Genomic DNA, 57,671 nt, shown 5'->3' with positions numbered 1-57,671 from the left:
CAGGTGGAGGAAGGCCATCAGGGTGAAGAACCTGTCCGTGAGCTGGCCGACGAGGAAGTCCCGCTCCATGGACCCGCCCACCAGCGGCAGGGCGTCCGCCAGCCGTGACGACAGCATGGCCACATACAGCGCCAACTCGTCCCATACCAGCCAGTAACCGGTGATCCCCAGCACGATCACCAGCCCCAGGGTGGGCACGCCGGTGAACCATGAGAACCAGCGGAAGCCCCGGTAACGGTCGAGGGCGAACTCACGGAACATGTGCAGCAGGATGGTCACCACCGCCGCATCCGAGGCATAGCGATGGAGGCTGCGCATCACGCCGGCTGCATACCATTGCTCGTGGGTCATATACTCCATCGAGGCGTAGGCGCCTGCGAGGCTTGTATCGAAGAAGATGAACAGGTACAGGCCGCTGATGAAGACGATCCAGAAGAAGAAAAAGGCCAGGGTGCCCAGGTTATAGAGGGGATTCCATGCCGGCCCGAAGGACAGGTTGAACCAGGCCTCGAGCCAGCGGTAGGCACGTTTCAACGGGTTAACGAAGGTCACAGTGCCGAGCCTCGCGCCGTCGCCTCAGCAGGAGGGTTGCCGGCCCTTGCCATGGAGATATTCCCGCACCAGAAAGATCACCGTGAGCATCATGATCAGTCCGCCGATAAACATGCCCACGAACAGGGAGTAGTCGAAATGGTAGGAATCGGTGACGGGGTCATAGGTGGTGCAGAACAGGCGCACCCGGTTGATCAGATCATCGATGGCGGAGTGGTGGACCTGGGGACGGCCGAGCACCAGCTCCAACAGGGGTTCCACCAGCAGGGGGGTGTCGAAGACCTCGCCGTAGACCTGGCGGTAGACTTGGCCATCGCCGTCGATGATGGAGGCCTGCACAAGGTGGTCGAAGCCGCTGGGCGAGGGGGCGAAGTAGAAGCCCAGCTCCCGGGTCAGGGCGGCGATGGTGTCCTCATCGGCACTGAGGAGATGCCAGCCCTTGTCGGCAATACCCTGCTTGCGTGCGAACCGCGCCATCATCTCGGGGGTATCGAAGCGACTGTCGAAGCCCACCAGGGCCACATTGAAGTTTCCTTCGCCCACGGTGTCCCGGGCCTTTTCCACCACCCTGGCGAGGTGCCGGGTGGTGGTGGGACAGATGGTGGAACAACTGGTGAACACCAGGCTCATCACCAGGGGTTTGCCCCGGAACCCGGCCAACGTCACCCGTCGGCCGGCGGCATCGGTCAGCATGTGGTCGGAGAGCCGGCGGCCGATGGCACCCTGGCTGGCCGCCAGGGCCGCCTTGTAATCGAAGGCCTCGAGGGAGTCGGCATCGTTGGGCTTCAATGGCCGAGCCGAGGCGGTGGCCGCGGCCATCGCCGTAGCCAACAGCATGATCATCAGCAGCGGGTGCATGGGTCTGGAATCGCGATACCGGGGCCTCTTCCCCGCCGCCCCTGCGCCGCCCGCGGGTAGCGGCGTCACAGGGTGTCCAGCACCGCGAACAGCAGCAGCACGACGAGCTGGACCAGGGAGGCCAGGAAACTCTGGATGGCGTTGCCGCGGGAGGGGTCGCGGGCCAGCAGCCAGCTGCGATAGACGAAATAGCCGCCCCCGCCGGCGGCACCCAGGAGATACAGCCAGCCGAGACCGAAGTAGAAGGGCAGCAGGGAGGCCAAGGCCAGGGCGATGGCGTTCCATAACACCGCCCGGGCCGCCTGGTCGTCGCCCACCACCACCGGCAGCATGGGGACGCCGGCCGCCGCGTAGTCCGCCCGCTGGGCGATGGCGAGGCTCCAGAAGTGAGGCGGCGTCCACAGGAACAGCACGATGGCGAGGGTGATGGGGATGGGGCCGAGGCTGGGGTCCACCACCGCACCACCGGCCAGCACGGCGAAGCTGCCGGAGGCGCCGCCGATGACGATGTTCAGCCAGGTGCGGCGCTTCAGCCACATGGTATAGACCACGGCATAGAAGAAGGCGCCGAGAAAGACGAACAGGGCGGACAGCCCGTTCAGCAGCAGGGCGGCCGCCCCCACGCCCGCCACCAGCAGCCCGAGGATGGGGGCCAGCCACCAGCGGCTGTGGGTGAATACTCCGGTGACGAAGGCCCGGTTGCGGGTGCGCTTCATGCGGGCATCCAGGTCCCGCTCGTAGTACTGGTTGAAGGCGCCGGCACTGGCGGAGGCGAAAAGCACCGCCAGGGCCAGGACGGCGACGTCCATGGTGGTGGCCGGCCGCCCGGGGCTCACCATCAGGGCCACCACGGCGGTGATGGACATCATCACGCCGATGCGGACTTTGAACACGTCGATGAGCAGTCTGACCATGGGGCTGTGCCTCTGTGGGGGCCTGGTGGTGCCGGAAAACAGGGCCGGAGCAACGCCTGCATGCGCGTTGCCCCGGCCGTTCATTCCTGGTTCATCCGAGGGGCCAGACGGATGCCAGGTACTTCCAGTTGATGAAGTAGTAGACGACGAAGGTGACCAGCAGCAGCATGGCCAGGACGAAGGTGCCGGGGGCCTCGAAGCCGGCCGAGCCGTGCTCCTCCACCGTGAGACGCGGCGCCATGGGCAGGGTCTCGGGGGTGGCCGTGGTGTAGCTGTCCCTGGCCAGCGGCTTGCCGATGAAGCTCTGGAGCAGGCCCGCGGAGGAGTCCAGCTTCTTACCGACCAGCAGGGAGCCCACGGTCACCAGCAGGAACATGGCGCCCCCCACGATGGCCAGCACGCCGCCGATGGCACCGATGGCCATGAGGGTGTAGGCCATGCCCGGGTACTCGAAGGGCAGGGCCGCTCCGGTGAAGTCCATGTCCCAGTGGCGGCGTGATACCCCGAGGGTGCCGGCGCCCAGCATGAACAGGATCAGCACCGTCATGCCGCCGCCGAAGACATAGGGCTGCAGCCTGGCCATCTTGGGCAGGATCATCTCGCGCCGGAACAGCACCGGTATGAGCAGGTAGGTCAGGGCCATGAAGGTCAGGGTGGTCCCCGTCACCACCGTCGCATGGAAGTGCGCCGGGACGTAGATGGTGTTGTGGATGATGAGATTGATCTGCTCGGTGCCCATCACCACCCCTGTGATGCCGCCGATGAAGCCGAAGGTCACGAGGGAGATGAACATGCCGGAGAACACCGGGTTGCCCCAGGGGGCCTTGCGCAGCCACTCGAACATGCCGTTGGAATAACCCTTCTTGCGCAGCGCCACCTCCATGGCGCCCGGCACCGTGAGGCCGTGGATCATGCTCGCCAGCACCGCCAAGTACATGGCATAGCTGGTGTTGAAGATTTTCCATTCCGTGCCCACGCCCGGGTCCACCAGGATATGGTGGGCACAGGCCAGTTGCAGAAAGAAGATGTAGAGCAGGAAGGCCGTGCGGCTCACCTTCTCGGACATGGGGCGGGCACCGAACAGCACCCCGGCCAGCAGGTACCAGATGGAGACGTGGGCGGCGACGTTGATCTGCTGTGATGAGTGTCCCAGTCCCCACCACACGATGCGGTACATCTCGGCGTCGATGTGGCTGATGTAACCGATGGACCACAGGAAGGTGGGTATCAGGATGATGGCGCCGGAGGCGATGGTGAAGACCGCGATGATGGCGGCGGTGATGGCGCCGAAGGTCACCAGGGGCACCGAGCCCTCGTAGGTCTTCTCCTGCTGGGCCACCACCAGGGTGCCGAAGAACACGAACACCTGGATCAGGGCCCCCACGGCGAACAGGATGAGGCCCAGGTAGAAATGGGGCTCGGCCTGCATGGGCACGTAGGAGGTCATCATGACGCTGGAGTTGCCCTGGAACACCGCGACGTTGTTCATGATGGCCCCCACCAGCATGAGCAGGAAGCCGGTCCAGGCCCAGGCCGGGGTCGCCAGGCGCGCCCGCAACAGGGTGGAGGCGGCGAAGTGCAGCACCGCCATCTCGAAGAAGATGATCCAGAAGATGAGGGCATTGATGCCGTGGGCCGTCAGGGCCAGGTAGAAGTCCTCCGGCGACAGCAGGTGGACCTCCTGCCAGCGGGTCAGGACCACCCCCAGGGCGAGCACGCCCGCCACCAGCAGGGCCACCACGCCGGCCACCGCGTTGACCTTCATCAGGCTCTCGGCGGACCTGTGGAAATAGAACCCGGAGTCGGGACAGATGCGAAATTCGGACATGGTTTTTACTCCCGCACGTAGATCTTGCCCACCATCGTGTGGTGGCCGATACCGCAGTACTCGTTGCACACCACCCCGTACTCGCCGGCGCGATCGGGGGTGATCTTCAACACCATTTCGTAGCCCGGCACGATCTGCAGATTGATGTTGTCGGGTTGCAACGACCAGCCGTGCTGCCAGTCCATGGAGGACAGGTGCAGGCGGTAGCTCTTGTCCTTCTCGAGCTCGAAGATGGGCCACCACTGCCAGAGACGCCCGAGCTGGTAGATGTCACTGCCGGCGGGGGGCTTGACGATGGGGATGCCGCCCTCTTCCCCGACCTGGTACTTGTCGATCATCTCCTGGACCTTGATGCCGAATTTCTCGGGCGTGGTCTGGTAGGCCTCGGTGGACAGGTTCTGTTTTCCGTAGACGTGCCAGTAAGGCATCATGGCGAACATGATCAGGCACCACACCAGGGCGATGGCGATCCACACCAGTTCCTGGCGGCCGACGGGCACCTTCCACCAGATGCGATCCGCGGGGGGCATGTATGAGGTCATTGCAGGTCTCCTGGGCCGGGGTGAATCAGGGCGCGACGGGCAGGGTGACGATCTCCATGATGCCCCACACCAGGTAGAACACGGTGGGCATGGCGACACCGATGAAGAGCAGCAGGAACGGGTTGTCCAGCAGGGATTGCATCCCGGGGATGCGCTCCCGGGTGTTTGGGGTCTCTTGTTCTTCCGGGTTTGTCATCACAGCTTTCTCCCATGGGTGCTGAGGCCGATTGGCGTGCCCCGTCGGTGGCTGGGGGCGGTGCCGACACGTGTCCCCCGGTGGCCGGCGGGGTACAGGCATGGTAGTGAAGGTGTCGAAGGAAGCGCTTGACTTTTCTCAAGCGGGTCACCCGCCGCGGGCGGGTCATGGAGGCCCTGCCGGCACGGGGTTCTCCCCGCATGCGCTGGCCGGTCGACTGGCCGCATTCCAGCCCTTCGGTCCGTTGCTGGTGGCCTACAGCGGCGGGCTGGATTCGGCGGTACTGCTCCACGGTCTGAGGCACATGGGGGAGCCGATGGGTCGCCTCCCGCTACGGGCGATCCACGTGCATCATGGGCTGTTGCCGGAGGCCGATGCCTGGACCCGCCACTGCCGGGAGACCTGCGGCCGGTGGGGGGTGCCGCTGGAGGTGGTGGCCGTGGACGCCACGCCGGCCCCCGGCGAGAGCCCCGAGGACGCCGCGCGGCGCGCCCGCTATGGGGTCCTGGAGGTGCGGGTGGGGACCGATGAACTGCTACTCACGGCCCACCACCTGGACGACCAGGCGGAGACCCTGCTGTTGCAGCTGCTGCGGGGTGGCGGGCCCCACGGCCTCGCCGCCATGCCGGCCCTGCGCCCCTGCGGCGGGGGCCGCCTGGGGCGTCCGCTGCTCGCATTCGGCCGCGCGGAACTGGCGGCCTACGCCGCCCGCGAGGGACTTTCCTGGGTGGAGGACCCCTCCAACCGAGAACTCCATCTCCAGCGCAACTTTCTGCGCCACGAGGTGCTGCCCGTAGTGACGCGGATGTGGCCACAGGCGGCCCGGACCCTGGGCCGGAGCGCCGGCCTGCAGGCGGGGGCGGCCCATATCCTGGACGAGGTGGCGGCGGCGGATCGCGAGGCCGCCCGGGGCCCCGCGGACCACAGCCTGGTGCTGGCCGCCATCGCCCGCCTTGACCCCCACCGCCAGCGCAACCTGCTGCGTTATGCGGTGAGGTCCCTGGGGCTGCCACCCCCTGGCGCGGCCCACCTGGAGGCGATACGGGTGATGCTGGCGGGCGCCGGGCGGGACCGTAACCCCCTGGTCACCTGGCCCGGGGCGCAGGCCCGCCGCTACGACGGCTGCGTGTGGTTCGGCGCACCCCTGCCCCCCCGTGATCCGCGGTCGTTCATCCCCTGGAACCTCGAGGGCCGGCTGGAACTCCAACACGGTAGTCTGGAGTCGACGCGGCAACGGGGTGCCGGCATCCGGGCCTCGGCGATCCCCGGCCGGCGCATCACCATCGGCTGGCGCCGGGGCGGCGAGCGCTGCCGGCCCGCGGACCGGGAGCATGGCCAGACCCTGAAACGGTTGTTCCAGGAGCGGCGGGTGCCGCCGTGGCTGCGGGACCGCCTGCCCCTGATCTATGTGGATGACCAACTGGCGGCGGTGGCGGACCTCTGGGTGTGCGCCCCCTTCGCCGCGCCGCCCCGGGAATGGGGCCATCGCCTGCGCTGGTGCGAAGCCGGCACCCATCACCCATCCACCACGAGGGTTCCATGACGGACAACCTTTACGAACGGGCCCGGGACTGCCTGCTGTGCCGCGACCCGGATGCCAAGATGGACTGCGTCCAGGCCCTGCGCCAGGACTGGTATGTGGCGGGCCTGGCGCGGCCCGCCGGCTCCCCCGCGGAGGCCATTACCACCCCGGGCCGGCCCGCGCGGCCGCCCCTGGTCTCCCACGATCTCCTGCCGCGGCGCAAGCCGGGCAGTCTGGAGGGGCGGGCGGCCCTCATCCACGCCGTGACCCACATCGAGTTCAACGCCATCAACCTCGCGCTGGATGCGGTCTATCGTTTTCGCGAGATGCCCGATGCCTACTATGGGGACTGGCTGGAGGTGGCGGCGGAGGAGGCGGGCCACTTCCAACTGCTGCGGGAACATCTGCGGGAACAGGGGTACGATTACGGCAGCTTCGACGCCCACGACGGCCTGTGGGAGATGGCGGTGAAGACCGCCGGCGATCCCTTGGTGCGCATGGCCCTGGTGCCCCGGGTGCTGGAGGCCCGCGGCCTGGATGTGACGCCCGCCATGATGGCGCGCCTGGAGCAGGCCGGTGATGTCCGGGCCGCGGAGATCCTCGCCGTCATCCTGAAGGACGAGGTCGGCCATGTGGCCGTGGGGTCGCGCTGGTACCACTGGCTGTGCGAGGCACGGGGCCTGGAGCCGGTGGTCACCTTCGGCGAGTTGGTACGCCGCTACACCGGGCACCTGCCCAAGGGGCCCCTGAATCTGCCCGCTCGCCGCCAGGCGGGCTTCAGTAACGAGGAATTGGACATGCTCACCCAAACGGAATCACCGGAGGCCGGCGATGCCTAGCGGCCGGCACTACGGCTGGTGTGTCGGAGGTGGCCGGCCGGGCGCCGGCGGCGCCTCGACCATCGAGGCCCCAGCCCATGATTGAGCGGCGCCGTTTCATTTGCTTCATGGTGCTACTGATGTGCGGCGGTCTCACGACCCCCGCGGCGGCCCGTGACGATCCCACGCCCCAGGTACGGCACTTGATGACTCGCCTGCAGGCGGCCCTCACGCCCGGCAGGTCCCCCGCGGCCCTGGAGGCCGTGGTGCGCCACCAGCTCATCCCCGCGCTCGACGTGGAGGGAATTGCCAGACAGGTCACAGGCCCGCGCTGGAATGCTTCAGGGCCCGCCGCCCGCAGTCGCTCACAGGCCCAGGCGCGGGCGCGGCTCGAGCATGTCGCCCTGGTCGCGTTGCGGGAGCATGGTGACGAAGTGAGGGCCTGGCTGGCCGGCGCCCACCTGCTGCCGCCGTCCCGGCCGGACCCGGGCCATGTCGTGGTGCGGCTGCGCCATCCCCAGGCGATGCCCGACGAGGTGCGGTTATGGCTTACCCGAGGGCCCCGCGGCTGGCGGGTAGCCAATGCCACGGTGGCGGGCTTCAGCCTGATGGGCATGGCCGGCACGTTGCTGGGACCCGCTGCCGGCGGGATGATGCGTTAATAAGGCACCCGCCCGTGACCGGGTCTGACGACTGATACCATGGAAAACCCATACCACAAGCTGCTCGATGAGGTCCGCCGGATGGCGGACACGCACCTCGACCGGAGTGTGGCGAGGGTCATGGATCAGACCGACGATGCCCTGTTCTCCATGGCCGACAAGGCGGAGAGCAACCAACTCCAGAGCCTCTATTTCGACGCCATGCGCGAGGTGCGGCTTAAGCGTCCTGCCATCGAGTCCGGCTGCCGCGATCACTTCCAGGCTGCATTCGGTACCCGCACGGAGGCGTACCGAGACAGCGGTGCAGCGGAGCAGTCAGCGGGGGAGATAGCCCTGGGACTGGTGGACATGGACGAGTTGGAGGAATCCCTGGCCGTCGACAACATGGTGAGCAAGCTCCGGGAGTCCGCCCACGAGGCCCTGGCCGCCCTGGATATGCGCATGGGGTTCCTCCTCAAGCGGGATGCGCTGTCCGGTGACGATAATCCCCTGAGCCCGGAGGCCTTCTGCAGGTCCTTCCAGGAAGGTTGCCGCAGCCTCGAGTCGGGTATCGAGGTGAAGCTCATCGTTCTCAAGCTCTTCGATCGCTATGCCTTCCAGGACATCGTGGAGTTCTACGATCACCTCAACGCCTTCCTGGCGGAGCGGGATGTCCTGCGGGAGTTGCCGGTTAAGGAGAAGCTTCCTTCCCATCCGTCCCCGTCACGGACCGAAGCGGCGTCTACCGAGGAGGAGCAGGCCGTGGAAGAGCAGGCCGGCGCAGTGGCCGCCGCTACGGCGGCAGCCGCGGGGCCCGGCGGTGGTGGCGCGCCCGGTGGGGGGGACGATGTCTTCAGCGTACTGGCGCGACTCCTCGCGGGTGCCGGTGGCGGTGGTGGGGTGGTGGGTCATGGCGGTAGCGGTTCACCCGGTATGAGAGGGTATGGTTCAGCCGCCGGCGGTGGCGCGCCGCTGGCCACCGGTGCCGTGGTCGCCGATCTGACGGCCCTGCAGCGCGGTGGCCGGGCCGGCGGCGTGTTGGGTGGCGTGAGCGGTGACGTGACACCGGTAGCCGCCACCGGGGCGCCGGTGAACGTGCTCCACACCCTGCGCTCCAGCGGCGTGCTGGGCAGTGGTACCGCCGACGCCACCACCCTGGACATCGTCGCCATGATGTTCGACTACATCCTCGACGACGATGCCCTGCCCGACGTCATCAAGGCCCAGCTGGCGCGCCTGCAGTTTCCCCTGCTCAAGGTGGCCCTGTTGGATCGCTCCCTGTTCTCCGACAAGCACCACCCGGCCCGTGTCCTGGTGGACACCCTGGCCGCCACCGGAGTGGGACTGCGGGAAGATGAGGAGCGGGACCGGCTCCTGTTCCGGGAGATCGCCGCCACGGCCCAGCGGGTGGTGGACGAGTTCGAGGACGACATCGGGCTGTTCACGGAACTCGTGGAGGACTTCCGGGCCGTTCTGGAACGGGAACTGGCCGGCGCCGAGGCCGCCATCGAGGCGGTGGCTGCGGATGCCGCCGCCGAGGAGCGCCTCGACATCGCCCGCCAGCGTGCCGAGGCCGAAGTGCGCAAGCGTCTGGAACGGCCCCGAGTACCAGTCCTGGTGGGGCAGTTCTTCGACCACACCTGGCGCCGGGTGCTGGAGCGCACGGCCCTGGACGAAGGCCGCGGGGCGGGGGCCTGGAAACTCGACGTGGAGACCATGGATATCCTGTTGTGGAGCCTCGAGCCCAAGGGCTCGGCAGGCGAGCGACGGCGCCTGGTGGGCTTGCTGCCGGAACTGCTGCGGCGCATCAAGGACGGCGCGCGGCGCATCGGCATGGACGGCGACGAGTGCAATAACTTCATCAGCGCCCTGGCCCCTCTCCATGGGCGCGCCGTCAAGCCGCCGGAGGAGGTGGCCGAAGACCACGGCCTGCCGGTGCTGGAGGACCAGCCGGACAGCGTCTCGCCACCGCCGGAGGACAACGTGGTGCCACTGCCCGAGCCCGATGCGGAGTTCCTGGCCATCGTCAGGGAGCTGGATCGCGGTACCTGGCTGGAATTCCGCCAGGGGGGCGGCCAGGGGGGCGCGGTAAGGGCCCGGCTGTCCTGGGTGAGCAGCATCAGCGGGCGTTATCTGTTCACCGATCACCGGGGTTCCCGGGTGCTCGAGCGCGCCCCCCGGGAACTGGCGCTGGAACTGGCGGCGGGCGACGCCGTGCTTATCGAGGACGAGCCCCTGTTCGACCGAGCGGTGTCCAACCTCATGGAGATGTTGGACGCCGCCGCCGCCTGAGTCTCATCGCTCCGCCCGCCGCCCCCGTCCGCCTCGGCGTTGCCGCGACACCCCTTGTGGCGACTTGGGAAACAACTCATTAGAATCGGTAAAAAACGAAGCTCTCCGAGCCCTGCTCTTAACGTGAACGTCGCGAAGCACAAACTCCCCCTCTCCCTCTGGGACAAATCCGTCGGGAACGGATTTGAACGCGCCTTGGCGCGGCCCGCAGGGCGAAGGGCAGGATGCCCGGAGTACAGGGATGGGGTGAGGGAACGAACATGGCGATACGCGCTCCTCTTTCATCATCTTGGGCGGCGCGTATCGCCATGAGAGTTAACTAAGGAATGCACTTGTCTCCACCCGGGTGGATGTATATCGCCGCCGCCGCCGCGATCGGCGGCGGGCGCAGCTGGCGCCTGACGATGGTCGCGTGTCTGCTTGTTCACGGGGGGACGTCGATCGCCCTGGGGTTGGGTGAAGCCGAGGTGGGATCCGCTCTGGGCCAACGCCTGGAGGTGATCCTGCCGGTTCACAACACCGCGGGCACCGGCTGGCCCCGGCGCTGTGGCTGGCGGCTGGCCGACCTCCCGGCCCTTGGCCGCAGCGCCCTGGACCGCCCCCGCCTGGAGGCCGGTGAGCGTTCGGGTCGGCCCGTGCTCGCCCTGTCGACGGCCGGTTCGGTGCGGGAACCGGTGGTGGAGTTCACGGTGGAACTGGCCTGCGGTAGCGGTTACCGGCTGGCGCGGGATTACACCATCCTGCTGGATCCCCCCGCCTATAAGCCGGCCCCGACACCGGCTGTGCCGGATCGGGGGGTGTCGGCCCCTCCGTCCTCGCGCCAGGCCCCGGCGGCGCCTTCACGGCCGGCCGCGCCCGGCAGCGTGGTGACGGTGAATCCCGGTGACACCCTGTCCGCCATCGTCATACGTCATTATCCCGCCGGCGCGGATCGGGCGGGCCAGGCCCGTGCCATCGTGGCGGCGAACCCCCATGCCTTCAGGGATGGCGACCCGAACCGGTTGTTAGCCGGGGTCCGCCTGTCCCTGCCCGGCACGCTTCCCCGGGGCGTCGTCGAGGCGGCCCCAGCGCGGTCTTCACCTTCACGGTCGCCGTCCCCTCCGCCCCTGCCGTCCCCGCCGCCCTTGCCGTCACCTCCGCCACCGGCGGAGGCGCCCAGGCTGCACATCCTGTCGGCGGACGAGGAGCTGCGTTACCCCGCAATGCGCATGACCCACGAGCTGGATCCGGTGCGTCTGGATGTGGTGGTGGCCCCGGTGGCGCAGCCTGCAGGGGGGACGGAGCCCGTGCCGGCCGCGGAGGTGGGAATCGGCGCCGAAGCCGAGCCTGCCGAAGCGCCGCCGGCCGCCCCGCCGGAGACGCCGGTGGATGCCCCACCGGCGCGCGTCGCGGACGACGAGGCCGTTTCAGAAGCCGCCCGCCAGGCGCAGGCGGAACTGGCGGCGGCACGGGAGCGCATGGCCACCATGGCCAGCGACATGGCCGCATTGCAGGCGGAGGTGCGGTCTCTCGCCGCGGCCCTGCGGGAAGAGCAGGGCCGCCAGCGGGAGCCACCGTGGTGGGTATGGCTGGGGGGAGGCGCGTTGCTGGTGCTGCTGTTGGCCGTGGTGCTGGGGTGGCTGGCTGGACGCCGGAAGGCGGGTGGGGAGATACCCTTCCCAATGGACGACCGCCCGCCCGCGGTGATTCCCGAGGTGACGCCGGCAGAAGTCACGCCGGTGGTCACGCCGCCCCCCTTCACCAGTGACGATTCACGGCTGCCGGCGGCGCAGGTTCGGGAGGCCCTGGCCGGGGAACGGCCGGCCGTCCAGGAGGGCTGGGAGGCGCCCCGGTCCACGGAGCGGACCCAGGAGATCCCCCTGGAACTCATGGACTGGGAGGCGGGGCATGGGGGAAACGCCGTGGAGGCGGAGTTCCTCAATCTGGTGGAACCCGAGGTGGCCGCCGGAGAACCCGAGACCACCGGTGGCATCTCCGAAGAACAGAGTCGCCAGCTCAACCGCTCCGTCACCGTGCGCCTGCTGGAGGTGGAGTTGCACCTGCTCTACGAGCAGTACGGCGATGCCGCCGAGGTGTTGCGGGACCTCATCGACCGCGAATCCCCCGACCAGCCCGACATGCGACCCTGGTCCATGGCCTTCTCCCTGTATCGGCAGACGGACGATCGGCAGGCCTTCGACGCCCTGGAGCAGCGTTTCCGCGCCCGTTACAACGTGGTGCCTCCGGCGTGGGAGGAGGAAACGCCGGCTATGGTCGATATGGAGGCGCGCTATCCTCACCTGGTGGCGCGTATCGTCGACCTGTGGGATACCGCGGAGGCGGAGGCCTTCCTCAACGGCCTGCTGCTCGACGACCGCCAGGGTGAGCGCGCCGGCTTCGAGATGGCCGTGGCCGAGGACATCAGCTTCCTGCGCGAGTTGCTGGCGGTGCGGCAGGAGGGCACCGGGACAGCCCCGGGAGGTGGGCCATGACGCGACGACTATGGCTCCTGCGCCACGGCAAATCCGACTGGCATGCGGGCACCCCCGACGACTTCGACCGCCCCCTGGCCAAGCGGGGCGGCCGGGACGCGGCCCGCATGGGGGAGTGGCTGGCGGCCCGCGGGCCGCTTCCGGACCATGTGGTGAGTTCGCCGGCCCAACGGGCCCGGCAGACCACCCTCGCGGTGTGCGGGTCCCTGGGGATCGGCAAGCGGCAGGTGTTCTGGGACACCCGCATCTACGAGGCCCCTCTGGACCAGCTGCTGGAGGTCCTGGCGGACTGCCCCGCCAGCGCCACCTGTACCCTGCTGGTGGGTCATAACCCGGGCCTCGACGAACTCCTCATGCACCTGTCGGGCGGTCACGCCGAGGCCGATCCCAAGGGCAAACTCATGACCACGGCGGCCCTCGCCGAACTCGCCCTGCCCGACGATTGGAGTGTCCTGCCCGCCGGTTGTGCCGAACTCATCATCCAGCAACGCCCAAGGGACCTTTAACGTGAAAGTCGCGAAGCACGAACTCCCCCTCTCCCTCTGGGACAAATCCGTCGGGAACGGATTTGAACGCGCCTTGGCGCGGCCCGCAGGGCGAAGGGCAGGATGCCCGGAGTACAGGGATGGGGTGAGGGGACGAACATGGCGATATGCGCTCCTCTTTCATCATTTTGGGTGGCGCGTATCGCCATGAGAGTTAACCGCGAAGGCATTTCCTGGGGAGCGCCGGCGCAGGAAGTGGTCCGTGCCGGTCCGCCAGCCAAGATTCGAGGCCGCCAGTCGGCGACAGGATCCCCGCGCCGACCGCGGGGGCGGCCGGCGCCGGCACGCGTAGCGGTATCCTCCGGGAAAGCGGGTTAACAACCGTGGTGAATGGTTTCATAGTGGTGGCACCATGGCGTCGAGTGGCCGAATTTTCAGACCCACCCTGCAGGAGCACCATCATGAACAGAGACCAAGCCGACACCGAACTGACCCTCTCCAGCGGCATCTCGGCCTTCGAGGCCAAGCACTTCTCGAGGGCCTACGAGTTGCTCAAGGACCTGGCGGATGGTGGTCATCCCGAGGCCCTGTATCGCATCGCCGTGATGAGCCAGAACGGCCTCGGCATGGTTGCCAACCCGGAGCGCGCCCTGGAGGCCATGCACCGGGCGGCGGAGCAGGACCATGCCCTGGCCCAGCACGGCCTCGGCTTCATGTACCTGGAAGGCGAGTGTGTGGAGAAGAATGGCAAACTGGCCGCCCACTGGTTCGAGAAGGCGGCGGAACAGGGGCTGCTGGGCTCCCTCACCACCCTGGCCATGATGTACAACGAGGGCAACGGCGTGCCACGGGACGAGGTCAAGGCCAGGGCCTACTTCGAGAAGGCGGGTTTCGACCCCAGCGAGTTCGCCTGACGCGGCCCCGAAGAGATGCCCATAAGCGCCTTCGATCTGTTCAAGATCGGCATCGGGCCCTCGAGTTCCCATACCGTCGGCCCCATGAAAGCGGCCGCGCGCTTCGCCGCCCATCTGGGCGCCCTGGATGCCCCGGGCCGCGTGACGGCCCTGCGGGTGGAGTTGTTCGGCTCCCTGGGGGCCACCGGTCGCGGCCACGGCACCCACAAGGCGGTGATCCTGGGTCTCCAGGGCGAGGCCCCGGAGACGGTGGATGTGGCCGCCATCCCGGCACGCGTGGCCACCGTGGAACAGGCGGGCCGTATCGTGGTGGCGGGCGGTCATGAGGTGGGCCTGGACACGGCGCGGGATATCGTCTTTCATCGCCGCAGATCCCTGCCCTACCATCCCAACGGCATGATCTTCCAGGCCCTGGACGGGGCGGGTGGGGTGGTGATGGAGCGGACCTATTATTCCGTGGGCGGCGGCTTCGTGGTGGATGAGTCCGCCGCCTCCGCCGACCGTATCGTGGCGGATACCACCACCCTCACCCATCCCTTCGCCAGCGCCGATGAACTGGTGGCCCGGTGCGCCGCCGGCGGCCTGTCCATGAGCCGGGTGATGCTGGAGAACGAGCTGGCATGGCGGACCGAGGATGAGATCCGCCGGGACTTGCTCGCCATCTGGGGGGTGATGCAGGCATGCGTGGCCGCCGGTTGCCGTACCGAGGGCGTGTTGCCGGGGGGCATGAAGGTGCGCCGGCGCGCCGCCCGCCTGCACCGCCAACTGGTGAGCGAGAAGGAGCTGAACAACGTACCCCTGGGCACCATGGACTGGGTGAACCTCTACGCCCTGGCGGTCAACGAGGAGAACGCCGCCGGCGGGCGGGTGGTGACGGCGCCCACCAATGGTGCCGCGGGTATCATCCCCGCGGTGCTGCATTACTACTGGCACTTCTCGCCGGGGGCATCTGAAGACGGCGTGGCGCGCTTGCTGTTGACCGCCGCGGCCATCGGGATCCTCATCAAGGAGAACGCCTCCATCTCCGGTGCCGAGGTGGGCTGTCAGGGCGAGGTGGGCGCGGCCTGCGCCATGGCCGCGGCCGGCCTGACGGAGGTGTTGGGGGGTACGCCAGAGCAGGTGGAGAACGCGGCGGAGATCGGCATCGAGCACAACCTGGGGCTCACCTGTGACCCGGTGGGCGGGTTGGTTCAGGTGCCCTGCATAGAGCGCAACGCCATGGGCGCCGTCAAAGCCATCAACGCCTCCCGCATGGCCCTGCGGGGCGACGGGCGACACTACGTCTCCCTGGACCGCGCCATCAAGACCATGCGCGACACCGGCGCCGACATGAAGTCCAAGTACAAGGAGACGGCGCGGGGCGGTCTTGCGGTGAACGTCATCGAGTGTTGAGGCCGTTGGGGCAGGCTTCAGGAGGCAGGCACCAAGGACTGCCCGCATCTGTGCGGTCCTGGCGCTGCTGGGAACCGAGGCCTGCGCAAAGCCTCTTCTCAGCGGATGGAGCGGTAGACGTCCCGCCGGCTGCGCTTGCCCATCATCACCTGCCACAGCTGGCCCTGGCGCGAGCGAAAGAAGCCGGCACAGAGTTGCAGGTAGTATTTCCACATGCGGTAGAAACGCTCCCCCTGGGGGTGTTCCAGATCGGGCCAGGCGCGATCGAAGTTGTCCCACCACGCCATCAGCGTCCGATCGTAGTCCTGGCCGAAGGCGTGCCAGTCCTCGATGAGGAAATAGGGCTCCATGGCCGCGGTCAGGGTCTGGGCCGAGGGCAGCTTGCCGTTGGGGAAGATGTACTTGTCCATCCAATCGTCGTTGGCCTCGGCGGTGCGGTGGTTGGCGATGGTATGGAGCAGGAACAACCCCTCGTCGGCCAGCAGGCGATGGACGGTGGCGAAGTAGGCGTCGTAGTTCTTGGGGCCCACGTGCTCGAACATGCCGATGGACACCACCCGGTCGAAGGTGCCCTCGAGGTCCCGATAGTCCATCAGCTCGATGGTCACCGGGAGGCCGCGGCAGCGCTCCTCGGCCAGGGCCTTCTGTTCCCCGGAGATGGTGATGCCGGTGACCTCGACGCCGTAGTTCTCGGCCGCGAACTTAGCCAGGCCGCCCCAGCCGCAACCGATGTCCAGCAGCCGCTGGCCCGGTTCGAGTTGGAGCTTCTCGCAGCTCAACCGTAGCTTGGCCAGCTGGGCATCCGCCAGGTTGTCGGCGTCGGCCCAGTAGCCGCAGCTGTAGCTCATGGTGGGGTCGAGCATGGCCTCGAAGATGTGATTGCCGGCATCGTAGTGTTGTTCCCCCACTTCACCGGCACGGCTTTTTGACTGACGGTTCATCAGCACGTTGCGCAGGTAGGCGATGACGAACCGCAGGCGCGCCACCCGGCCCAGCCCCTCGTCGGCCTCCACGGACAGGAGCTGGTGGAACAGCTCGTCCAGGCGCTCGCATTCCCACCAGCCGTCCATGTAGGCCTCGCCGAAGCCGAGCGACCCCTCGCGGATCACGCGGTCGTAGAGCCGGTCGTCCTTGACCTGGATGTCCCAGGGTTGCGAGCCATTGAAAGTGACGCCGGCGGCATCGGTCAACTCCCTGAGTACTCCGGGTGCTTCGCGCCGGGGTGTTTCGGCAATCTTGTCCTGGTGGCTGCGAGTGAGCGATGCGGAGCGCGCCATGTTCTTCCTCCAGTCGGTTGTTTGCCTCGGGAACGTCTGCCGGCGCGGATACCGGATTGATGAGCCCAATGAATAAGGAAGCAACCCCGACGACCGCTGTCAACATCGGCAGAGGCGGCGGCGCGGGGGTGATCCGTTCAAGGCCTCGGGAGATCCGTATCCAGGCGACCCGTTGCCCGGTTAACAGCTTTCATCATAGATGCGGAGGCGTTTCTTTCATTAACAAACTTTAATGGCCCGCGGGGCGCAGGCGTACCAGCGCCGACTTTGCCATATTTGCCATAATAGTGGCGCCAACGGGAGAATGATGTGGATGCGACGAACGAAGGGCCCTGTACCTGGCCCGGGCAGGACGCACTCATGCGTTGCTATCACGACGAGGAGTGGGGCGTACCCGTTCATGACGACCGCCTGTGGTTCGAGTACATGGTGCTGGACGCCTTTCAGGCAGGCTTGTCATGGCGTACGGTGCTGCACAAGCGCGAAACCTTGCGCCGGGTTTTTCATGGCTTCGAGCCCGGGCGGGTGGCGGCCATGACGCCGTCCGAGTTGGAACACGCCCGTACCAATCCCGCCATCATCCGCAATCGCCTGAAGATCCAGGCCGCGGTCCGGAACGCCGAGGCCTTTCTGAACTTACAGGCGCGCCATGGTTCCTTCGACGCCTACATCTGGTCCTTCACCGCTGGCCACACCATCACCAACCACTGGCGTTCCATGAGCGACGTGCCCGCTGCTACGCCCCTGTCCGATGAGGTGAGTCGCGCCCTGAGGGCGGCGGGCTTTTCCTTCGTGGGCTCCACCATCTGCTATGCCTTTCTCCAGGCGGGCGGGGTGGTCAACGACCACTTGGTGGGTTGCCCGCGCCATGACGAGGTGGCGGTCCGGGGCCGAGCGACACATGGCGACGCTTCCGGGGCCGCCCGGCCCAGGCACCGGTAAGCGCCGGGTATCATGCAAGAGCGTCGCCTGAGTGCCCGTTACCGCTGCCGTTGTCCGGCGGCCGTTCAGGGTCCGAATAGCGAATACCGCGATATGGAGATCCGCGAGGTCTCCCTGACCGGCCTGACCCTGTGGGTGAGGCGCGAGGTGGTGCTGGCCTTGGCCCAGGCCGGTTCGATCCTCACGCTCGGAGACCGCATTCATGTATCGAGCCGGGGTGCCGGTGTCGAAGACGGTGCGCCGGAGGTCGCGTTGCCATGTCGGGTCCAGCATGTCAGGCGCTTGTCCCAGGATCGGTACCAGGTGGGGACCCGATTCGAGGTGCTCGATCCCCGTCAACTGGAGGTATTGGAGCAGTGGGTGGCCCGGGCGCAGGGTGGCCACGGGTCTCGATGACCGCGCCTCGCGTGCCGGGCGAGTGCGGTGGGCTGGCTTATGATGCAGTGAGGGCGAGACGAAGCCACTTGGCGTACATGGGGCCCACGCCCTGCGGCCGGGTGAGGCTGGCCAATGCCTCCTCGAGCCCCGCGACGCGCCGGTGGGTCATCTCGTGCCGGGGATGCCAGGGCAGCAGCGTCACCTCGGCCCGCCACAGGGAGCGCACCAGGACCTCGCCTTCCCGCACACCATGGTGGCAACTGAGTCTGATGAAACCCACCAGTGTCGCGGCATCCACCCGCGCGCAGGCCTCTTCGCGCACTTCCCGCTCCAGGGTGGCCTGCCAGCCTTCGCCACGTTCGGGGCGACCGCCGGGAAACTGCCAGCTCAGGCCGCCGTTGGCACTGACCAGTACGATGCCGCCCGTGGACGTCAGGCAGGCGGCAGCCGAGCCATGGGCCTGCCCGTCCGGCACCGTCGCCGGCTCGTGCCAGGTGGCGAGCCAGTCCTGTCCGGCATCGTGGATATGAAACACCTCGCCGGTGCCGGCCTTGTTCGAGGGCTGCTCCACCAGCTTAATCCCGTATTTCAAACGTCGTTCAGCATAATCGCTGACAGCCAGCCTGGACTTTGGCACGAATGTAGGTCGGGATTCATCCCGACATTAAACCCCGCCCCACGCACCCCGCGCCGGGTCGGTACCACCCGCCAGCGTTGGGTGTCGGGCTGAAGCCCGACCTACAGCCCGACCTACAGCCCGATCGACACAACACCCCCACCGCCCATTCCTGCGGCACGAATGTAGGTCGGGATTCATCCCGACATTAAACCCCGCCTCACGCACCCCGCGCCGGGTCGGTACCACCCGCCAGGGTTCGGTGTCGGGCTGAAGCCCGACCTACAGCCCGACCTACAGCCCGACCTACAGCCCGACCTACAGCTTGACTCTTCTCTCTACACCCACGAATTCTGCGAACGAGCCAAAAGAAGAAACCCGCCGTCAGGCGGGTTTCCTCCATCCGGCCAACCAGGTACCGGCTAACTACCGGACCTTAACCTTCACCACCTCTTCCCCATCGGGATCATTCACATGCACCGCACAGGCGATGCAGGGATCGAAGCTGTGAATGGTGCGCAGGATCTCGATGGGCTGGGCGGCGTCGTGGAGACTGTGGTTGTCCTGCAGCGCCGCCTCGTAGGGCCCGGCGACGTTCTCGGTATCCCGCGGGCCGGCGTTCCAGGTGGAGGGCACCACCGCCTGATAGTTGTCTATCTTGCCATCCTTGATGACGATGTAATGGGACAGGGCACCACGGGGGGCCTCCATGTAGCCGACGCCTCTGGCCTCCTTCGGCCACGTCCTCGGGTCCCACATCTCATCATTGTGGACCTTCAAGTCGCCGGCCTTGATGTTGGCCACCAGGATATCCAGCCAGTTGATCATCTGGTCGGCCACCAGCTTGGACTCCAGGGTACGGGCGGCGGTGCGCCCGAGGGTGGAGAACATGGCCTCGATGGGGGCGTCCAGCTTCTTCAGGGCCATACCGGCCAGTTCCTTGGTGGGCTCGTGGCCCTGGGCGTAGAGCATGAGGACGCGGGCCAGGGGGCCCACCTCCACTGCATGGCCGCGCCAGCGCGGCGACTTCAGCCACGAGTAGCCGTCGTCCACGTTGAGCTGCTTGTAGGGCGGCGCCGGGCCACCGCGGCCGTGGTAGTTCAGTTCCGTCTCGCCGTCGTAGGGGTGCAGCCCCCCATCCTTGCCGCTACTGTAGTCATACCAGGAATGGGAGACGAACTCCTTTATCTGCTCCGGATCGTTGAGGTCCACGGGTTCGATGTGGGACAGGTCGCGGTTGAGGATGACGCCGGGCTTGAAGAAGTAGCTGTCGGGGTCGTCCATGCCCTTTTCTGGCAGGTCGCCGAACACCATGAAATTGCGGGTACCCTCACCGCGGGCGAACCAGTCCTTGTAGAAGCCGGCGATGGCCAGGGTGTCGGGCACGTAGACCTGGTCGACGAACTGCTGCATGGACTGGATGATGTTGCGGATGGTGCTCAGGGTCACCACATTCAGGGCCGTGCCCGCGGCGCCGCCGGTAGTGCCGCCGGTGTCGATGCTGATGGGCGAGGGCGCGCCCCCCACCAGGAAGTTGGGATGGGGATTCTTGCCGCCGAGGATGGCATGGAGCTTTGCCACGTCCCGCTGCCAGGCCAGGGCGTCCAGATAATGGGCCACCGCCATGAGATTGGCCTCGGGCGGCAGCTTGTACTCGGGATGTCCCCAGTAGCCGTTGGCGAAGATCCCGAGCTGGCCGGATTCCACCAGTTCCTTCACGCGTTTCTGGACATCCTTGAAGTAGCCGGGGGATGAACGGGCGTAGTCCGATATGGACTGGGCCAGCTCCGAGGTCTTCTTGGGATCCGCGTCCAGGGCCGACACCACGTCCACCCAGTCCAGGGCGTGAAGGTGGTAGAAGTGCATCACGTGGTCATGCACGTACTGGGCGCCGATCATCAGGTTGCGGATGAGCTGTGCGTTCTGGGGGATCTTGTAGTTCAGGGCGTCCTCCACCGAACGCACCGAGGCGATGCCGTGGACCAGGGTGCACACGCCGCAGATACGCTGGGCGAAGGCCCAGGCGTCCCGCGGGTCGCGGCCTTTGAGAATGGTCTCGATGCCCCGCACCATGGTCCCGGAGCTGTAGGCCGAGGAGATGTTGCCCGCGTCATCGGTGGCGGCCTCGATACGCAGGTGGCCTTCGATGCGGGTGATGGGATCGACTACGACTCGTTGTGCCATGGGACTGTCCTTTTATTGCGTGCTGGTTTGCGCGGTGCGGGTGGTGGACTCACCGGAGCCGTCATCGAGGTTGTCGCCCACCATCTCCACCAGGCTCTCGATGGGCTTGCCCCAGTTGCTCTTCATCTTGCCGACCTCGAAGTTGAGGCGGCAACTGCCGCAGGTCACCACCAGGGCCTCGGAGCCCGTGGCGTCGATCTGGTCGCGCTTGAGTTCGAACACCCGCTGGCGACGCTCCGCCGCACGATTGATGAGGAAGGCCCCGCCGCCGCCGCCGCAGCAGATGTTGGTGCGGCCGGTGGATTCCGGCTCGCGGATCTCGAGACCCAGGGCCGTGAGCACCGCCCGGGGTTCCTTTTCGACGCCGCCCCAGCGGTTGTTTTTGCAGGGGTCGTGGAAGGTGACGCTGTGGGCACCCTCGGCCTTCTTGAGCTTGAGTCTTCCCTTCTCCACCTCCTGGCCCAGGAATTCGGAGGTGGCCAGGACCTCGAAGGGCAGGGCGTGGCCCCAGATATCCGGTGCCTCGTAGCGCAGGGCCGGATAGGAGTGGCCGCACTCGGCCACGATGACCTTCTTGGCGCCGCAGGCTATGGCGGCATCGATGATGCGCTTGGAGGCCTTGAGTTGGACCTCCTCGTCGCCCGACAGCATGCCGAAGTTGGCGCACTCGTAGCCATCGCTGCGGAAGGTCCAGTCGTAGCCCAGGTGGTTCATGATCTTGATCATGGCGACGAGAGAGTCCTGGCTCACCATGATGTCCAGCACCGAGGTGAGGATCATGATGTCCGCCTTGTCCTTGTCCACCGGGATCTCCAGGCCCTGGCCGCGCAGTTGCTCGATGAGGCCCATGAACTCGTTCTGGCCCACCCCGAACAGATGGCCCTGGTCCTGCTGGCTGTCCATGAGATGGAGTTCCGCCGGCACCATGCCCGCCGCCGCGTAGGCGTTGCGCATGATGGGCATCATGGCGGCGATGTGGATGCCCATGGGGCAGATGAGGCTGCAGCGCCCGCACACCGTGCAGGTGTCGTACACCAGCTCCTGCCATTCTTCCAGGTCCTCGATGGTGACGTCCCGGGTATAGAGCCGGTGCATCCAGCGCAGGGGCGAGAGTTCCCGGCGGTAGACGCGCTTCAGCAGGTCGAGCTTGCGGATGGGGGTGAGCCGGCCGTCCTCCTGGGTCATGTAGAAGTGGCACACCTCGGCGCACATGCCGCAGTGGATGCAGGATTCCAGCATCGCCGCCTTGGGGGCATCCATCTTCTCCATCATCACCCGTTTGGCGTTGGCCACCCGCTGGTCGTTCGGCATCTCCACCGGCGTGTCCATGTCCGCCAGCTGGCCCGCCATCTCGGCGAATTGGTTGAAGGCTTCATAGTTGAGACTCATGCCCGTACCCCCCGTTGTTCCATTTGTCCGCCGATCATGTACCGCGTGAACCAGATGCTGAAGGGGTGGAACAGCTTACCGAACGGGAAGTACACGAACAGCAGTTCCACGCTGAGGATATGCACCGCCAGCAGGGTCTCATAGCGCCAGCCGAAGCTCGCCCCCATGTGACCGAAGGCCACCAGGCCGGTGACCAGGGGCAGGGTGGTGACGAACCAGCCCGCGTAGTCGTCGAAGCTGGAGATGGTCTTCAGCACCGGGTGCACCATGCGCCGTATCAACAGGGCGATGAGCACTGCCAGGGTGACCGCCGCCGAGAACAGCACCACGCTGGTGGGCAGGGCCGGCCAGCCGAAGCCGAGGATGGACTCGAAGAACAGGATATGGGGGGCGTAGAACAGCACGGTGATGAACAAACCAATATGCCACAGATAGCCGGCGTAATGGGAGAAGCGCACCCGGTGCTGCGGGTCCGGCGTGGGCGCCCATCGGCTGCCCATGGTGCGCAGGCCGGCGGCCACGGTACTGCCGCCCTTGGGACGGAAGTGGGTCTTGTGGCGGGTGAGGAGGAATATCCCGGCGAAGCGCAGTACGACCCCGGCCACGAGGATGATCAGGGACCACTCCATGGCCGGCCCGCGGGCGAATTCGAGCAATGTCATGACTTGTTCTCCTGCTGGCTGGTTTTCTGCTTGGAACGTGCCGCCAGGGCGGCGGCGGTGCCCACGGCGGCACCCGCCACGGCGGCACCCGCCAGCACCTCGTGGGAGCCCCAGTCGCCCACGGACAGGGGCGTATAGAAGCCGCCCGCCTGGTCCCAGAAGTTGGGTTCGGAGCAACCCAGGCAGCCGTGGCCGGACTGGATGGGGAAAGTGTCGGCGCCGTTCCACTTGAGGTTGGCGCAGGCGTTGTAGGTGGTGGGGCCCTTGCAGCCCACCTCGTACAGGCACCAGCCCCTGCGGGCGCCCTCGTCGTCGAAGGATTTGGCGAACTGCCCCTTCTCGTAGAAGGGCCGCCGGTAGCAGCGGTCGTGGATGGTCTCGCCGAAGAAAGCGATGGGCCGGCCCAGATGATCCAGCTCCGGAATGGCGCCGAAAGTAAGGATGTGGGACAGGGTGCCGGTCATCACCTGGGGCATGGGGGGGCAGCCCGAGACATTGATGATGGGCTTGTCCTTGATGATGTCCGACACCGCCACCGCGCCCGTGGGATTGGGGCGGGCCGCCGGGATCCCGCCGAAGGCGGCACAGGTGCCCACCGTGACGATGGCGAAGCAGTCCCTCGCGGTATCCTTGAGGATCTGCTCGTTGGTATGGCCCGCGATGGTGGAGTAATGGGCGTTCTCGCCCACGGGTATGGAGCCGTCCACCACCACCACGTACTTGCCCTTGTGTTTCCTCATGGCCTCTTCGCGGGCGTGCTCGGCGGCGTCGCCGGCGGCGGCCTGCAGGGTGTGGTGGTAGTCGAGGGAGATGAAATCGAATATGAGGCTCTCGAGGGTGGGGTTGTGGGAGCGGGTGATGGACTCCGTGCAGCCCGTGCATTCCTGGAAGGAGAGCCAGATGACCGATTGCCGCGTCGCCTTGGCCATGGTCTCCGCCATCTCCGCCGCCTGGGCGGGGGACAGAGCCATGGTGGAGCCCATGACGGTGCAGAATTTCAAAAAGGTGCGCCGTGAGATGCCGCGGCGGGCCATGTACTGGCCCAGGTTCTCTTCTCGCTGGCTCATGGGCGGATCTCCTGATCGTCGGTGGAAAGGGTGTCGCGCAAGCGCCGATGGGCGTTGCGGATATCGTCCGGATGGCTTTTGATCATGGCAGGTACGGCGGTGATTTCAATGCGCTCGGTCAACTTGGTGCCGTCATCGCCGAAGTGGGTGGCCCACCAGATGCCGGTATAGATGGTCTCGTGGAACTCGCTGCGACCCACGGTCTCGAGTTCCACCTTCACCTCGCCGTGACCGAGCAGGGCCTTCAGCTCGTCGATGTCGGCGCTGTTCATGGGCAGGCTGGACAGATCGATGGCATTCTCCGTGCCGGCCTCGTCGAGGGCGGCCAGGTGGTCGGCGATCTCCCGCAGCAGGGCATGGGCCATGCCCGTGGGACGGACCAGGGGTTCCACCGTTACAGGGATGTCCGACAGGCTCATGGGTACCACCTCGCGATGATGTCCCCGATGGCGCGGCAGGCATCCGGGATGACGGCCTCCACCTCCGGAGTGGGGCCGTCGCCCCAGTCCATGTACTTGGGTTGGATGCCCACCAGGGCCCGCTGTGGTGGCAGGCGGCCCGCCAGGGCCGCCATGCCGAGGACATCGGCGAGGCTGACCTCGTGGACGCTGCGTTTGCCGCCGGCGGCCACGTGGGTGTCCATGTCCGCGCCCTCGAATACCCGAATGCTACCCGGAGGTTGTTTCAATTCGGCGGCGTCCACGGCGATGAGGCGGGCGCAGTCCTCGATGGGACCCGCCAGAGTGAAGCTCAAGGTGCCGCCGTCCATGAAGGTCACGTCCGCCGGCAGTCGGCCCTGATTCTCGAGTGCCTTGAGGACATGGATCCCCACGCCTTCGTCAGTAAGCAGGGTGTTGCCGATGCCGAGGATCAAAGTCCCTATGCCCATGTAATCGCGATTCTCATGTCGGTTTCCAGGTTGGCGATCACGCGCCGCCGCCAGGGGAACCCCCTGGAGGGTGATGATGCGACCCATCCGAATTGGGACACCCGGTCGGCGCGGCCCCCGTCATTCGTGTGCCTGACGGGGTGGCCGGGGGCGCGGAAGACGCCGGCGGCGCTCTTCTGTAGAAAATTCCTCTGGCATCTATTCTTAACGTGAAAGTCGCGAAGCACGCTCTCCCCCTCTCCCTCTGGGAGAGGGATGGGGTGAGGGAACGAGCATGGCGATACGCGCTCCTCTTTCATCATCTCGGGCGGCGGTATCGCCATGAGAGTTAAGTCTAGTTACCGGGTGGATCAGTGGACAGTCCGATGTGTTCCCTACTTGACTTGGGTCAAGGTATTGGAGCCGCACCGCCCCGCGGTGATCCATCGCGCCCCGGAATAGGGCCACAATAGCAATCTTCCGGCCCCGTCCCGGGGCCGGTCCTCTCAACCCAGGAGCCCTGTTGATGTGTCTCGGAATTCCTATGCGGGTGGTGGAGATTGACGGTTACAGCGCCCGCTGCGAGGCTCGCGGCGAGGAGCGTACCGTGAGCCTCTTTCTCATGCAGGAGACGGCCATCGCGCCGGGGGATTACGTCATGGTCCATCTCGGCCAGGTGTTGCAGACCATGACGGAACGGGAGGCGCGGGAGGCGTGGGAACTCTACGACCAGATCCTGGCGGCGGAGGGTGGGTCCGCGCCGGTCTGATACCCGTACCGCCGCTTCTGGGTTTCAACCCGGTGGGTTTCAGCCCGGTGGGTTTCAGCCCGGTGGGTTTCAGCCCGGTGGGTTCAGCCCGGTGGGTTCAACCCGGTGAGTTCAACGATGAACCGGCGGCTCGCCGTCGGCGTCGTCCTTAGCGTCGAAGAGGTCGTCCAGCAGGTCGGGCGGGGCTGTGGCCGTTGCCGGTTCATCGGCCTCTTCGCCGGCGGTCTGTTCCTGGAGGGCCTCCTCCCAAGCCAGGTCGAGGGCCGTCTGATCCAGGGTGTCCTGCCGCGTGTCGGCGTCGGCCGCCGTGGAGCTTTCCGCCGGCGGTGGTGCCGTGAGTTCCTCTTTTTGCCCCTCACCGTCTCCCGCCGGCTGCAGTGCCACATGCTCCGAGGGGGGCGCGTTCTCGGCCTCTTCCGGCGCCGGCGACCAGCCGTCTCCGAACAGGTCATCCGGGTCCTGGCTCGCCGTGGCGCCCGCGCCGCCGGGCTGCGGTGGGGCGTCGTTCCCGGCCCCGGGCGTATCGGCCTCGTCGAGCTTGGTGAGTTCGTCGTCGGCCTCGGCGGGTTCCGCGGAGTAGGCGATATGCTCCGCGGCCTCCCCCGGGGCATTGGACGCGGTGTCCCGATAGAGGTGGGTGAGGACATCCATGCCGGCGACGATACTCTCCAGTCTCTCGGCCTCGGGGCCGTGGAGCGCCATGGCGATGCGCCGGTAGATCTCGGTCTCCGCCTCCAGCAGTCCATCCGCTCGTGACGTGGCCTCCCCTTGCGGATAACCCAGGTTGTGGCTCAGCCAGCCCATCAGAGTGACGCGCCGGGTGTCCTGGCGGCTCGCCATCGCGGCGATGAGTGCGGCCATCGCCTGTTGCTCGCGCCGTCGACGGCGGTTCCACAGGATCGCCCCGGCGATGCCGGCAATCAGGAGGACGATGCCCAGTTCGGCGATGACCAGCAGGATTATGGCGGTGCCTTCAGTCATTCTTGTGGTTGCGGCGGCGGTTCATGAACGGACCAGGTGTCTCTTCCTTTCCTCCCACAGCTTGCCACAGGCGACGGCGGCCGGCGATTGGGGCGCGACCTCCCGGGCCTCAGCCCTCGCCGCGGTGGTAGAGGGCTTCGAAGGTCGCCTGGACGGCGGGCTCGGAGAAGGCCGCGAAGCGTTCGTCGAAGGCGTCGCGCACCTCCCCGCGACGCGCCGCAAGGCGTACCACCAGAGCCTCCATGGCCTGGCGCGTCGCCGGTGCCAGATGCCCCTCCCGGGCCATATCCGCCTCGAAGCCGGCCAACTGGTCCATCTGCACCGACAGGTCCTGATATTCCCCCAGGTTGTCCTGAAAGCGTTTCAAGGCCTTGATGAGCGGTTCGGTCTCGCCGGCAGGATAGAGGCTGGCGAAGAATTCCATCAGGTAGCGCAGCTTCTTGCAGCTCTTGCGCAGTTCGTGGAGGGCCTCCGGCGGCGCCGTGGCGGTGATGGCCCGGCCCTCCTTCATGACGCGGCGGAACATCTTCCAGGTGCGCTCATCGGCCAGTTCCTTGACGGGGCGGGCGGCGTTGACGGCCGCCGGGTGCCGGGGCACCGGCCGGGCCAGGAAGTCGCCCCAGGCGTCCATGGTGCGGCGCTGGCCTGGGCGGGACAGCTCTGCCCGGAGACGCCCGTATTCCCGGGCCCGGTGCGCTTCCAGGAAGTCCGCGAAGGCATCGAGGGCGGGGCCGAGGGCGGGCCCCAGCAGGGTCCGATAGTCGTCCAGGGCGAGCAGGTAGACGTCTGCGTCCCGGGCCGGACTGGTGAGGGCGCCGAGGCGGGCGAAGTGTTCCCGGTAGCGCCGGGTGATGCCGGCGGCGAACACACCCTTCACCTGGGTCAGGGCCGAGCGGGTGCGCCGCACCGCCACCCGGTAGTCGTGGAGAAATTCCGGGTCCAGGTTGGCGAGCATGCCGGGCAGGTTGTACGCCATGGCGGCACGCAGTCGGCCCAGGACCACCTTCATGCTCTCGTCGGCCCGGGCCTCGGGCTGCAGCACCATATCCAGCCGTCCCGCCACCTCGCCCGGCGGTCGGGGGCAGGCTTCGAGGGCGCGGGCGTGGATGTCCCGGGCGGGCCGGTGGTACTCGTGATCTCGGGAACGCGCCATGGGATTCACCTGTCCTCGTCGGCGGGGGCGGGTGGCTTTTCCATAACCCAGGGTAACAAATCGGTAATATGTCTTGGGTTAAATAGAGGCATAAGAAAACGATCTGTCACAAACCCATGGCCAAACACATACTGATAGTGGAAGACGAGGCACCCATCCGTGAGATGGTACGCTTCGCCGTCGGCAACGCCGGCTTCGAGGTGTCCGAGGCGGCTGATGCCCACCAGGCCCAGACGGTCATCGCCGATCGGTGCCCGGACCTCATTCTACTGGACTGGATGCTGCCCGGCATGAGTGGCGTGGATCTGGCGCGGCGCCTCAAGCGGGGTGACACCACCCGCGATGTGCCCATCATCATGCTCACCGCCCGGGGCGAGGAGGAGCACAAGGTGAAGGGCCTGGAGGCGGGGGCCGACGATTACGTCACCAAGCCCTTCTCGCCGCGGGAACTGGTGGCGCGCATCAAGGCGGTATTGCGGCGGGTGTCGCCCGAGGGCGAGAACGAACGCATCGAGATGGGTGGCCTGGCCCTGGACGCCGCGGGCCACCGGGTGGTGGCGGATGGCCGCGAGGTGCATCTGGGCCCCACGGAATACCGCCTGCTACAGTTCTTCATGGGTCATCCCGAGCGGGTCTACACCCGGGGCCAGTTGCTCGACCGCGTATGGGGGGGGAATGTCTATATCGAGGAGAGGACGGTGGATGTGCACATCCGGCGCCTGCGCAAGGTGCTGGCGCCCTACGGGTATGACCGTTTCGTGCAGACCGTCAGAGGGTCGGGTTACCGCTTCTCGGCCCAGTCCTGACGGCCGGCCTTGACCCGGCCCTGGCTAGGCGAACTGTTCCGAGCCCTGCTGTTCCTGGGGGCGGGGGGGGGCGCGGGACTGGTCCTCGGGCAGTCACTTTATGGGCTGCTGGCGGGGCTCGCCCTCTATACCCTGCGCCACGTCTACCACCTCGCCGCCCTTTACCGCTGGTTCCGGCAGCGCCGCAAGTCGCCGCTGCCCGCGGCCCACGGCGTGTGGGGCGAGGTGTTTCACCATATCGACCGGCTGCAGCAGCGCAACAAGAAGCGTAAGAAAAAATTGACCCAGTATCTCAAGCGCTTCCGGCAGTCCACCGAGGCCATGCCCGACGCCACCGTGGTGCTCGACGAGGAGGGGGCCATCGAATGGTTCAACTCGGCCGCCCAGCGCCTGCTGGGCCTCTCCCATCCCCTTGACGTGGGCCAGCGCATCGGCAACCTGGTGCGCCATCCCGACTTCTTGGGCTACGTGCGGGAGGGGTCCGAGGAGGAGGCGGTGGAATTCGACTCGCCCCAGGATGCCGAGATGCGCCTGTCGGTGCGTATCATCAATTATGGCAAGAACAAGCGCCTGCTCATCGCCCGTGACGTCACCCTGTTGCATCGCCTGGAGACCATTCGCCGGGATTTCGTCGCCAACGTGTCCCACGAACTGAAGACACCCCTCACGGTCATCACCGGCTACGTGGAGGCCATGATGGACGCGGAAGGGGCGTACCCCGAGCACTGGCGGCGCTCCCTGGGTACCATGGAGCAGCAGGCGGCCCGCATGGCGCGCCTGCTCGAAGACCTGTTGCTGCTGTCACGGCTGGAGACCACGGACCTCGGCGAGGCCGATCATCAGACGGTCTACGTGCCTGCCCTGGTGGCCTCCATGGAGGAGGATGCCCGCCTGGTGTGCGGCGAGCGCCTCACCATCGTGGTGGAGGCGGATCCCACCCTGCGCATCCGCGGCGGCGGCGAGGAGCTGCGCAGCGCCTTCTCGAACCTGGTGCAGAATGCGGTGCGCTACACCCCGGACGGCGGCACCATCACGGTGCGCTGGTTCGCCGACGAGGGCGGCGCCCATTTTCAGGTGGCGGATACCGGCATCGGCATCCCGCCCCAGCACCTGTCCCGCCTCACCGAACGCTTCTACCGGGTGGACAAGGGACGTTCCACGGAGCTGGGTGGCACGGGACTCGGCCTGGCCATCGTCAAGCACGTCCTCAACCGTCACGAGGCCAGCCTCACCATCGACAGCGAGCCTGGCGTTGGCAGCACCTTCACCTGCACCTTCCCGCCCGAGCGGGTGGAGCGCGCCGCGCCCGATGTGGCGGCCGATGGCCCGTCCCTGCATATCGCCTCCAGCCGGTAACCGGGCTGCCAAGATGTTGCTGTAGAGACTTCCCGTTCCATCTTATCTTTTCGTTTTTTGTTATTGGTTTTAGTAATAAAAACGTCAATATGGGCCCCGTATAGTGGAGCGAAGGCCATTCTGGAAACCAACGTCGCACGGGTAACCGAGATCCTCGCGAGCCCGGCCACATCCAGGGAGCATGGGATTCATGGGCATATTGGGCGACCTCAATCACCACATCGTGCAGCGCTTCAACACGGATCTGGAGGATCTGCGCCATCATGTGCTCACCATGGGCGGCCTGGTGGAGCACCAGCTGGATGGCGCCCTGACCGCACTGACCACGGGCGACGGCGAGTTGGGCGAGGCGGTGGCGCGGGCCGACTATCGGGTCAACGCCATGGAGGTGGCCATCGACGAACGCTGCGCCCGCCTCATCGCCCTGCGCCAGCCGGCGGCCACGGACATGCGCCTGGTGCTCACGGTAAGCAAGACCATCGCCGACCTGGAGCGTATCGGCGACGAATCCAAGCGGGTGGCCCTGATGGCGGTGCGCATTACGGCAAGCGGTGAGGATTTCGCCCAGCGGGAGGCCTCGCGCCTGGGCCTCATGGGGGTGTCGGTGAAGCGCCAGCTCCATGGCGCCCTGGATGCCTTTGCACGCGTGGACGCGGAGGCCGCCCTGGAGGTGATCCGCAACGATGCGGCGATCGATCAGGAGCACGATGAGGTGCAACGCCGGGTGCTGTGCCGGATGAGTGCGGTGCCCGCCGACATCGATCGCCTGATGGGCATCTGCTGGGCGGCACGCGCCCTCGAGCGCATCGGCGACCACGCCAAGAACGTCGCCGAGTACGTGGTGTACCTGGTCTACGGCAAGGATATCCGGCACACCCACCCCACGCCGCGGGAGACGCCGGCGCCGGTCACGTCGCCCGGGCATCGCTGACGGGCTTCATGGGTGGGTGAAGGAGCGGGACAATCGTGGGGCGAGCCGGCGGCCGGGTCCCGATGGAGCCGCCGGGGAGTGGGGTCAGCGTTCCAGGTACTGGAGCTTGTTCTCCTTGCCGTCCCACTCATCGGCGTCGGGGGGCGCGTCCTTCTTTTCCGTGATGATCGGCCATTCCCGCGACAGCTCGGCGTTGAGTTCGATGAATTCCTCCTGACCCGGTGGTACATCGTCCTCCGAGACGATGGCGCCGATGGGGCATTCCGGCTCGCACAGGGTGCAGTCGATGCATTCATCCGGGTCGATGACCAGGAAATTGGCCCCCTCGTGGAAACAGTCCACGGGACACACCTCCACGCAATCCGTGTATTTGCAGCGGATGCAGTTGTCGAGCACGACGTAGGTCATAGGAAACTCCGGATCAGCGGTTGATAAAAGGGCACGGCGGAGCGGCTGTATGGGAGCCTTGGGGGCCCGGATGGCCGGGAAGGGTGATGCGGGTCGATCATGCTACGCCTCCTCCTCCACGCCGTTGTAATCGATAGTGATCTCCTCGTCCGGTTCGATGGTACGCAGGGCATACAGGTCGAAACCGTCGAATTCGGCCAGGGGCTCGTCATCGTGGTTGAGGTAGCGCAGGAGATTGAATCCCCGCCGCCCCACGGGCTCCTGCCCCTCCTCGAATACCCACAGCACGTGGCTGCCGTTACGCTTGGCCTCGGGGCCCTGGTAGGTGCCGATGTAATCGCCTTTGGGGATACGCCGGCGGGCGAACAGCCCCTTGCCATGAATGGGCGAGGGCGCCATGTAGACCAGCGCCCTGAGCTCTCGATTGTCCATGGTCAGGTCCTGGGTCATGTCCTGGGTCACCTCGGGGTCATCCGGGCCCTGGGCCCGCAGCCGTGGGCGCGACCCGCCGACCCCTATAGTGCCTCACGCCACGGCATCGGGCCACTCCGCGTGCCGCTCGGGGCAGGAATTTTCCCACCTTCATGCGCTGTTTTCACCCGCGAAAGGGATGGTGTTATCCCGCCCGCCCCGGCGTCCCGCGTCCCTACACTGCCTGCTCCACCCGCAGCTTGATGAGGGAACGCTCCGTGGCCTGCTCCACGGTGATGCGGTAACCGGCCTCGACGATGGACTCCCCTTCTCGGGGGATGCGTTTGAGGCGCGCCATCACCAGCCCTCCCAGGGTGTGGGACTCGTTGGCCGGCAGGGAGATGCCCAGCACCTCGTTGACCTCGGAGATGGGCATGCGGGAATCCATGCGGTAGGCATCGTCGCCGAGGGTCTCGTAGATGCGCTTCGGCTTCGGCAGGTATTCCTCGAAGTCGAGACCCACGTCGATCTCCCCCACCACCTCCTCGAGGATGTCCTCGATGGTGATGATGCCCATTGCGGAGCCGAACTCGTCCACCACGATGGCCATGTGGTCGTCGCGCTTGCGCAGCACCGGCAGCAGCTCGTCGATGGGCTGGAAGGGGGTGACGTAGTGGGCCGGGCGAATGAGGTCCGTGAGGGGCTTGTCCGATAATTCGGGGTCCAGGAGATCCCAGGTGGTGATGGTGACGATGCCGACGATGTTGCTGATGTTGCGCTTGAACACCGGCAGCCGGTTGAAGCCGCGCCGGCGCACCAGCCGGATGGCCTCCTTGGTGGTGCGGTCGCGGTTGATGGCCGTGATCTCGGCGATGGGCACCATGGCCTCGCCCACCGTGGTCTCGGAGAAACGGATGACCCGCTTGATGCGCTGGCGGTCGAAGACGTCCACGTTGGCGCCCCGTTCCGCCATCTCCACCACCATGCGGATCTGCTCCTTGGTCATGAACACGTTCTGTTCGCTCCTCCCCGCGCCCACCAGGCGCGCCACCAGGCGGGCGATGCGCGAGAAGGTGAAGATCACGGGATAGAAGAGAATGGTGAAGGCGCGCAGTGGATAGATGATGACGGGTGCGAGGGCGTCGGACTTCTGCTGGAACACGCTTTTCGGCACGATCTCACCCAGCACCAGGAACAGGGGGGTATAGACCAGGAAGGCGTAGAGGTCGCCGCGCTCGCCGAAGTGGCGGATCATCAGCATGGTGCCGAGGGCGGTGAGGATGACGGTGGAGATGTTGGTGCCTACCAGGGTGGTGCCCAGCAGCAGGTCAGGGGTCTTGAAGAGCTTCACCGCCATGCGGGCGCCCTTGTGGCCCTGGTTGGCCCGGTGATGCAGCTTCAGCTTATCGGCGTTCACCAGGGCGATCTCGGAACCCGAGAAGAAGCCCTTGACGAGCAGTAGCGCCACCATCACCAGGATGATCAGCAGCAGGTCCATGATTCTCTCCTGGGTGAATACTTCATCATTTATCCCAGCCTCTTACGCGCCGCTATCGGATCGCTTCTCGACATTGTCACTGTCCCTGTCGTCGGGGGGCATCTCGTCGTTCCAGGCCTGTTCCGCTACCTCGTGATCCTCGGCGCCGAGGGCGGGACTCTCGGGCGGCGGCTCGCCGGCCCCCGCCTCGGTTGCCGGGGCTTCCTCGTCCGTCCAGTCGCCTCGCGCCACCCGCAGCTTGGCGATGCGGTGGGAGTCCATCTCCAGCACCGTCAGGCGTATGCCCTCCACGTTCACCGTGTCGCCGACCTGCGGCAGGCGGTCCAGGTGGCGGAAGGCCACGCCGCCGATGGTGGTCATGCGCGGATCCTCGATGCCGAAATTGGTGAGGTTGTTGAAGTCCGTCAGTTTCATGTCGCCGTCCACCTCGTAGACATTCTCGTCCCGCTCCTGGTAGTACTCCTGGCCGGTGACGTCGCCGGCGGTGTGGCCGAAGATGAAATTGATGACATCCGCCATGGTCACGAAGCCGTCCACGCCGCCGAACTCGTTCAGCACCACCGCCGCCCGGGCGTTCTTCTCCTGGAAGAAGTCGAACATCTCGTCCACCTTCTTGGTCAAGGGCACGACTACGGGGGGGCGCACGATATCGTCCACCGTGAGTTGGGACAGGTCGTCGTGCTTGAAGGTGAGGCGCACCACGTCCTCGGCATGGACGAAGCCGATGAGGTTGTCCCGATGGGTGCGGAATACCGGCACCCGGGAGTGGCGGTAGCGCTTGAACTGCTCCACCAGCTCGTCCACCGGGGCGTTGGCGTCGAGGAAGCGGGTGCGGGTGCGCGGCGTCATGATCTCGACGATCTCGGTGTCGCCGGCCTCCAGCAGGTTGTAGATCAGAGCCCGTTCGGTGGCGTTGAGGTCCCCCTCCTTGGCCACCTCTTCCACCAGGCTGCGGAACTCGTCCAGCTGGAGGATGTTCTCCGCCGCCTTCTCCGCCCCCACGATATAAGTGGTGATGCGGTCCGCCACGCCGCGGATGACCCAGCGCAGGGGGGATACTAGTCGCACCCACAGGTTCATGGGCGCGGCCACCACGTTGGTGCTGATGCGCACCGGGTTGGATACGGCGATGGTCTTGGGGGTCACCTCGCCGAACAGCAGCAGCAGGGGCACCATCACCAGGGTGGCCACCACCCCTGCCCGCTCGTCGCCGTAGAGGGTCACCAGGATCCCCGTCATGTTGGCGGTGGCGGCGATGTTGACCACCTCGTTGCCGGACAGGATGGAGATGATGAGACGCCGGGGCTGGTCCAGCAGGGCGTGGAGACTGTCGGCATGGCGGTTGCGCTCGCGCCGCAGCTTCTGCATGTCCAGGCGCGACAGGGCGAACAGGGCCGTCTCCGAGCCGGAGAAGAAGGCCGAGGCGATGAACAGCAGCACCTGCAGGGTGAGGCGAACGATCATGGCCGGCTCCGCCAGCAGGGCGGGGTCGAAGGCGAGGTAGACCAGCCCCTGATGCCAGTAGGCGGCGGCCTGTTGGGCGATGGACTCGAGCATGGTGGGGTGGTTTTCCGCTGCCCTTATTGCAGGCCTTATTCTAGTGGTCCCGGGGCATGGCGTCGTCGGCCGCTGAGCTGGAGCGGTGGTCCCGGTAAAACTGGTAGACTTTCAATGTAGTGGTAGGTGTCGGTGCCCACTCTACCAGAACGTGCCGCCGGCGGCGGCGGGCCTCCTTGCCACGGAGGTTCGGGTCGGCCCCCGGGAACATCCCGGGGCCATGGGCGCGATGGTAATCAAAATATGGCCGTGCCGCTCCACCCTATTGGATCGGCGGCGGCGCGGCGGAGCTGACCAGATGAATGTAGCGGACAATGGCCCAGGTAGCGAAGTGGTGAACGGTGAGGGCGGGGTTTCGGAGGCGCCGGGCGAGGGGCCGGAGCCGGCGCCTGGTTACGACCTCGACGCGCCGGAACTCTATCTCAACCGCGAGCTTACCTGGCTCGCCTTCAATGACCGGGTGCTTCACGAGGCCGAGGATCCCCGTAATCCGCTGCTGGAGCGGGTCAAGTTCCTGGCCATCGTGTCGGGTAACCTCGACGAGTTCTTCATGAAGCGCATCGGCGGCCTCAAGCAGGTGGAGGCGGCGGGTCTCAAAGAGGTGAGCGTGGATGGCCGCACCCCCACCGAGCAGATCACCGCCTGCCAGGAACTCATCCGCGTCATGATGGACCGCAAGGAGGCCGCCTTCGAGCATCTGACAGGCGAGCTGGCGGCCAACGGCATCCACGTCACCGCCTACACCAGCCTCAGCGGCGTTCAGCAGGAGCGCCTGCGCCAGGACTACATCAGCAACATCTTCCCCCTGGTGACGCCCCTGGCCATGGATCCCGGCCATCCTTTCCCCTTCATCTCCAATATGGCTCTCAATCTGCTGGTCACCCTGCGTTTCCCCGGCGAGGCCAGCCTGCGCATGGCGCGGGTCAAGGTGCCGGTGGGCAACGGCATTGCCCCCCGCTTCCTGAAAGTGGGTGAGGAGAACACCTTCGTGACCCTGGACGACGTCATGGTCCACAACCTGGACCTGCTGTTCCCGGGTATGGAAATCGAGACCTGCGAGCTGTTCCGGGTCACCCGCAACGCCAACGTGGAGATGGACGAGGACGAGGCCGACGACCTGCTGGAGATGATCGAGACGGAATTGCGGGAGCGCCACTTCGCCCCCACCGTGCGCCTCGAGGTGATGGAAGGCATGAGCCCCGTGCATCGGGGCATGCTGGCGGCGGAACTGGGTCTGGACGAGCATCGCGACGTCTTCGAGCTGTCGGGCATGATGGCCATGAAGGACCTGTTCGAGCTGGCGGGGCTGGACCGGCCGGAACTGAAGAACGCCCCCCATTACGCCATCGACACCCCGCGCCTCACCACCGGCCCCGCCAACATCTTCCACAACATCCGGGAAGGCGGCCCCATCCTGCTCCAGCACCCCTACGAGTCCTTCAGCACCTCGGTGGAGCGCTTTCTGCGGGAGGCCAGCATCGATCCCAAGGTGCTGGCCATCAAGATGACCCTCTATCGCACCACGGCCCAGGGCCAGGTGATCCAGTCCCTGGTGAAGGCGGCCCTCAACGGCAAGCAGGTGGCGGTGCTGGTGGAACTCAAGGCGCGCTTCGACGAGGCCGCCAACATCAGCTGGGCCCGGCGCCTGGAGCAGGCCGGGGTCCACGTCACCTACGGCGTGGTGGGCCTCAAGACCCACAGCAAGGTGGTGCTGGTGGTGCGCAAGGATTACAACGGCCTGCGCCGCTATGCCCACATCGGCACCGGCAACTACCACGCCGGCACCGCCCGGCTCTATTCTGACCTCGGCATGCTCACCGCCGACCAGGCCATCGGTGAGGATCTGACCGAGCTGTTCAACTATCTCACCGGCTACTCGCCGCCCCCCACCTACCGCAAGATCCTGGCGGCCCCCTACAAGCTCAAGCCCGCACTGCTGGACAAGATCGAGCGCGAGATCGAGCATGCCAGGGCCGGCCGCGAGGCCCTCATCCAGTTCAAGATGAACGCCCTGGAGGACCCGGACATTACCCGCGCCCTCTACAAGGCCTCGCGGGCCGGGGTGCGGGTGGACCTCATCGTGCGCGACACCTGCCGGCTGCGCCCCGGCATCCCGGGCCTGTCGGACAACGTGCGGGTGGTGAGCATCGTGGGGCGCTTCCTGGAGCACACCCGCATCTATTACTTCCGCAACAACGGCAACAAGGAGTTCTACATCGGCTCCGCCGATCTCATGCGCCGTAACCTGGAGAAGCGGGTGGAGGTGGTGGCGCCCGTGGACGTGCCCGAGTTGCAGGAGGATCTGCGCCTCATCCTCGACACCCAGCTCTCCGACCAGCGCAGCGCCTGGGAGATGCGCTCCGACGGCAGCTACGTCCAGCGCATGCCCCCGGAGGGCAAGGACGAGCGTGGCAGCCAGGAGATGCTCATCGAGATGGCCAACACCCGCATGGTGGCGGCGGCCAAGCACAAGCAGAACAAGGTGCGGCGCAAGCTGGTGAACCATTTCCGCAAGCGCCTCCGCAGTCATAGTTGAGACGCCGCCATGGTTTATACCCCGGCGAAGGGATGCCCGGCGCTGATTTCGGCCGTCGCAGGCCGATAATCCGTGTGTTTACAGGGCCCCGCGCGGGGCCGCCGGTGGGTTGGTTCGGGGTCTCGTGGGGACTCCCGGCCGCGCCACCGCAACCATGCAATCAAATTGTCACACAATGGCTTTAAAGTCTCGTCCAGTCGCAACGGCGATTCATCCTGCGGCGTCGCGAAAAGTGAAATCTCTTTGAAACTCATTCACTAACCTTGAAAGGACGAGACGTAATGAAAAAGCAACTCCTAGCCATGTCCGTGGGCCTCGCGCTGGCCATGCCGGCGACCGCGGTGGAAGTGGATCCCGCGCTGACGGATTACAAGCCGGTCAGCGGTGTCTCCGGCTCCCTCAAGTCCATCGGCTCCGACACCCTGAATAATCTCATGACCCTGTGGGCGGAGGGCTTCCTGGGCCAGTATCCCAACGTCAAGATCGAGATCGAGGGCAAGGGTTCATCCACCGCGCCGCCCGCCCTCATCGCCGGCACCGCCCAGTTCGGGCCCATGTCCCGCCCCATGAAATCCAAGGAAGAGGAGACGTTCGAGTCCAAGTACGGCTACAAGCCTAGCTCCATCCGCGGCGCGGTGGACGCACTCGCCGTCTACGTGCACAAGGACAACCCCCTCGAGTGCCTGTCCATGAAGCAGGTGGACGCGATCTTCTCCAAGACCCGCAATGGCGGCTACCCCAAGGACATCACCACCTGGGGCGACGTCGGGCTGAAGGGCGAGTGGGCCAGTATGCCCATCTCCCTATATGGCCGTAACTCCGCTTCCGGCACCTATGGCTACTACAAGAAGGTCGCCCTGTTCAACGGCGACTACAAGGATGAGGTGAAGGAGCAGCCGGGTTCGTCCACGGTGGTGCAGGGCGTGGCCTCCGACAAGGCAGGCGTCGGCTATTCCGGCGTGGGCTACAAGACCGCGGATGTGCGCTCAGTGCCGCTCAAGAGCAGCGCCGGCGGCGAGTGCTTCGATGCCAATGCCGAGAACGCCTACGCGGGTGACTATCCCATCTCGCGCTTCCTCTATGTCTACGTCAACAAGAATCCCAACGAGAGCCTGGACCCGCTGCGCGGCGAGTTCATCCGCTACATGCTCTCACGGGATGGGCAGCTGGACGTGATCAAGGACGGTTACTACCCGATCACCAAGGCCATCGCCGATGACGACCTCGAGGCCCTGGGCCTGAAGTAGGCCGACAACCTCGTGTTGGATACCGGGGCGGCGTCGCCGCCCCGGTTCAGTAAGGTTCTTCGAGTGGGGAGCGGGAAAGGTGCCGTACCACCGGCGTCTTTTACCGCTACCTATTTACTGCTCACAACCTAACCCCGGCGGAACCCGTATATGAGCACCACGACTCGACAATCCGACTCGGACAAGGCGGACCGCCGCAGCGCGGTCACTCAGCGCCGGCGGGACAAGAGCACCCGCAAATCCGTGCTGCTGATGGACCGCGCCGCCGGCTGGGGCATCACCATCGGCGGCCTGCTGGTGATCTTCGCCGTCATCGGCATCATGGTCTTCCTGGTCAAGGTGGCCCTGCCCCTAAGCGGCGGCGGCGATACCCTGGCCCATGCCGAGTACGAACTCCCGGCCAAGCGCACGCTGTGGCTCAACGCCGACGAGTACGGCACCCTGGGGGTGAGGGTGGCCGCGGATGGGGCCTACCGGGTGTTCCACCTCGCCAGCGGGCGTTTCGTCACCGCCGGACAACTGGATTTCGGTGGCCAGTCCGCCACCGCGGTGGGCGGCGTGGTGGAGCGTGACCAGGTGGCCTTCGCTTTCGCGGATGGCACCATCCGTTTCGCGGAACTGACCTTCGAGGTGGACATCCTGCGGCCGTCCGACGTGACGGCGGTGACCGAGGTGCTCGATCAGCGGGACCGTCTGGCGGGAGACGCGGTCTATTCCAGCCTGCCGGGCGACCAGCTGCGGCGGGTGCGCCTGCGCGCCGAGGTCCAGGAGCCGACGAAAGTAGTCGATGCCCCCATCGTGGCCGTTGCCTACCGGGTAGGCGGCACCGCCGAGCGACCCACCCGCTCCTTCGTGACCGTCGATGCCGAAGGCGTGGGCCGCCTCAGCCGCGCCACGGCCAAGCTCAACATCATGACCCGCAAGCTCACCACCAAGGTGCGCACCACGGAACTCCCGCCTCTGCCGGAAGGCACCCGGGTCACGGCGGTGGCCCTCAACACCCTGGCCGATACCGTGCTGGTGGCCTCAGATCGTGGCCGGCTGTATCGCTTCGATGCCCGTGATTTCAGCAACCCGGTGCTATCGGAGACCGTGGACGCCTTTCCCAGCGGGGCCACCGTGACGACCATGGACTACCTGGTGGGCGAGCAGGCCCTGGTGGTGGGTGGCAGCAACGGTGCCGTGCATGTCTACTTCAAGCTCAGCCCGGAGCAGGGGGCGGCGCCGGACGGCTACAAGCTGGTGCGGTCCCGGGTGCACGAGCCCCACGGCGCCGCCGTCACCGGCATCAGTGTCAGCCAGCGCAGCAAGACCCTCACCACCGAGGCCGCCAACGGCGAGGTGTGGGTGCGTCACTCCACCTCGGACCAGGTGCTGCTCCGATACGACCACGGGGGCGTGCAGGAGGGGTCGGCCCAGTTGCTGCTGCTGCCCCGGGTGGACGGCGTGGTGCGGGTCGCCGACAGCGGCGAGACGGATTACTGGTCCTTCTATTACCCCCATCCGGAAACCACCCTCGACGCCGTGTTCGGCAAGGTCTGGTACGAGGGTTACGAGGAGCCCACCTACACCTGGCAGTCGTCCTCCGGCACCGATGTCTTCGAGCCCAAGTATTCCCTGGTGCCGCTGATCTTCGGCACCCTCAAGGCCACCATCTACTCGCTGGTGTTCGCCATTCCCATCGGCCTGCTCGGTGCCATCTATACCTCGGAGTTCGTGCACCACCGGGTGCGCGCCACCGTCAAGCCCATGATGGAGACCATGGAGTCCATGCCCACGGTGGTGGTGGGCTTCATCGCCGCCCTGGTGCTGGCGCCCATCGTCGAGACCTGGATCGCGGCGGTGCTGTTGGCCTTCGTCGCTCTGCCCATGGGCTTGATGCTGGCCGCCTTCCTGTGGCAACTGCTGCCCCTGGACGTGGTCCTGAAGCTGGACGGGCTGCCCAAGTTCTTTCTCATGTTCGTGGTCATCGCCCTGTCCCTCTACGTGGCCTACGGGTTTGGCCCCGCCTTCGAGCGCGTGTTTTTCTATGACGACTTCATGGCCTGGACCAACGGCGATATCGGCACCGGCACACCCTTCATGTTCCTGGTGCTCCTGCCGGTGGGTTTCTTCGCCGCCAGATGGCTGGTCCAACGCGTCTTCGGTGATCGGCTGCGGAACTATCAGCGCGGGCTCACCAAGAGCCACGCCGGTGGCCTGGAGTTCCTGCGCTGGGTGGGGCTGCTCATCGGGGCGGTGGTATTGAGCCTGGCGACCGCCAGCATCTTGACCGCGGCAGGTTTCGACCCCCGCGGCGGCGTGGTGGATACCTACGTACAGCGCAACGCCCTGGTGGTGGGCTTCGTCATGGGTTTCGCTATCATCCCCACCATCTACAGCCTTTCCGAGGATGCCTTGAGCGCGGTGCCCAATCACGTGCGGTCCGCCAGCCTGGCGGCGGGGGCCACGCCCTGGCAGACTGCCATATGGGTGATCCTGCCCACGGCCCTGTCGGGGGTCTTTGCCGCCTGCATGATCGGCATGGGCCGCGCGGTCGGCGAGACCATGATCGTGCTCATGGCCGCGGGCAACACCCCGGTGCTGGACTGGAACATCTTCAACGGCCTGCGCACCCTGTCGGCGAACATCGCCGTGGAGCTGCCCGAGGCGCCCCAGGATGGCACGCATTATCGCATGCTGTTCCTGGCCGGCCTGACCCTGTTCGTCCTTACCTTCACCATCAACACCGTCGCGGAAACCATTCGCCAGCGTTTCCGCAAGCGTGCCTTCCAGCTCTAAGGGGTTAGCCCATGTCTGCCAATGTGAGTACTGTCAACGGGATGGCGCCTCAGGATGAGAGCGTGAGCGCGGCCTCCCGGCGCTACACCACGGACCTCAACGCCACCGGCGAGCCCTTCCTGTGGGGGCTCGGCGGGGCCCTGGCCCTGGGGGTCCTGCTGGTGGTGGGGTTCCTGGTGATGATCTTCTGGAACGGTGCCGCCACCTTCTGGCCCAAACCCATCCACGTGGTAACCCTGAATGATGGCGGCGTGGTGGCCGGCGAGCCTACCCGTGACAATGTCTTCCAGCCCGGCGCGGAATTGCTGGAGAAGCTCACGGAAGGAGACCGCGAGGCCATCGAGGCCAACAGCGGTTTCGCTCATCGGGTGCTCTATCGCACCGGCAACTACGACATCTATAACGAGGATTTCCGCTGGGTCTCGGATTTCGCGGTGGAGAAGGTCGAGACACCGTCGGACATGTACCTGTTCGAGCGCCAGGAGTGGGGGGTCTTCGTGGGGCGCATCGCCGGGGTCACCATCGACGGCAAGCAATATGACATCGGCGGGTACGGCTACGGGGCATTGCAGGAGCAGCAGACGGCCGCGCGGGAACGCTTTAATGAGATCCGCCACATCGAGCGGGAAGAGATCGGCGCCATCAACCATTACATCGAAGAGGCCCGCCTCGACCTCAAGCGTGTCGCCCTGGACCATGAGGAAGGCAGCGCCGAGTACCGGCAGGCCGAACGGGATACGGCCCAGCGTATCGCCGAACTCGAAAAAGAATACGAGGAACTGGCCGCGCGGGCCGACGCCATCAAGGAAGAGGACCGGCGCTACCGCATCACCCTGGAAGAGATCGGAGGACGCGAGAAGGAGCTGCCCCTGTCGCAGATCGTGCGTTTCTATCCCGCCAACGACCTGTCGGGCCTCGACAAGGCCGGTATCTATCTTTCCCGCTGGGGCGAGTTCCTCACCGCCGAGCCCCGCGAGGCCAACACCGAGGGCGGGGTGTTGCCCGCCATCTTCGGCACCGTGGCCATGACCCTCATCATGGTGATCTTCGTCGCCCCCCTGGGGGTGATCACGGCGCTGTATCTGCGCGAGTACGCCAAGCAGGGGCGGCTGGTGTCCATGGTGCGCATCTCGGTGAACAACCTCGCCGGCGTGCCCTCCATCGTCTATGGCGTGTTCGGTCTCGGCTTCTTCGCCTACACCCTCGGCGGCGGCATCGATGCCCTGTTCTTTCCCGAGCGCCTGCCCAGCCCCACCTTCGGTACCGGCGGCATCCTGTGGGCCTCCCTGACCCTGGCCCTGCTGACGGTGCCGGTGGTCATCGTGGCCAGCGAGGAGGCCCTGTCCGCCGTGCCACGCTCCATGCGCGAGGGCTCCCTGGCCTGTGGTGCGTCCACCTGGCAGACCCTGCGCTTCGTGGTGCTGCCGCGCGCCATGCCCGGCATCATGACCGGCCTCATCCTGGCCATGGCGCGGGGCGCCGGCGAGGTGGCGCCGTTGATGCTGGTGGGCGTGGTGAAACTGGCGCCGGAGTTGCCCATCGATGGCTTCTTCCCCTTCGTGCACCTGGAGCGCAGCTTCATGCACCTGGGCTTTCATATCTTCGATGTGGGCTTTCAGTCCCGCAATTCCGAGGCCGGCAAGCCCATGGTCTACGTGACCACCATGCTGTTGCTCGCCCTCATCGTGTTGATGAACGCATCGGCCATCTATATACGCAACCGCCTGAAGAAGAAATACGCCGGCGGTACCTTTTGATTACAGGCTAGACCGGGAGCATGACCATGAACGCAACCGCAGCAGCGGTTTCCACCGCCAGCGATGATACGGCCTATCACGTCCAGAAATCCGACCAGGGCGAGATCATCGATATCAGGGATTTCAACCTCTGGTATGGGGATGTGCAGGCCTTGTTCGACATCTCCATGGAAGTCCCCCGGGGGCTGGTGACGGCCCTCATCGGACCCTCCGGCTGTGGCAAGTCCACCCTGCTGCGGTGCATAAACCGCATGAACGACCTCATCGACGAGGTGCGGGTGGACGGTCGCATGGCGGTGGATGAGCGGGATATCTACAGTAAGGGGGTCGATGTCATCTCCCTGCGCAAGCGCATGGGGATGGTGTTCCAGAAGCCGAATCCCTTCGCCATGTCCATCTTCGATAACGTGGTCTACCCCCTGCGGGTGGACGGCATCACCAACCGGGCCGTCCTGGAGGAGACCTGCGAACGCGCCCTGCGCAGTGCCGCCCTGTGGGACGAGGCCAAGGACCGACTGCAGGAGAGCGCCCTGTCCATGTCCGGCGGCCAGCAGCAGCGCCTGTGCATCGCCCGCGCCATCGCCTCCGACCCCGAGGTGTTGCTCATGGACGAGCCGGCATCGGCCCTCGACCCCATCGCCACGGCCAAGATCGAGGAACTCATCGACGAACTCAAGGGCCAGTATTCCATCGTCATCGTCACCCACAACATGCAGCAGGCGGCTCGGGTCTCGGACAACACCGCCTTCATGTATCTGGGCAAGCTCATCGAGTACGGCGAAACGGATGTGTTGTTTACCAACCCCCAGAAGAAGCAGACCGAGGACTACGTCACCGGTCGCTTCGGCTGACGGGGGCGGTAGTCCGGCCCTCCCGGTCGGGGGCCTTCAAACGAGTGCTGATATCAACCTACCAGGAGACACCGAAATGACCTTCACACGCACGGCCCTCACGTTGCTCATTGCCGCCGCTATCACCGGCTGCAATGCCAATTCGGCCCCCAAGGAAGCGCCCAAGGCTACCCGTACGGATGCCGCCCACACCCAGGCGAGCGTCTCTTTCGACAAGCCCGGCTACGTCACCGAGGTCCACGACGGCCGTCTGTGGGTGTTCGAAGCCGATTCCAAGGCCTATAAGGACTTCAAGACCACGGGCGAGCCGTCCAAGATCGTCACCCGCATCGCCGCCGGCCCCAACGGCATGACCGTCCGCTCCACGGATGGCGCCGTCATCGACGGCTATCTCCTCAGCAAGCCGGGCTATGTGGCCGAGGTCCACGACGGCCGTTTGTGGGTGTTCGAAGCCGATTCCAAGGCCTATAAGGACTTCAAGACCACGGGCGAGCCGTCCAAGATCGTCACCCGCATCGCCGCCGGCCCCAACGGCATGACCGTCCGTTCCACGGAGGGCGCCATCATCGACGGCTATCTCCTCAGCAAGCCGGGCTATGTGGCCGAGGTCCACGACGGCCGTCTGTGGGTGTTCGAAGCCAATTCCAAGGCCTATAAGGACTTCAAGACCACGGGCGAGCCGTCCAAGATCGTCACCCGCATCGGCGCCGGACCCAACGGCATGACCATCCGCTCCACCGAGGCCGAGGTCATCGACGGCTACCTGGCGGCCAAGGGTTGAGGGCCTGCCGGGAACGGGGCGAGACCGCCCGCCGCGTTTCGGCCTCGCTTCCCGGCCCCGGCATCATGATTCCAGGCGTTTGCAACGGAGATTACACAGCATGAACGATATAGCGGGCGGACATACCATCAAGGGCTTCGACCAGGACCTCATGAACCTCCATTCGATGGTGATGGAGATGGGCGGTATCGTAGAGGATCAGCTGGCTCGGGCCATTCGTGCGCTGGACGACGAAGACCCCGGGGCGGCACGGGAGGTCATCGCCCGCGATCGCCTGGTCAATGACATGGACGTGCGCATCGACGAGGAACTGGTGACCACCATCGCCCGCCGGCAGCCGGTGGCGCGGGATCTGCGCAACCTCATGACCATGAACAAGACGGTGTCGGACCTCGAGCGCATCGGCGACGAGGCCCGTAAACTGGCTTCCCTGGTGGAGGAGATCTATGGCAGCCCCGCCGCCAGCCCCCCCAACTCGGGGCTGGTACACGACGTGCGGGGCATCGCCGTCTACGGCAAATCCATGCTCGACAACGTATTGGTCGCCTTCAACACCATGGATGTGAAGAAGGCGGTTGAGGTGATCCACCAGGACGAGCGCATCGAGGAGAAGTTCCGCGCCGCCCTGCGGCGCCTGGCCACCTATGTCCTCGAGGACTCCCGCACCGTGGGCTATTCTATCGATGCCGTGCTGGCCCTGCGGGCCCTGGAGCGCATCGGCGGCCACGCCAAGAATATCTCCGGCTATGTGATCTACCTCTCCACCGGTCGCGACGTGCGCCATGTAGAGCTGAGCACCATTCTCGACGAGGTCCTGAAGGAGTTGGATTAGTCTTCTTCATCCTCGCCCCCTTAAAAAGCGGGTCTCGCGCCCGCAGTTCCGGGCCCCGATGCCGGGGCCCGTGGCACGAATGTAGGTCGGGATTCATCCCGACATCCCGGCCAGATACGCCACCACCGCCCGTTCCCGGGGCACGGATGTAGGTCGGGATTCATCCCGACATGCCGGCCAGATACACCGCCACCGCCCGTTCCCGTGGCAGGAATGTAGGTCGGGATTCATCCCGACATCCCGGCCAAATACGCCGCTTCGGCACGAATGTAGATCGGGATTCATCCCGACATCCCGGCCAGATACACCGCCACCGCCCGTTCCCGTGGCACGAATGTAGGTCGGGATTCATCCCGACATCCAAACCCCGCCGCACGTACCACGGGCCGGGTCGGAACCCACCGCCGGCTGTCGGGCTGAAGCCCGACCTACCCCTCTGTCCTTCTCCCTAGAGAAAATGGGAAATGGGAAATGGGAAAAGATTACCCCGTGCGTCCGCTCTGCTGGCGCCGAAATGGTGGATTCGTTGCGCCTTTTCAAACGGCCACTCCTCCCTGACCTTCTCCTTTTTCGCGTCAGTTCGCGTCTTTCGCGGTTACGCTTTTTGTAGGTCGGGATTCATCCCGACATTCAAATTTTTATACGCTTCTGCGACGCCCCGTGCTGTGTCGCGGCCGTCTCCACGTTACAATCCCGGGAAAATGCGGCCCCCGGGCCGTGCCATCTGATCGGGACCCACCGTGGCCAAGACCCTCGTAGTCGACAAAGTCGAAGATACCCGCGTGCCTTTCCTGAGGGGGATCCTCACCCGTTCCCTCCAGGAGGTGGGGCTGGAGTTCAAGCACGCCTACGATTTCTCCTCGGCCATCCGCAACGAACTCTCCGGGGTCCCCGAGATCACCACCGTCGAGCTGCGGGAGCGGGTATACCGGGGGCTCTTGCGCACGGATCCCAGGGTGGCACGGGCCTATCGCATGCCGGCGGGTGTCCCGGCCCGGCCCATGATCCGTGACTTCGAGGGCCAGGTGCTGCCCTTCTCGGAACTCACCTACCGGCGCTCCCTGGAGGCCAGCGGCACGGACATGGAGACCGCCACCACCATGGCCCGCCAGCTGCTGGAGCATCTGCTGATGCGCCGCGAGGCCGTGATCCCCAGCGCCGTACTGGGGCGTCTCACCTACGGTTGGCTGCGGCGCACCCAGGGCGAGAAGATCGCCCGGCGCTACATGGTGTGGGTGGACTACCGCCAGCAGGGGCGCCCCCTGATCCTGCTGGTGGGGGGCACCCCCGGCTGCGGCAAGTCCACCGTGGTCGCTGAGCTGGCGAACCGCCTGGAGATCCAACGCATCCAGTCCACCGACATGCTGCGGGAGGTGATGCGCATGCTGATCCCGGAGCGCCTGCTGCCGGTGCTGCACCGCTCGTCCTTCAACGCCTGGCAGGCCCTGCCCACCGCCACCACCGCACGCCGGCCGGGCCCCGAGGCCATGGCCGACGGCTTCCGCAGTCAGGCCGAGCTGCTGGCGTTGCCCTGCGAGGCGGTAATCGACCGCGCCCTCAAGGAGCGCGTGTCCCTGATCCTCGAGGGAGTGCACATCGAGCCGAGCCTCCATCAGCGCATCGAGGCGCGGGGCGGCGCGGTGGTGGTGCCCCTGACCCTGGCGGTGTTCAAGTCCAAGCAGCTGCGTCGGCGTTTCGCCCGCCGTGGCCGCATCGCCGAGGAACGCCCGCCCGAACGCTACGAGCAGAACTTCGACGCCATCTGGGACCTCCAGTCCTACCTGCTGGACGAGGCCGACCGCTGCAACGTGCCCATCGTCAACAACGACGAGAAGGAACGCGCGGCACACGAGATCATGGGCATCGTGGTGGACGCCCTGGCCGAGGGCTTCGACAAGGCGCCGCGGGAGGTATTCCGCTAGCCTATTTGGGGTCAGAGTAAAAACTTCTAGCCTATTTGGGGTCAGAGTAAAAACTTCGAACGAAGTTTCGAAGTTTTTACTCTGACCCCAAATTGAATCGATGGGAAATTCCTTTAGTTGTTATTCGCCCCCTGGTCGATCCAGCGTTCGATGGTGGCCACCTCCTGCTCACTGAGTTCGCTATCGCCATGGGGCATGCGGATGGAGCGGTCGGCCTTCCCCGCCACCACAAGATACAATGTGCTCGAGATGGCGTTGCCCGGTTGGACCACGGGCCCGAGACGGGTGCCCCTCATAAGGGCGTCATAGTTCTCCAATACGAGCCCTGACTTTTCGGTGCCCTTGCCCCCTGGGGCATGGCAGTCTCCGCAACGCGCCTCGAGGATGGGTTTCACTTCCCGGCTGAAGCTCACCTCGGCATCTTCCGTCCCTCTGTCGCAGGCCGTCATGGCCAGGGCCGCCACTGGCAGGAGGATGATCGTGTTCCATTTCATGTTGGATCTCCGGTTTAAGAGTCGTGCACCACCCCGGAAGATCGGGGCTGGAGCGGTTTGTCATTCGTTACTTAAAAACCTTCTCGTCTCCAGGTCAAATTGAGATCACGCCCATATGAGTCCGCACCGACATGCGCGGGGCGATCTACATCGCGGTTCACATGCCCGATCATGGCCGATGAGGGGGCCGTCAGGCGGAGTCATCGCGGTCACGTTCTTTCCTTGGTCGCACCCGACTGCCCTTGGTGCCGAGCACCGGCGCGGGGCGGCGGGCGTCCAGGAGATGGTAGACGCTGAGGACGGGATGGCGCAGCACCATGCGGGGGCCGGCGTAGCGCATCACCTCTTTGACCCGTTCCCTCATGGTGGGACTGTAACAGTGGACCTGGCAGTGATTGCAGGCGGGTTTGGCCTCCTGGAATGGGCAGACCTCGAGGCGGCGGCGGGCGTAAGCCAGGAGTGTCCGGCAGGCCTCGCAGGGCACCGCGGAGGTGGCATGGTGGTGGCGGCAGTAGATGGCCACCATGGCCGAGATGGTACGTTTCTCCCGGGCGATACGCCGCCCCTCCGAAGCGCCTTTTGGGGCCGGACCGTGGTTTTGCGGTTTATCGCGGGTGGACACGGGCTTCATGTTCAGCACCGGCGGCTGGATTGTCGGACAAGGGGTGGGCTTGGGTGGGATTCACGCCGATGCGGTGTCCCGTTGCCTGCCCTTGGACCGCCATGGCGCCATCTCAGCCGATTCATTCCGGGCGACCGAGCAGGCCCTTCAGGCGGTACAGGGCCTCCAGGGCTTCCCGTGGGCTGAGGCTGTCGGGGTCGAGGGCGGCCAGGGCCTCGTGCAGGGGGTCCGCCGGCGCCTCGGGGGCCGGCCCCAGGGGCAGGGCGAGCTGGGGGCGGGCCTCGAAGGATGCCGCTTCGCGGTCCTCCAGGCGCCGCAGGTGGTCGCGGGCGCGGGCCAGCACGCTGGCGGGGACGCCTGCCAGGGCCGCCACCTGGAGGCCATAGCTCTGGCTGGCGGGGCCCTCGCGGACGGCATGCAGGAAGACGATGCGTTCGCCGTGCTCGGCGGCGTCGAGGTGGACGTTGGCCACCCCGGGTATCTCGTCGGCCAGGGTGGTGAGTTCGAAGAAGTGGGTGGCGAAGAGGGTGAAGGCACGGGTCTCCCGGGCCAGTTGCTCGGCGCAGGCCCAGGCCAGGGCGAGGCCGTCGAAGGTGCTGGTGCCGCGGCCGATCTCGTCCACCAGCACCAGGCTCTGGGGGCCGGCGTTGTGGAGGATGTTGGCGGTCTCGGTCATCTCCACCATGAAGGTGGAACGCCCGCCGGCGAGGTCGTCGCTGGCGCCGATGCGGGTGAAGATGCGGTCCACGGGTCCCATTATCGCGGACTCGGCGGGCACGTAGGCGCCGGCCGCGGCCAGCAGCGTGATGAGGGCGGTCTGGCGCATATAGGTGGACTTGCCCCCCATGTTGGGGCCCGTGATCACCAGCATGCGGCGGGCGTCCGTGAACTCCAGGTCATTGGGGATGAAGGGGGCCTCGAGCACCGCCTCCACCACCGGGTGGCGCCCGCCGCGGATGACAAGGCCGGGTTCATCCACCAACTGCGGTCGCACCAGATCCAGGGCCACGGCGCGTTCCGCCAGATTGGCCAGCACGTCCAGCTCCGCCATCGCCTCGGCCATGGCCTGCAGCGCGTCGAGGCGCCGGCCCAGGAGGTCGAGGAGTTCGCCGTAGAGGGACTTCTCCAGGGCCAGGGCCTTGTCACGGGCGCTCACCGCCTGCTCCTCGAAGGCCTTGAGTTCGGCGGTGACGAAGCGCTCCGCCCCCTTCAGGGTCTGGCGCCGGGTGTAGTCCGCGGGGGCGTGGTCGCTGTGGCCGCGGGAGAGTTCGATGTAGTAGCCGTGGACCCGGTTGTAGCCCACCTTGAGGCTGGCGATCCCAGTGCGCGCGCGCTCCCGGGTCTCCAGTTCCTTTAAGAAAGTATCCGAGTCGGCGCCGATGGCGCGCAGCTCGTCGAGGCGCGGGTGGTAGCCGGCGGCGATGACGCCGCCGTCGCGGATGACCGCCGGCGGTTGTTCCACCAGGCCCCGCTCCAGCAGGTCCTGTTCCGGGTCCAGGCCCTCGAGCTGCGGCCCCAGGGCCTGGAGACGGGGGCTGTCCAGTCCGGCCAGGACGGCAGTCAGGGCGGGCAGGGTGGCGAGGCCGTGGCGCAGGTGTACCAGGTCCCGGGGCCGCGCCGAGCCCAGGGCCACCCGGGCGAGGATGCGCTCGATGTCGCCCATGCCCTTGAGGTGGGTCCCCAGGGTCTCGTGGCGGCCGCCGTCCATGAGGGCGCCGATGGCCTGGTGGCGCAGGCCCACGGTATCCCGGCGGCGCAGGGGGCGGTGCAGCCAGCGCCGCAGCAGGCGGCTGCCCATGGCGGTGGCGGTGCGATCCATCACCGCCGCCAGGGTGTTGTCGGTGCCGCCGCCCAGGTTGCGGTCGATCTCCAGGTTGCGGCGGGTGGCGCCGTCCAGCATCACCGCCTCGTCACGCTGTTCCACCGTCAGGGTGCGGATATGGGGCAACACGCTCCTCTGGGTCTCGGCGGCGTAGTGGAGCAGGCAGCCGGCGGCGCCGAGGGCAGGGTGATCGGGGGTACAGCCGAAGCCGGCCAGATCGTGGGTGCCCAATTGCTCCGTGAGCAGGCGCACGGCCGTGGCCCGGTCGAAATGCCACGGCGCCTGGCGCCGCAGGGCGCCGTGGCCGCGGGCCGGGGGGGGCGGGTCGCGGTCATCGGGCACCAGCAACTCGGCGGGCCGCAGGCGTTCCAGTTCCGCCGCCAGGGCCGATTCGTCCGCCACTTCGAGCAGGGTGAAGCGCCCTGCCGCCAGGTCCAGCATGGCGATGCCGAAGCCGTCACCCGCTTGCAGGGCCACCAGCAGGTTGTCCCGGGCCTCGTCCAGCAGGGCCTCGTCCGTGAGGGTGCCGGGGGTGACGATGCGGGTGACCCGGCGCTCCACCGGGCCCTTGCCGGGCATGGGCTCCCCCATCTGCTCGCAGATCACCACCGATTCCCCCAGCCTCACCAGTCGTGCCAGGTACTGCTCCACGGCGTGATAGGGCACGCCGGCCATGGGGATGGGCGCTCCGGCCGACTGGCCGCGGGCGGTGAGGGTGATGTCCAGCAGATCGGCGGCGCGCTTCGCGTCGTCGAAGAACAGCTCGTAGAAGTCGCCCATGCGGTAGAACAACAGGGTGTCGGGATGTTCCGCCTTGATGCCGAGATATTGCTGCATCATGGGGGTGTGTTTAAGTTCTTGACTCATAACGCGAATTGTACCGAACCCATGAAGAAAGCGCAGCGATATGAGGCGCGTTAATGGCCACTCAGACTGCCCCACCACCCGGCAACAGTTTTTACCCATCCCTTGGTGGCCGTCAGGCCATTGAAACCCAAATCTTCCACCCTTTCGCCGGTCGGGGAAACGCCGGCCCCAGCGCGGACTGGGCAACCATGTCCTCCTCGGCCTGCCAAGGAGCGAGGTGGGTGCCAGGGAGATAGAAGACCTGCTGGGACGCATCTTCCGCTGGACTGCCCCGGGAACGACCGGAACGGATCAAACCTGGCGCCAGGGCCGGCTGTTCTCCTGCACCCACTCGGCCAACGTCACCTCTTCGAGTTCGCCGCCGGCCAGCAGTTGGAGGGTCACCACGGCTTCCGTCTCGGTGGCCGTCAGTTCCTGGCCGTTCAACTGCAGGAAGACGTGCATGGCGCTGACTGGTGCCTTCGACAGCCAGCGAGGGCTCAACGGGCGAGTTCGTGCAGGGCGTTCCGGTACTTGCGGCGGGTGCGCTCGAAGGCCTCCATGGTGGCGGAGAACTCCGGGTCGTAAGGCGTCAGGCTGAAGCTGCCGTCCTCGTTGCGCACCAGGGTCAGGGTATCGGCCGCCATATAATGGAGGTAAATGGATGGGAAAATGGGTGGTGGACGGCCATGATGAATCGGATGAAAATGGAGGGCTAAATGGATAACCGCCTGAAAACAATAACGATACGGATCACCCCCGCGATTTTGAGGGCGATCGCGGAGATCGATGAGTTCAAGGGCGCCTGGCAGGCGCTCGGGCGGCTTGCGCCTGAGCGTCTGAATCGGCTACGGCACGTCGCCACCGTTGAGAGCATCGGCTCGTCGACGCGCATCGAAGGGGCGAAGCTCAGCGATCAGGAAGTCGACCGTCTGCTCTCCCGGATCGACATCCAGACGTTCGGAACGCGCGATGAACAAGAGGCGGCGGGTTACGCGGCCGTGATGGAGACGGTGTTTGCCAACCACGAGGCCATCGACCTGACGGAAAACCACATCCGGCAGCTCCACCGTGATCTTCTTCAGTATGCCTCCAAAGACGAGCGCCACCGGGGCGAATACAAAACGCTCGATAACCACGTCGAGGCGTTCGGGCCGGACGGCGAATCTCTCGGAGTCATCTTCGAGACCGCAACGCCCTTCGAAACGCCGGCCCGGATGGAAGGCCTCGTTGCCTGGACCCGGCAGGCTCTACACCAAGGCGCCCTTCACCCCCTCATGGTTATCGCCGTCTTTGTCGTTGTCTTCCTTGCAATCCATCCATTCCAGGACGGCAACGGTCGCCTTGCCCGCGTGTTGACAACCCTGCTCCTGCTAAGAGCCGGTTACCGCTACGTGCCTTACTCTTCGCTCGAAGGCGTTATCGAGCGCAGCAAGGATCAGTATTACCGCGCCCTCCGCCGCACGCAGGTCACGTTGCGGACGACCGAACCTGACTGGCAGCCATGGATCGAGTACTTGCTGTCGGCCTTGCGCTCTCAGAAACACGCGCTGGAAGAGAAGATTCGGCGCGAGCGCATCATCCTGGGTTCCCGGCCGCGGCTCTCCATCCAGATCCTTGAGATCGCCCGCGACCACGGCTGCGTCACCGTCGCTGAAGCCGTGAAGCTCACCGGGGCCAACCGCAACACCGTCAAGGACCACATCAAGGCCCTGGCCGCAGCGGGTCATCTCCAGCGGCATGGGGCAGGCCGGGGAACCTGGTATAGCGCCGCGTGATCTGAAGAATGGTTCTGGGCCTGGGAATCGTTATCTCATTCCTACACAGGCCGTGCGAAGGTGTGCGCCCGTGTCTCATGGAGATATGGAGCGCGGTGTCAGTGGCGGCCCGGGTCATGGGGCACCGAGTAACCCGGGCCGGCGGGGCTTTCGGAGCCCTGCACGGTGGCGGCGAGGTTGAAAAATTGCCTCGACATCCCCATCGTCTGGGTTCCAAACCCTTTCAACCAGTCACGGAATCATAACGGTAGCCGTCCAGCCATGTCAGAAACCAACGCAACCATCGACTCTCACAAGGAGACCCTGGGCTTCCAGGCCGAGGTCAGGCAACTCCTCAATCTGGTCATCAACTCCCTCTACAGCAACAAGGAGATCTTCCTGCGCGAGCTCATCTCCAACGCCTCCGATGCCGCCGACAAGCTGCGCTTCGAGGCCCTGGCCGATGATGCCCTTTACGAAGGAGAAGGGGATCTCGGCATACGCATCACCTTCGACAAGGCGGCCCGCACCGTCACCGTGAGCGACAACGGCATCGGCATGAGCCGCCAGGAGGTGCTGGAGAACCTGGGCACCATCGCCCGCTCGGGTACCCGCCAGTTCTTCGAGGCCCTCACCGGTGACCAGTCCAAGGACAGCCGCCTCATCGGCCAGTTCGGCGTGGGTTTCTATTCCAGCTTCATCGTCGCCGACCGCGTCACCGTGGAGACCCGGCGCGCCGGCCTCGCCCCCGAGCACGGGGTGCGCTGGGAATCGGCGGGCGAGGGCGAGTACACCATCGAGACCATCCACCGTGAGGGGCGCGGCACCGACGTCACCCTGCACCTCAGGGAGGACCAGGAGGAGTTCGCCGACGGCTGGCGGCTGCGCGGCATCGTGCGGCGCTTCTCGGATCACATCTCCCTGCCCATCGAGATGGAGAAGGAGCAGCCCCCGGCCGCCGAGGGCGAGGAGCAGGCGCAACCCGCCAGCCCCGAGTTCGAGGTGGTGAACCGGGCCACCGCTCTGTGGGCGCGGTCCAAGGCGGAGATCACGGACGACGAGTATAAGGAGTTCTACAAGCACGTGGCCCACGACTTCGAGGACCCCCTGGCATGGTCCCACAACCAGGTGGAGGGGACGCTGGAGTACACGTCGCTGCTCTATATCCCGGCCCGGGCCCCCTTCGACCTGTGGGATCGCAACGCCCGCCACGGCGTCAAGCTCTACGTGCGGCGGGTGTTCGTGATGGACGACGCGGAGCAGCTCATGCCGGCCTACCTGCGCTTCGTGCGCGGTATCGTCGATTCGGCGGACCTGCCCCTCAATATCTCCCGGGAGATCCTCCAGCAGAACCGCCAGATCGACGCCATGCGCAGTGGCTCGGTCAAGAAGGTGCTGGGCATGCTGGAGCACATGGCGGCCCACGAGCCCGAGCAGTACCAGAAGTTCTGGGGCGAGTTCGGCCGCGTGCTGAAGGAGGGCATCATCGAGGACATGCCCAACCGCGAGCGCATCGCCGCCCTGGTACGCTTCGCCTCCACCCACAGCGACGACGACGAGCAGACGGCGTCCCTGGCCGACTACGTGGGCCGCATGAAGGAGGGCCAGCAGCACATCTACTACGTCACCGCCGATTCGCCGGCGGCGGCCCGCAACGTGCCCCACCTGGAGGTGTTCGCCGACAAGGGGGTGGAGGTGCTGCTGCTCACGGACAACGTGGACGAGTGGGTCACCGGCCACCTGGACGAGTTCGACGGCAAGTCCCTCAAGTCCATCACCAAGGGCGAGCTGGACCTGGGCGAGCTGGCGGGTGGGGAGGAGGCAAAAGACGAGGCCGCGGACAAGCCCGACGACGAGGCCCACAAGCCCCTGCTGGAGCGTCTCAAGACCACCCTGGCGGACGAGGTGCAGGAGGTGCGGGCCACCCGGCGCCTCACCCGTTCCCCGGCCTGCCTGGTGGCGGGCGACTACGAGATGGGAGCCCACATGGAGCGCATCCTCGAGGCCGCGGGCCAGCCCATCCACCACTCCAAGCCCATATTCGAGGTGAATCCGGACCATCCCCTGGTGCGCCGCATGGCCGACGAGCAGGACGAGGAGCAGTTCGCCGACTGGGCCCGCATCCTGTTCGACCAGGCGGTGCTGGCCGAGGGGGCCAAGCCCCGGGACCCGGGGGCCTTCGTACGCCGCCTCAACGACATGATGATGAGGCTGGGCGGCGGGGGGCAGGCCTGACGGCCAGCTTCGCGGGCCTGCCGGCTGCTGCGGGCCCGGGTCGTCCGGACGCCGCCCGCGGTGCTATTGAGCCCCGCGTTGCTATCGAGAGACGTCAGCGCCTCTCGTACTCCGCCGACAGGACGCGGAGGATCCGATCCACCTTGGTTTCCAGCGTATCGAGTCTGCGTTCCAATCGGTTTACCCGAACATCGGTTCTGGGATCACCGGTGCTGGAATCATCGGTTCTGGGATTATCAGTTCTGGGGGCAGGGCGTGCCGATGGAGACTGTTCCACCGGGGCCGGCTGCGCCGGGCTGGTGGAACCCGTAACCAGGGCCGGGCCTGTGGGGGCATCCCGACAGTCGAAGTCATAGGTTCCGCAATCGGGTGTGTGGTTCATCATGCAACCGCTGGTCATGACGAGGCTTACGGGTAGCAACATCACCCAAGGCTTCATGGTGTGGGATCCAGGGATAAGGGGCTTGAATGGAAAGGGGCCCGCCTGGTCCAGCGGGCGGGCCCCTCGAGTCGCGACTCGTTCCGAATCGCTCTCCGCCTAGAAGACGAACTGTCCCTGGAGGAATATCTCGTCTGCATCGTCGCCGTCGACGCCGTCGAGATTCTCGCCGATGCGGTAGGTGAGCTGAACCTTGGCCTTGTGCTCGTGCAGATACCAGTTGGCGCCGAAGGAAGAGCGGGTCCACTCTTCCGCATAGTTGTCGGCGTCCTGCGACTGGTAACCGGCTACCAGTTCGAACTGGTTGCCGGGAAGCATGTAACCCCCTTCGACGGCGAAATTCTCCAAAGTGGTATCACTGTTTTCATATATGCCATCGGTGATGCCGTTCTGGACCAGTTCGGCGTCGAAGGTGTTGTATTCCGCATCAACCGACAGGCCAGCGACCCGTAGTGCGGCGCTCAGCTCCAATCCCGTGATCTCATCCACGTCGTTCTTCCCGGCTTGGTTGCTGTTATTGTCGTCGTCGTTGCTCCAGGTGAAGGCGCCGGCGCCGATGGTGAAGCGGGTCTTGTCCCGGTCAAAATGTCCCTGGGACATCTTCAAGTAGCCGAGGGGGTGGAAGTCGATGCGGCCACCCGCCATCCAGCCCTGATTGAAGTCGGAGTTGGCGTTTATGGGGGTGTCGAAATCCAGCTTGTCATTATCGGGATCGATGGACGCGCTGGTCGCCGACGCGCCCCAGGTAAATTTCTTGGAGTTTGAGTGGCCAGTGAGGTGGATACCGGCATTGCGGTCCGGGGTCCCGTAGTTGTGGTCGCCCACGAAGGTCCTTTCCACCAGTTGTTGGCGTTTGGAAGATGTCAGCAACTCCCGGGAGAAGGGGAAGTTGGCGTTGCCGACGGTGACCTTGACGTTGTCGAGACCCTTGTACTGAAAGTAGGCATCCTTGATGGCGACCTCATTGCCGTCTTCGGCTTTGCCGACATCGAACTGGATCTTCGCCTTCCAATCCTTATGGAACGAGCCTTCGATATACGGGCGCAGGCGGCGGAAGATTACCTCGTCCGTGGATTCCCCCGCATCCGGGTTTTCGTGATGGTACTGCAGTTGCAGGCGCCCGCCGATCTCGATGTATTTTGCGCCGTCCTTGTAGACGGTCACGCCGGCCTGGGTGGGGGCTGCGACGGCCAGTCCAAGAGCGGAAGCGAAAGCAAGGTAAAGGGTATTGTGTTTCATGGGTGAGATCTCCCGTTAATGGTGTGCCAGATCAGGTTCGCGGGTAGCGTAGAAGCAACATGTGCCGAATACGCAACGTATGGTAGGGGGCGGTATTTGCAGATCAGTTACTGGGGGGTTAAGTTTTTCTTGGCGTTTTGCGACGGTTTTTTTACCCCGTTTCGGTTTTTTTGCAGTGGAGAAAAATGAGTTCGTCCGCAGAATCTGTGGGTGAATGTTTCGCTCGCGGCGAGCGCGAAGCCCCGCCTGTCGGGCTGAAGCCCGACCTTGTCCGACCTACACAACACCCCCCACCGCCCATTCCTTTGGCTCGGATGTAGGTCGGGATTCATCCCGACAATCAAACAGGTTCCTTGGCGTTCTTGACTTGGCGAGAGGAAATTCTCCTCTCTACGCCCACAAATTCTGCTGACGAGCCCCTTTTTATGTCTTCAATCCGCCGAGGCGGGCACTTGGCGCGTCCGCCGGGGGAAGGACATGGGAAAGCCGTATGCGGTAGTTGTTTCAGGGGGATCGCCGCGCCTGCTAAACTCTGAGTCTCACCTGCTGCCGCGGCCCAGGGCCTATGGACTCAGAGACATCCACTCTCCTCGAACGGTTGCGCCGCCTCAATGACATCGGCGTCGCCCTGTCGGCGGAGGGGAGTACGGAACGCCTGCTGGAACGCATCCTGGAGAGCGCCAAGGAGCTGACCAACGCCGACGGCGGCACCCTCTACCTGCGCGGCGACGAGGACAGCCTCTACTTCGAGATCATGTTGAACGAGTCCCTGGGCATCAGGCTCGGGGGCACCAGCGGCGAGGCCATCGGCTTCGACCCCCTGCCCCTCTAC

General features: G+C 65.9%; 51 protein-coding genes (2 of these 51 only partly in view). 25 read left to right on the top strand and 26 right to left on the bottom strand.

Annotated features, from left to right (window positions below):
• The 6 genes from U5S82_04990 to U5S82_04965 all read right to left on the bottom strand — a co-directional run.
• On the bottom strand, positions 1–552 hold the beginning of the coding sequence (locus U5S82_04990) for a hydrogenase iron-sulfur subunit (protein MDZ7751016.1). The gene continues 1,032 nt to the left of window position 1, outside the view; only the first 552 of its 1,584 coding nucleotides appear in the window; it begins with the start codon at positions 550–552; its stop codon lies off the left edge, out of view.
• A gap of 24 nt (positions 553–576) precedes the next feature.
• Complete coding sequence (locus U5S82_04985; GenBank protein ID MDZ7751015.1) at positions 577–1,410, bottom strand: SCO family protein; 834 nt, start codon at positions 1,408–1,410, stop codon at positions 577–579.
• 65 nt (positions 1,411–1,475) lie between these two features.
• Positions 1,476–2,324, bottom strand: coding sequence for a heme o synthase (cyoE, locus tag U5S82_04980; protein MDZ7751014.1), 849 nt, complete (start codon positions 2,322–2,324; stop codon positions 1,476–1,478).
• Between the two features lie 91 nt (positions 2,325–2,415).
• The gene (locus U5S82_04975; GenBank protein ID MDZ7751013.1) at positions 2,416–4,152 is read right to left on the bottom strand and encodes a cbb3-type cytochrome c oxidase subunit I; all 1,737 of its coding nucleotides are present in this window, start codon (positions 4,150–4,152) and stop codon (positions 2,416–2,418) included.
• A gap of 5 nt (positions 4,153–4,157) precedes the next feature.
• Entirely contained in the window at positions 4,158–4,694 is a 537-nt protein-coding gene (locus tag U5S82_04970; protein ID MDZ7751012.1) for a cytochrome C oxidase subunit II, read from the bottom strand.
• 25 nt (positions 4,695–4,719) lie between these two features.
• Positions 4,720–4,890 (bottom strand): hypothetical protein, encoded by a 171-nt coding sequence (locus U5S82_04965; GenBank protein MDZ7751011.1) that lies wholly within the window; start codon positions 4,888–4,890, stop codon positions 4,720–4,722.
• Positions 4,891–4,990: 100 nt separating this feature from the next.
• Here U5S82_04965 and tilS point away from each other — a divergent pair, with 100 nt between their 5' ends.
• The 8 genes from tilS (at position 4,991) to U5S82_04925 (ending at position 15,425) form a co-directional block, all read left to right on the top strand.
• Positions 4,991–6,433 (top strand): tRNA lysidine(34) synthetase TilS, encoded by a 1,443-nt coding sequence (gene tilS / locus U5S82_04960; GenBank protein ID MDZ7751010.1) that lies wholly within the window; start codon positions 4,991–4,993, stop codon positions 6,431–6,433.
• Entirely contained in the window at positions 6,430–7,251 is an 822-nt protein-coding gene (locus tag U5S82_04955) for a ferritin-like domain-containing protein (protein ID MDZ7751009.1), read from the top strand. The genes tilS and U5S82_04955 overlap by 4 nt, the downstream gene beginning before the upstream one ends.
• A gap of 77 nt (positions 7,252–7,328) precedes the next feature.
• Entirely contained in the window at positions 7,329–7,892 is a 564-nt protein-coding gene (locus tag U5S82_04950; GenBank protein MDZ7751008.1) for an ABC transporter substrate-binding protein, read from the top strand.
• Between the two features lie 39 nt (positions 7,893–7,931).
• Positions 7,932–10,163: a DUF1631 domain-containing protein gene (locus tag U5S82_04945; protein MDZ7751007.1), complete on the top strand. Its 2,232-nt coding sequence runs from the start codon at positions 7,932–7,934 to the stop codon at positions 10,161–10,163.
• 326 nt (positions 10,164–10,489) lie between these two features.
• A complete protein-coding gene (locus U5S82_04940; GenBank protein MDZ7751006.1) occupies positions 10,490–12,634 on the top strand; it encodes a hypothetical protein in 2,145 nt (714 codons plus the stop codon).
• Positions 12,631–13,140 (top strand): histidine phosphatase family protein, encoded by a 510-nt coding sequence (locus tag U5S82_04935; GenBank protein ID MDZ7751005.1) that lies wholly within the window; start codon positions 12,631–12,633, stop codon positions 13,138–13,140. Before U5S82_04940 ends, U5S82_04935 begins: the two co-directional genes overlap by 4 nt.
• Positions 13,141–13,580: 440 nt before the next feature.
• On the top strand, positions 13,581–14,033 hold the full coding sequence (locus U5S82_04930) for a tetratricopeptide repeat protein (GenBank protein MDZ7751004.1): 453 nt from the start codon (positions 13,581–13,583) through the stop codon (positions 14,031–14,033).
• 15 nt (positions 14,034–14,048) lie between these two features.
• The gene (locus U5S82_04925) at positions 14,049–15,425 is read left to right on the top strand and encodes an L-serine ammonia-lyase (protein MDZ7751003.1); all 1,377 of its coding nucleotides are present in this window, start codon (positions 14,049–14,051) and stop codon (positions 15,423–15,425) included.
• Positions 15,426–15,523: 98 nt separating this feature from the next.
• Here the strand turns inward: U5S82_04925 and cfa are convergent, their stop codons facing one another.
• Positions 15,524–16,702, bottom strand: coding sequence for a cyclopropane fatty acyl phospholipid synthase (gene cfa / locus U5S82_04920; GenBank protein MDZ7751002.1), 1,179 nt, complete (start codon positions 16,700–16,702; stop codon positions 15,524–15,526).
• 309 nt (positions 16,703–17,011) lie between these two features.
• On the opposite strand from cfa, the gene U5S82_04915 reads away from it, so the two are divergent.
• The gene (locus U5S82_04915) at positions 17,012–17,644 is read left to right on the top strand and encodes a DNA-3-methyladenine glycosylase I (protein MDZ7751001.1); all 633 of its coding nucleotides are present in this window, start codon (positions 17,012–17,014) and stop codon (positions 17,642–17,644) included.
• A 12-nt stretch (positions 17,645–17,656) separates the two neighbouring features.
• Entirely contained in the window at positions 17,657–18,040 is a 384-nt protein-coding gene (locus U5S82_04910; protein MDZ7751000.1) for a PilZ domain-containing protein, read from the top strand.
• 37 nt (positions 18,041–18,077) lie between these two features.
• Here U5S82_04910 and U5S82_04905 read toward each other — a convergent pair whose 3' ends face one another.
• The 7 genes from U5S82_04905 to U5S82_04875 all read right to left on the bottom strand — a co-directional run bounded on the left by U5S82_04905 (position 18,078) and on the right by U5S82_04875 (position 24,829).
• Positions 18,078–18,614, bottom strand: coding sequence for an NUDIX domain-containing protein (locus U5S82_04905; GenBank protein MDZ7750999.1), 537 nt, complete (start codon positions 18,612–18,614; stop codon positions 18,078–18,080).
• A 450-nt stretch (positions 18,615–19,064) separates the two neighbouring features.
• A complete protein-coding gene (locus U5S82_04900; protein MDZ7750998.1) occupies positions 19,065–20,822 on the bottom strand; it encodes a nickel-dependent hydrogenase large subunit in 1,758 nt (585 codons plus the stop codon).
• 12 nt (positions 20,823–20,834) lie between these two features.
• Entirely contained in the window at positions 20,835–22,211 is a 1,377-nt protein-coding gene (locus U5S82_04895; GenBank protein ID MDZ7750997.1) for a (Fe-S)-binding protein, read from the bottom strand.
• A complete protein-coding gene (locus tag U5S82_04890) occupies positions 22,208–22,873 on the bottom strand; it encodes a nitrate reductase (protein MDZ7750996.1) in 666 nt (221 codons plus the stop codon). Before U5S82_04890 ends, U5S82_04895 begins: the two co-directional genes overlap by 4 nt.
• Positions 22,870–23,940: a hydrogenase small subunit gene (locus U5S82_04885; protein MDZ7750995.1), complete on the bottom strand. Its 1,071-nt coding sequence runs from the start codon at positions 23,938–23,940 to the stop codon at positions 22,870–22,872. Before U5S82_04885 ends, U5S82_04890 begins: the two co-directional genes overlap by 4 nt.
• Positions 23,937–24,359: a hydrogenase expression/formation C-terminal domain-containing protein gene (locus U5S82_04880; GenBank protein MDZ7750994.1), complete on the bottom strand. Its 423-nt coding sequence runs from the start codon at positions 24,357–24,359 to the stop codon at positions 23,937–23,939. Before U5S82_04880 ends, U5S82_04885 begins: the two co-directional genes overlap by 4 nt.
• Positions 24,356–24,829 (bottom strand): HyaD/HybD family hydrogenase maturation endopeptidase, encoded by a 474-nt coding sequence (locus U5S82_04875; protein ID MDZ7750993.1) that lies wholly within the window; start codon positions 24,827–24,829, stop codon positions 24,356–24,358. Before U5S82_04875 ends, U5S82_04880 begins: the two co-directional genes overlap by 4 nt.
• 505 nt (positions 24,830–25,334) lie before the next feature.
• Between U5S82_04875 and U5S82_04870 the strand changes: the two genes are divergently transcribed.
• Positions 25,335–25,577, top strand: a complete 243-nt coding sequence (locus tag U5S82_04870; protein ID MDZ7750992.1) for a HypC/HybG/HupF family hydrogenase formation chaperone — start codon at positions 25,335–25,337, stop codon at positions 25,575–25,577.
• Between the two features lie 111 nt (positions 25,578–25,688).
• Here the strand turns inward: U5S82_04870 and U5S82_04865 are convergent, their stop codons facing one another.
• Positions 25,689–26,558 carry a hypothetical protein gene (locus U5S82_04865; GenBank protein MDZ7750991.1) on the bottom strand — a complete coding sequence of 290 codons (870 nt, stop codon included), beginning with the start codon at positions 26,556–26,558 and terminating at the stop codon, positions 25,689–25,691.
• A 109-nt stretch (positions 26,559–26,667) separates the two neighbouring features.
• On the bottom strand, positions 26,668–27,711 hold the full coding sequence (locus U5S82_04860) for a CHAD domain-containing protein (protein MDZ7750990.1): 1,044 nt from the start codon (positions 27,709–27,711) through the stop codon (positions 26,668–26,670).
• Between the two features lie 116 nt (positions 27,712–27,827).
• Here U5S82_04860 and phoB point away from each other — a divergent pair, with 116 nt between their 5' ends.
• From phoB to phoU (U5S82_04845), 3 genes are all read left to right on the top strand, one after another.
• Positions 27,828–28,517, top strand: coding sequence for a phosphate regulon transcriptional regulator PhoB (phoB, locus tag U5S82_04855; protein ID MDZ7750989.1), 690 nt, complete (start codon positions 27,828–27,830; stop codon positions 28,515–28,517).
• A gap of 9 nt (positions 28,518–28,526) precedes the next feature.
• Entirely contained in the window at positions 28,527–29,873 is a 1,347-nt protein-coding gene (gene phoR, locus U5S82_04850; GenBank protein MDZ7750988.1) for a phosphate regulon sensor histidine kinase PhoR, read from the top strand.
• A 190-nt stretch (positions 29,874–30,063) separates the two neighbouring features.
• Positions 30,064–30,804, top strand: coding sequence for a phosphate signaling complex protein PhoU (gene phoU, locus U5S82_04845; GenBank protein ID MDZ7750987.1), 741 nt, complete (start codon positions 30,064–30,066; stop codon positions 30,802–30,804).
• Between the two features lie 84 nt (positions 30,805–30,888).
• Here the strand turns inward: phoU (U5S82_04845) and fdxA are convergent, their stop codons facing one another.
• From fdxA to U5S82_04825, 4 genes are all read right to left on the bottom strand, one after another.
• Complete coding sequence (fdxA, locus tag U5S82_04840) at positions 30,889–31,212, bottom strand: ferredoxin FdxA (protein MDZ7750986.1); 324 nt, start codon at positions 31,210–31,212, stop codon at positions 30,889–30,891.
• A gap of 102 nt (positions 31,213–31,314) precedes the next feature.
• Positions 31,315–31,662 carry an SET domain-containing protein gene (locus tag U5S82_04835; protein MDZ7750985.1) on the bottom strand — a complete coding sequence of 116 codons (348 nt, stop codon included), beginning with the start codon at positions 31,660–31,662 and terminating at the stop codon, positions 31,315–31,317.
• Between the two features lie 196 nt (positions 31,663–31,858).
• On the bottom strand, positions 31,859–33,121 hold the full coding sequence (locus U5S82_04830; GenBank protein ID MDZ7750984.1) for a hemolysin family protein: 1,263 nt from the start codon (positions 33,119–33,121) through the stop codon (positions 31,859–31,861).
• 42 nt (positions 33,122–33,163) lie between these two features.
• Positions 33,164–34,678 (bottom strand): hemolysin family protein, encoded by a 1,515-nt coding sequence (locus U5S82_04825; protein MDZ7750983.1) that lies wholly within the window; start codon positions 34,676–34,678, stop codon positions 33,164–33,166.
• 298 nt (positions 34,679–34,976) lie between these two features.
• Between U5S82_04825 and ppk1 the strand changes: the two genes are divergently transcribed.
• The 8 genes from ppk1 to U5S82_04785 all read left to right on the top strand — a co-directional run bounded on the left by ppk1 (position 34,977) and on the right by U5S82_04785 (position 47,385).
• Entirely contained in the window at positions 34,977–37,214 is a 2,238-nt protein-coding gene (ppk1, locus tag U5S82_04820; protein MDZ7750982.1) for a polyphosphate kinase 1, read from the top strand.
• Positions 37,215–37,495: 281 nt separating this feature from the next.
• The gene (locus U5S82_04815) at positions 37,496–38,461 is read left to right on the top strand and encodes a phosphate ABC transporter substrate-binding protein PstS family protein (GenBank protein MDZ7750981.1); all 966 of its coding nucleotides are present in this window, start codon (positions 37,496–37,498) and stop codon (positions 38,459–38,461) included.
• A 150-nt stretch (positions 38,462–38,611) separates the two neighbouring features.
• On the top strand, positions 38,612–41,242 hold the full coding sequence (locus tag U5S82_04810; protein MDZ7750980.1) for an ABC transporter permease subunit: 2,631 nt from the start codon (positions 38,612–38,614) through the stop codon (positions 41,240–41,242).
• Positions 41,243–41,304: 62 nt separating this feature from the next.
• Positions 41,305–42,999, top strand: a complete 1,695-nt coding sequence (pstA, locus tag U5S82_04805) for a phosphate ABC transporter permease PstA (protein ID MDZ7750979.1) — start codon at positions 41,305–41,307, stop codon at positions 42,997–42,999.
• Positions 43,000–43,025: 26 nt separating this feature from the next.
• Positions 43,026–43,850 carry a phosphate ABC transporter ATP-binding protein PstB gene (pstB, locus tag U5S82_04800; protein ID MDZ7750978.1) on the top strand — a complete coding sequence of 275 codons (825 nt, stop codon included), beginning with the start codon at positions 43,026–43,028 and terminating at the stop codon, positions 43,848–43,850.
• Positions 43,851–43,926: 76 nt separating this feature from the next.
• Complete coding sequence (locus U5S82_04795; protein ID MDZ7750977.1) at positions 43,927–44,631, top strand: hypothetical protein; 705 nt, start codon at positions 43,927–43,929, stop codon at positions 44,629–44,631.
• A 100-nt stretch (positions 44,632–44,731) separates the two neighbouring features.
• On the top strand, positions 44,732–45,463 hold the full coding sequence (gene phoU / locus U5S82_04790) for a phosphate signaling complex protein PhoU (protein MDZ7750976.1): 732 nt from the start codon (positions 44,732–44,734) through the stop codon (positions 45,461–45,463).
• A 740-nt stretch (positions 45,464–46,203) separates the two neighbouring features.
• Complete coding sequence (locus U5S82_04785; protein ID MDZ7750975.1) at positions 46,204–47,385, top strand: AAA family ATPase; 1,182 nt, start codon at positions 46,204–46,206, stop codon at positions 47,383–47,385.
• 113 nt (positions 47,386–47,498) lie between these two features.
• On the opposite strand, the gene U5S82_04780 is transcribed toward U5S82_04785, so the two are convergent.
• The 5 genes from U5S82_04780 to U5S82_04760 form a co-directional block, all read right to left on the bottom strand.
• The gene (locus U5S82_04780; GenBank protein ID MDZ7750974.1) at positions 47,499–47,879 is read right to left on the bottom strand and encodes a c-type cytochrome domain-containing protein; all 381 of its coding nucleotides are present in this window, start codon (positions 47,877–47,879) and stop codon (positions 47,499–47,501) included.
• 190 nt (positions 47,880–48,069) lie between these two features.
• On the bottom strand, positions 48,070–48,510 hold the full coding sequence (locus tag U5S82_04775; GenBank protein MDZ7750973.1) for a nitrous oxide-stimulated promoter family protein: 441 nt from the start codon (positions 48,508–48,510) through the stop codon (positions 48,070–48,072).
• 112 nt (positions 48,511–48,622) lie between these two features.
• A complete protein-coding gene (gene mutS, locus U5S82_04770; GenBank protein MDZ7750972.1) occupies positions 48,623–51,190 on the bottom strand; it encodes a DNA mismatch repair protein MutS in 2,568 nt (855 codons plus the stop codon).
• 291 nt (positions 51,191–51,481) lie between these two features.
• On the bottom strand, positions 51,482–51,673 hold the full coding sequence (locus U5S82_04765; GenBank protein ID MDZ7750971.1) for a hypothetical protein: 192 nt from the start codon (positions 51,671–51,673) through the stop codon (positions 51,482–51,484).
• Positions 51,670–51,816 carry a hypothetical protein gene (locus U5S82_04760; GenBank protein MDZ7750970.1) on the bottom strand — a complete coding sequence of 49 codons (147 nt, stop codon included), beginning with the start codon at positions 51,814–51,816 and terminating at the stop codon, positions 51,670–51,672. Before U5S82_04760 ends, U5S82_04765 begins: the two co-directional genes overlap by 4 nt.
• 72 nt (positions 51,817–51,888) lie before the next feature.
• On the opposite strand from U5S82_04760, the gene U5S82_04755 reads away from it, so the two are divergent.
• The gene (locus U5S82_04755) at positions 51,889–52,947 is read left to right on the top strand and encodes a Fic family protein (protein MDZ7750969.1); all 1,059 of its coding nucleotides are present in this window, start codon (positions 51,889–51,891) and stop codon (positions 52,945–52,947) included.
• Positions 52,948–53,208: 261 nt separating this feature from the next.
• Entirely contained in the window at positions 53,209–55,161 is a 1,953-nt protein-coding gene (gene htpG, locus U5S82_04750) for a molecular chaperone HtpG (protein ID MDZ7750968.1), read from the top strand.
• A 538-nt stretch (positions 55,162–55,699) separates the two neighbouring features.
• On the opposite strand, the gene U5S82_04745 is transcribed toward htpG, so the two are convergent.
• Positions 55,700–56,839: a porin gene (locus tag U5S82_04745; GenBank protein MDZ7750967.1), complete on the bottom strand. Its 1,140-nt coding sequence runs from the start codon at positions 56,837–56,839 to the stop codon at positions 55,700–55,702.
• A gap of 565 nt (positions 56,840–57,404) precedes the next feature.
• Here U5S82_04745 and U5S82_04740 point away from each other — a divergent pair.
• Positions 57,405–57,671, top strand: the 5' portion of a protein-coding gene (locus U5S82_04740) for an HD domain-containing phosphohydrolase (protein MDZ7750966.1). The gene runs 1,359 nt beyond the window's last position; 267 of the gene's 1,626 nt are visible here — the first part of the coding sequence; the start codon lies at positions 57,405–57,407; its stop codon lies beyond the right edge, outside the window.

It is taken from the genome of Gammaproteobacteria bacterium (assembly GCA_034522055.1).
Classification (GTDB): domain Bacteria; phylum Pseudomonadota; class Gammaproteobacteria; order JAABTG01; family JAABTG01; genus JAABTG01.
Note: the sequence above shows the minus strand (reverse complement) of the source record. Positions and strands in the feature narration are given on the sequence as shown.

Excerpts from the sequence above, each read along its gene's own strand:
- U5S82_04890 (MDZ7750996.1), bottom strand. The coding sequence starts at position 22,873 with ATGACATTGCTCGAATTCGCCCGCGGGCCGGCCATGGAGTGGTCCCTG.
- U5S82_04830 (MDZ7750984.1), bottom strand. The coding sequence starts at position 33,121 with ATGGACCTGCTGCTGATCATCCTGGTGATGGTGGCGCTACTGCTCGTC.
- mutS (MDZ7750972.1), bottom strand. The coding sequence starts at position 51,190 with ATGAGTCAAGAACTTAAACACACCCCCATGATGCAGCAATATCTCGGC.
- htpG (MDZ7750968.1), top strand. The coding sequence starts at position 53,209 with ATGTCAGAAACCAACGCAACCATCGACTCTCACAAGGAGACCCTGGGC.
- U5S82_04880 (MDZ7750994.1), bottom strand. The coding sequence starts at position 24,359 with ATGAGCCTGTCGGACATCCCTGTAACGGTGGAACCCCTGGTCCGTCCC.
- U5S82_04870 (MDZ7750992.1), top strand. The coding sequence starts at position 25,335 with ATGTGTCTCGGAATTCCTATGCGGGTGGTGGAGATTGACGGTTACAGC.
- U5S82_04875 (MDZ7750993.1), bottom strand. The coding sequence starts at position 24,829 with ATGGGCATAGGGACTTTGATCCTCGGCATCGGCAACACCCTGCTTACT.
- U5S82_04970 (MDZ7751012.1), bottom strand. The coding sequence starts at position 4,694 with ATGACCTCATACATGCCCCCCGCGGATCGCATCTGGTGGAAGGTGCCC.
- U5S82_04865 (MDZ7750991.1), bottom strand. The coding sequence starts at position 26,558 with ATGACTGAAGGCACCGCCATAATCCTGCTGGTCATCGCCGAACTGGGC.
- U5S82_04950 (MDZ7751008.1), top strand. The coding sequence starts at position 7,329 with ATGATTGAGCGGCGCCGTTTCATTTGCTTCATGGTGCTACTGATGTGC.
- U5S82_04815 (MDZ7750981.1), top strand. The coding sequence starts at position 37,496 with ATGAAAAAGCAACTCCTAGCCATGTCCGTGGGCCTCGCGCTGGCCATG.
- U5S82_04975 (MDZ7751013.1), bottom strand. The coding sequence starts at position 4,152 with ATGTCCGAATTTCGCATCTGTCCCGACTCCGGGTTCTATTTCCACAGG.
- U5S82_04910 (MDZ7751000.1), top strand. The coding sequence starts at position 17,657 with ATGCAAGAGCGTCGCCTGAGTGCCCGTTACCGCTGCCGTTGTCCGGCG.
- U5S82_04835 (MDZ7750985.1), bottom strand. The coding sequence starts at position 31,662 with ATGACCCAGGACCTGACCATGGACAATCGAGAGCTCAGGGCGCTGGTC.
- U5S82_04775 (MDZ7750973.1), bottom strand. The coding sequence starts at position 48,510 with ATGAAGCCCGTGTCCACCCGCGATAAACCGCAAAACCACGGTCCGGCC.
- U5S82_04985 (MDZ7751015.1), bottom strand. The coding sequence starts at position 1,410 with ATGCACCCGCTGCTGATGATCATGCTGTTGGCTACGGCGATGGCCGCG.
- U5S82_04955 (MDZ7751009.1), top strand. The coding sequence starts at position 6,430 with ATGACGGACAACCTTTACGAACGGGCCCGGGACTGCCTGCTGTGCCGC.
- U5S82_04780 (MDZ7750974.1), bottom strand. The coding sequence starts at position 47,879 with ATGAAATGGAACACGATCATCCTCCTGCCAGTGGCGGCCCTGGCCATG.
- tilS (MDZ7751010.1), top strand. The coding sequence starts at position 4,991 with ATGGTAGTGAAGGTGTCGAAGGAAGCGCTTGACTTTTCTCAAGCGGGT.
- U5S82_04965 (MDZ7751011.1), bottom strand. The coding sequence starts at position 4,890 with ATGACAAACCCGGAAGAACAAGAGACCCCAAACACCCGGGAGCGCATC.
- U5S82_04860 (MDZ7750990.1), bottom strand. The coding sequence starts at position 27,711 with ATGGCGCGTTCCCGAGATCACGAGTACCACCGGCCCGCCCGGGACATC.
- pstB (MDZ7750978.1), top strand. The coding sequence starts at position 43,026 with ATGAACGCAACCGCAGCAGCGGTTTCCACCGCCAGCGATGATACGGCC.
- U5S82_04925 (MDZ7751003.1), top strand. The coding sequence starts at position 14,049 with ATGCCCATAAGCGCCTTCGATCTGTTCAAGATCGGCATCGGGCCCTCG.
- cyoE (MDZ7751014.1), bottom strand. The coding sequence starts at position 2,324 with ATGGTCAGACTGCTCATCGACGTGTTCAAAGTCCGCATCGGCGTGATG.
- phoB (MDZ7750989.1), top strand. The coding sequence starts at position 27,828 with ATGGCCAAACACATACTGATAGTGGAAGACGAGGCACCCATCCGTGAG.
- phoU (MDZ7750976.1), top strand. The coding sequence starts at position 44,732 with ATGAACGATATAGCGGGCGGACATACCATCAAGGGCTTCGACCAGGAC.
- U5S82_04810 (MDZ7750980.1), top strand. The coding sequence starts at position 38,612 with ATGAGCACCACGACTCGACAATCCGACTCGGACAAGGCGGACCGCCGC.
- U5S82_04795 (MDZ7750977.1), top strand. The coding sequence starts at position 43,927 with ATGACCTTCACACGCACGGCCCTCACGTTGCTCATTGCCGCCGCTATC.
- U5S82_04760 (MDZ7750970.1), bottom strand. The coding sequence starts at position 51,816 with ATGGCGGCCGATACCCTGACCCTGGTGCGCAACGAGGACGGCAGCTTC.
- U5S82_04825 (MDZ7750983.1), bottom strand. The coding sequence starts at position 34,678 with ATGCTCGAGTCCATCGCCCAACAGGCCGCCGCCTACTGGCATCAGGGG.
- U5S82_04900 (MDZ7750998.1), bottom strand. The coding sequence starts at position 20,822 with ATGGCACAACGAGTCGTAGTCGATCCCATCACCCGCATCGAAGGCCAC.
- U5S82_04885 (MDZ7750995.1), bottom strand. The coding sequence starts at position 23,940 with ATGAGCCAGCGAGAAGAGAACCTGGGCCAGTACATGGCCCGCCGCGGC.
- U5S82_04940 (MDZ7751006.1), top strand. The coding sequence starts at position 10,490 with ATGCACTTGTCTCCACCCGGGTGGATGTATATCGCCGCCGCCGCCGCG.
- U5S82_04945 (MDZ7751007.1), top strand. The coding sequence starts at position 7,932 with ATGGAAAACCCATACCACAAGCTGCTCGATGAGGTCCGCCGGATGGCG.
- U5S82_04745 (MDZ7750967.1), bottom strand. The coding sequence starts at position 56,839 with ATGAAACACAATACCCTTTACCTTGCTTTCGCTTCCGCTCTTGGACTG.
- U5S82_04930 (MDZ7751004.1), top strand. The coding sequence starts at position 13,581 with ATGAACAGAGACCAAGCCGACACCGAACTGACCCTCTCCAGCGGCATC.
- fdxA (MDZ7750986.1), bottom strand. The coding sequence starts at position 31,212 with ATGACCTACGTCGTGCTCGACAACTGCATCCGCTGCAAATACACGGAT.
- phoU (MDZ7750987.1), top strand. The coding sequence starts at position 30,064 with ATGGGCATATTGGGCGACCTCAATCACCACATCGTGCAGCGCTTCAAC.
- U5S82_04895 (MDZ7750997.1), bottom strand. The coding sequence starts at position 22,211 with ATGAGTCTCAACTATGAAGCCTTCAACCAATTCGCCGAGATGGCGGGC.
- ppk1 (MDZ7750982.1), top strand. The coding sequence starts at position 34,977 with ATGAATGTAGCGGACAATGGCCCAGGTAGCGAAGTGGTGAACGGTGAG.
- U5S82_04755 (MDZ7750969.1), top strand. The coding sequence starts at position 51,889 with ATGGATAACCGCCTGAAAACAATAACGATACGGATCACCCCCGCGATT.
- U5S82_04935 (MDZ7751005.1), top strand. The coding sequence starts at position 12,631 with ATGACGCGACGACTATGGCTCCTGCGCCACGGCAAATCCGACTGGCAT.
- cfa (MDZ7751002.1), bottom strand. The coding sequence starts at position 16,702 with ATGGCGCGCTCCGCATCGCTCACTCGCAGCCACCAGGACAAGATTGCC.